The organism is Actinomadura graeca (assembly GCF_019175365.1).
Lineage (GTDB): Bacteria > Actinomycetota > Actinomycetes > Streptosporangiales > Streptosporangiaceae > Spirillospora > Spirillospora graeca.
This window is the reverse complement of sequence record NZ_CP059572.1, coordinates 8657501-8713570: the sequence shown is the minus strand read 5'-3', so window position 1 is coordinate 8713570 and position 56070 is coordinate 8657501. Positions and strand designations below refer to the sequence as shown.

General features: G+C 73.3%; 52 protein-coding genes, 5 tRNA genes and 2 rRNA genes (2 of these 59 only partly in view). 30 read left to right on the top strand and 29 right to left on the bottom strand.

Going from position 1 to position 56070, the window contains the following annotated elements; genetic code table 11:
• Positions 1-314, top strand: the 3' portion of a protein-coding gene (locus AGRA3207_RS38775) for an amidohydrolase (protein WP_231332337.1). Its footprint begins 1063 nt before the window's first position; 314 of the gene's 1377 nt are visible here — the last part of the coding sequence; its start codon lies beyond the left edge, outside the window; its stop codon occupies positions 312-314.
• A 3-nt stretch (positions 315-317) separates the two neighbouring features.
• Here the strand turns inward: AGRA3207_RS38775 and AGRA3207_RS38770 are convergent, their stop codons facing one another.
• Positions 318-1310 carry an aldo/keto reductase gene (locus AGRA3207_RS38770; RefSeq protein WP_231332336.1) on the bottom strand — a complete coding sequence of 331 codons (993 nt, stop codon included), beginning with the start codon at positions 1308-1310 and terminating at the stop codon, positions 318-320.
• 106 nt (positions 1311-1416) lie between these two features.
• Here AGRA3207_RS38770 and AGRA3207_RS38765 point away from each other — a divergent pair, with 106 nt between their 5' ends.
• Both AGRA3207_RS38765 and AGRA3207_RS38760 read left to right on the top strand, forming a co-directional pair.
• A complete protein-coding gene (locus tag AGRA3207_RS38765; protein ID WP_231332335.1) occupies positions 1417-2409 on the top strand; it encodes a class I SAM-dependent methyltransferase in 993 nt (330 codons plus the stop codon).
• Positions 2406-3140 carry an SDR family NAD(P)-dependent oxidoreductase gene (locus tag AGRA3207_RS38760; RefSeq protein WP_231332334.1) on the top strand — a complete coding sequence of 245 codons (735 nt, stop codon included), beginning with the start codon at positions 2406-2408 and terminating at the stop codon, positions 3138-3140. Before AGRA3207_RS38765 ends, AGRA3207_RS38760 begins: the two co-directional genes overlap by 4 nt.
• A gap of 125 nt (positions 3141-3265) precedes the next feature.
• On the opposite strand, the gene AGRA3207_RS38755 is transcribed toward AGRA3207_RS38760, so the two are convergent.
• Both AGRA3207_RS38755 and AGRA3207_RS38750 read right to left on the bottom strand, forming a co-directional pair.
• A complete protein-coding gene (locus tag AGRA3207_RS38755; RefSeq protein ID WP_231332333.1) occupies positions 3266-3949 on the bottom strand; it encodes a GntR family transcriptional regulator in 684 nt (227 codons plus the stop codon).
• A 51-nt stretch (positions 3950-4000) separates the two neighbouring features.
• A complete protein-coding gene (locus AGRA3207_RS38750; RefSeq protein WP_231332332.1) occupies positions 4001-4741 on the bottom strand; it encodes an alpha/beta fold hydrolase in 741 nt (246 codons plus the stop codon).
• 204 nt (positions 4742-4945) lie between these two features.
• Here AGRA3207_RS38750 and AGRA3207_RS38745 point away from each other — a divergent pair, with 204 nt between their 5' ends.
• Genes AGRA3207_RS38745 through hpaD form a run of 4 tightly spaced genes read left to right on the top strand, consistent with a single transcriptional unit; the run spans position 4946 to position 9885 of the window.
• A complete protein-coding gene (locus AGRA3207_RS38745) occupies positions 4946-6376 on the top strand; it encodes a fumarylacetoacetate hydrolase family protein (RefSeq protein WP_231332331.1) in 1431 nt (476 codons plus the stop codon).
• Positions 6377-6402: 26 nt separating this feature from the next.
• Complete coding sequence (dapA, locus tag AGRA3207_RS38740) at positions 6403-7323, top strand: 4-hydroxy-tetrahydrodipicolinate synthase (RefSeq protein WP_231332330.1); 921 nt, start codon at positions 6403-6405, stop codon at positions 7321-7323.
• Positions 7324-7366: 43 nt separating this feature from the next.
• Positions 7367-8863, top strand: a complete 1497-nt coding sequence (gene hpaE / locus AGRA3207_RS38735) for a 5-carboxymethyl-2-hydroxymuconate semialdehyde dehydrogenase (protein WP_231332329.1) — start codon at positions 7367-7369, stop codon at positions 8861-8863.
• Between the two features lie 8 nt (positions 8864-8871).
• The gene (gene hpaD / locus AGRA3207_RS38730; protein WP_231332328.1) at positions 8872-9885 is read left to right on the top strand and encodes a 3,4-dihydroxyphenylacetate 2,3-dioxygenase; all 1014 of its coding nucleotides are present in this window, start codon (positions 8872-8874) and stop codon (positions 9883-9885) included.
• Positions 9886-9957: 72 nt separating this feature from the next.
• Here the strand turns inward: hpaD and dinB are convergent, their stop codons facing one another.
• From dinB to AGRA3207_RS38705, 5 genes are read right to left on the bottom strand one after another with little or no spacing between them, the layout of a single operon-like run.
• Positions 9958-11127 (bottom strand): DNA polymerase IV, encoded by a 1170-nt coding sequence (gene dinB / locus AGRA3207_RS38725; protein WP_231332327.1) that lies wholly within the window; start codon positions 11125-11127, stop codon positions 9958-9960.
• A gap of 34 nt (positions 11128-11161) precedes the next feature.
• Positions 11162-12436 (bottom strand): ABC transporter permease, encoded by a 1275-nt coding sequence (locus AGRA3207_RS38720; protein ID WP_231332326.1) that lies wholly within the window; start codon positions 12434-12436, stop codon positions 11162-11164.
• The gene (locus AGRA3207_RS38715; protein WP_231332325.1) at positions 12433-13149 is read right to left on the bottom strand and encodes an ABC transporter ATP-binding protein; all 717 of its coding nucleotides are present in this window, start codon (positions 13147-13149) and stop codon (positions 12433-12435) included. Before AGRA3207_RS38715 ends, AGRA3207_RS38720 begins: the two co-directional genes overlap by 4 nt.
• A complete protein-coding gene (locus tag AGRA3207_RS38710) occupies positions 13146-14189 on the bottom strand; it encodes a peptidoglycan-binding protein (protein ID WP_231332324.1) in 1044 nt (347 codons plus the stop codon). The genes AGRA3207_RS38715 and AGRA3207_RS38710 overlap by 4 nt, the downstream gene beginning before the upstream one ends.
• Positions 14186-14740 carry a hypothetical protein gene (locus AGRA3207_RS38705; protein ID WP_231332323.1) on the bottom strand — a complete coding sequence of 185 codons (555 nt, stop codon included), beginning with the start codon at positions 14738-14740 and terminating at the stop codon, positions 14186-14188. The genes AGRA3207_RS38710 and AGRA3207_RS38705 overlap by 4 nt, the downstream gene beginning before the upstream one ends.
• A gap of 157 nt (positions 14741-14897) precedes the next feature.
• Here AGRA3207_RS38705 and AGRA3207_RS38700 point away from each other — a divergent pair, with 157 nt between their 5' ends.
• Together AGRA3207_RS38700 and AGRA3207_RS38695 are read left to right on the top strand one after the other, a co-directional pair.
• A complete protein-coding gene (locus AGRA3207_RS38700; RefSeq protein WP_231332322.1) occupies positions 14898-15554 on the top strand; it encodes a response regulator transcription factor in 657 nt (218 codons plus the stop codon).
• Complete coding sequence (locus AGRA3207_RS38695; protein WP_231332321.1) at positions 15551-16759, top strand: sensor histidine kinase; 1209 nt, start codon at positions 15551-15553, stop codon at positions 16757-16759. Before AGRA3207_RS38700 ends, AGRA3207_RS38695 begins: the two co-directional genes overlap by 4 nt.
• Positions 16760-16775: 16 nt before the next feature.
• Here the strand turns inward: AGRA3207_RS38695 and AGRA3207_RS38690 are convergent, their stop codons facing one another.
• Genes AGRA3207_RS38690 through AGRA3207_RS38680 form a run of 3 tightly spaced genes read right to left on the bottom strand, consistent with a single transcriptional unit; the run spans position 16776 to position 19687 of the window.
• Positions 16776-17831, bottom strand: coding sequence for a DUF3533 domain-containing protein (locus tag AGRA3207_RS38690; RefSeq protein ID WP_231332320.1), 1056 nt, complete (start codon positions 17829-17831; stop codon positions 16776-16778).
• A gap of 54 nt (positions 17832-17885) precedes the next feature.
• Positions 17886-18842 (bottom strand): MEDS domain-containing protein, encoded by a 957-nt coding sequence (locus tag AGRA3207_RS38685; RefSeq protein WP_231332319.1) that lies wholly within the window; start codon positions 18840-18842, stop codon positions 17886-17888.
• The gene (locus AGRA3207_RS38680; protein ID WP_231332318.1) at positions 18839-19687 is read right to left on the bottom strand and encodes an STAS domain-containing protein; all 849 of its coding nucleotides are present in this window, start codon (positions 19685-19687) and stop codon (positions 18839-18841) included. Before AGRA3207_RS38680 ends, AGRA3207_RS38685 begins: the two co-directional genes overlap by 4 nt.
• Positions 19688-19858: 171 nt before the next feature.
• On the opposite strand from AGRA3207_RS38680, the gene AGRA3207_RS38675 reads away from it, so the two are divergent.
• Positions 19859-20368: a mycothiol transferase gene (locus AGRA3207_RS38675; protein ID WP_231332317.1), complete on the top strand. Its 510-nt coding sequence runs from the start codon at positions 19859-19861 to the stop codon at positions 20366-20368.
• Between the two features lie 4 nt (positions 20369-20372).
• On the opposite strand, the gene AGRA3207_RS38670 is transcribed toward AGRA3207_RS38675, so the two are convergent.
• The 9 genes from AGRA3207_RS38670 to AGRA3207_RS38630 all read right to left on the bottom strand — a co-directional run bounded on the left by AGRA3207_RS38670 (position 20373) and on the right by AGRA3207_RS38630 (position 28581).
• Positions 20373-20762 (bottom strand): STAS domain-containing protein, encoded by a 390-nt coding sequence (locus AGRA3207_RS38670; protein WP_231332316.1) that lies wholly within the window; start codon positions 20760-20762, stop codon positions 20373-20375.
• Between the two features lie 295 nt (positions 20763-21057).
• Positions 21058-22107, bottom strand: coding sequence for a S1C family serine protease (locus AGRA3207_RS38665; protein WP_231332315.1), 1050 nt, complete (start codon positions 22105-22107; stop codon positions 21058-21060).
• A gap of 244 nt (positions 22108-22351) precedes the next feature.
• Positions 22352-22423, bottom strand: a tRNA-Glu gene (locus AGRA3207_RS38660).
• Between the two features lie 4 nt (positions 22424-22427).
• A tRNA-Glu gene (locus AGRA3207_RS38655) sits at positions 22428-22499 on the bottom strand.
• A 58-nt stretch (positions 22500-22557) separates the two neighbouring features.
• Positions 22558-23913, bottom strand: coding sequence for a glycosyltransferase family 4 protein (locus tag AGRA3207_RS38650; RefSeq protein WP_231332314.1), 1356 nt, complete (start codon positions 23911-23913; stop codon positions 22558-22560).
• Positions 23914-23949: 36 nt separating this feature from the next.
• The gene (locus tag AGRA3207_RS38645) at positions 23950-25185 is read right to left on the bottom strand and encodes a L,D-transpeptidase (RefSeq protein WP_231332313.1); all 1236 of its coding nucleotides are present in this window, start codon (positions 25183-25185) and stop codon (positions 23950-23952) included.
• 142 nt (positions 25186-25327) lie between these two features.
• Positions 25328-26512 (bottom strand): L,D-transpeptidase, encoded by a 1185-nt coding sequence (locus AGRA3207_RS38640; protein WP_231332312.1) that lies wholly within the window; start codon positions 26510-26512, stop codon positions 25328-25330.
• Between the two features lie 136 nt (positions 26513-26648).
• Positions 26649-27377, bottom strand: coding sequence for a DUF3159 domain-containing protein (locus AGRA3207_RS38635; RefSeq protein WP_231332311.1), 729 nt, complete (start codon positions 27375-27377; stop codon positions 26649-26651).
• Between the two features lie 277 nt (positions 27378-27654).
• A complete protein-coding gene (locus AGRA3207_RS38630) occupies positions 27655-28581 on the bottom strand; it encodes a LysR family transcriptional regulator (protein WP_231332310.1) in 927 nt (308 codons plus the stop codon).
• Positions 28582-28848: 267 nt separating this feature from the next.
• On the opposite strand from AGRA3207_RS38630, the gene AGRA3207_RS38625 reads away from it, so the two are divergent.
• Complete coding sequence (locus AGRA3207_RS38625; protein ID WP_231332309.1) at positions 28849-30186, top strand: pyridoxal phosphate-dependent aminotransferase; 1338 nt, start codon at positions 28849-28851, stop codon at positions 30184-30186.
• Between the two features lie 100 nt (positions 30187-30286).
• Here the strand turns inward: AGRA3207_RS38625 and AGRA3207_RS38620 are convergent.
• The 3 genes from AGRA3207_RS38620 to AGRA3207_RS38610 form a co-directional block, all read right to left on the bottom strand.
• A tRNA-Ser gene (locus tag AGRA3207_RS38620) sits at positions 30287-30371 on the bottom strand.
• A gap of 44 nt (positions 30372-30415) precedes the next feature.
• Positions 30416-30486: transfer RNA gene (locus AGRA3207_RS38615), tRNA-Ala, on the bottom strand.
• Between the two features lie 15 nt (positions 30487-30501).
• A tRNA-Trp gene (locus AGRA3207_RS38610) sits at positions 30502-30573 on the bottom strand.
• Between the two features lie 345 nt (positions 30574-30918).
• Between AGRA3207_RS38610 and AGRA3207_RS38605 the strand changes: the two genes are divergently transcribed.
• Positions 30919-31491 carry a hypothetical protein gene (locus AGRA3207_RS38605; RefSeq protein ID WP_231332308.1) on the top strand — a complete coding sequence of 191 codons (573 nt, stop codon included), beginning with the start codon at positions 30919-30921 and terminating at the stop codon, positions 31489-31491.
• 60 nt (positions 31492-31551) lie between these two features.
• On the opposite strand, the gene AGRA3207_RS38600 is transcribed toward AGRA3207_RS38605, so the two are convergent.
• Entirely contained in the window at positions 31552-33129 is a 1578-nt protein-coding gene (locus AGRA3207_RS38600; RefSeq protein WP_231332307.1) for a Na+/H+ antiporter, read from the bottom strand.
• Between the two features lie 288 nt (positions 33130-33417).
• On the opposite strand from AGRA3207_RS38600, the gene AGRA3207_RS38595 reads away from it, so the two are divergent.
• Positions 33418-33981, top strand: coding sequence for a CGNR zinc finger domain-containing protein (locus AGRA3207_RS38595; RefSeq protein WP_231332306.1), 564 nt, complete (start codon positions 33418-33420; stop codon positions 33979-33981).
• 197 nt (positions 33982-34178) lie between these two features.
• Here AGRA3207_RS38595 and folP read toward each other — a convergent pair whose 3' ends face one another.
• On the bottom strand, positions 34179-35024 hold the full coding sequence (gene folP / locus AGRA3207_RS38590; RefSeq protein ID WP_231332305.1) for a dihydropteroate synthase: 846 nt from the start codon (positions 35022-35024) through the stop codon (positions 34179-34181).
• A gap of 220 nt (positions 35025-35244) precedes the next feature.
• On the opposite strand from folP, the gene AGRA3207_RS38585 reads away from it, so the two are divergent.
• The 6 genes from AGRA3207_RS38585 (at position 35245) to AGRA3207_RS38560 (ending at position 40743) form a co-directional block, all read left to right on the top strand.
• Positions 35245-36279, top strand: coding sequence for a GDP-mannose 4,6-dehydratase (locus tag AGRA3207_RS38585; RefSeq protein ID WP_237698292.1), 1035 nt, complete (start codon positions 35245-35247; stop codon positions 36277-36279).
• 52 nt (positions 36280-36331) lie between these two features.
• Positions 36332-36595 (top strand): ubiquitin carboxyl-terminal hydrolase 14, encoded by a 264-nt coding sequence (locus AGRA3207_RS38580; RefSeq protein WP_231332303.1) that lies wholly within the window; start codon positions 36332-36334, stop codon positions 36593-36595.
• The gene (locus AGRA3207_RS38575; protein ID WP_231332302.1) at positions 36595-37110 is read left to right on the top strand and encodes an MFS transporter; all 516 of its coding nucleotides are present in this window, start codon (positions 36595-36597) and stop codon (positions 37108-37110) included. Before AGRA3207_RS38580 ends, AGRA3207_RS38575 begins: the two co-directional genes overlap by 1 nt.
• Complete coding sequence (locus AGRA3207_RS38570; protein WP_231332301.1) at positions 37074-38144, top strand: MFS transporter; 1071 nt, start codon at positions 37074-37076, stop codon at positions 38142-38144. Before AGRA3207_RS38575 ends, AGRA3207_RS38570 begins: the two co-directional genes overlap by 37 nt.
• 76 nt (positions 38145-38220) lie before the next feature.
• Complete coding sequence (locus AGRA3207_RS38565) at positions 38221-39096, top strand: LysR family transcriptional regulator (protein ID WP_231332300.1); 876 nt, start codon at positions 38221-38223, stop codon at positions 39094-39096.
• Between the two features lie 48 nt (positions 39097-39144).
• Positions 39145-40743: a Na+/H+ antiporter gene (locus tag AGRA3207_RS38560; protein ID WP_231332299.1), complete on the top strand. Its 1599-nt coding sequence runs from the start codon at positions 39145-39147 to the stop codon at positions 40741-40743.
• A gap of 122 nt (positions 40744-40865) precedes the next feature.
• Here AGRA3207_RS38560 and AGRA3207_RS38555 read toward each other — a convergent pair whose 3' ends face one another.
• Positions 40866-41777, bottom strand: coding sequence for an Lrp/AsnC family transcriptional regulator (locus tag AGRA3207_RS38555; RefSeq protein WP_231332298.1), 912 nt, complete (start codon positions 41775-41777; stop codon positions 40866-40868).
• Positions 41778-42541: 764 nt separating this feature from the next.
• Between AGRA3207_RS38555 and AGRA3207_RS38550 the strand changes: the two genes are divergently transcribed.
• From AGRA3207_RS38550 to AGRA3207_RS38525, 6 genes are all read left to right on the top strand, one after another.
• Entirely contained in the window at positions 42542-43921 is a 1380-nt protein-coding gene (locus AGRA3207_RS38550; RefSeq protein ID WP_420830931.1) for a GuaB1 family IMP dehydrogenase-related protein, read from the top strand.
• Positions 43810-44739, top strand: coding sequence for an LCP family protein (locus tag AGRA3207_RS38545; protein WP_338028248.1), 930 nt, complete (start codon positions 43810-43812; stop codon positions 44737-44739). The genes AGRA3207_RS38550 and AGRA3207_RS38545 overlap by 112 nt, the downstream gene beginning before the upstream one ends.
• Positions 44740-44851: 112 nt before the next feature.
• The gene (locus AGRA3207_RS38540; protein WP_231332295.1) at positions 44852-46330 is read left to right on the top strand and encodes an LCP family protein; all 1479 of its coding nucleotides are present in this window, start codon (positions 44852-44854) and stop codon (positions 46328-46330) included.
• Positions 46331-46418: 88 nt separating this feature from the next.
• On the top strand, positions 46419-46694 hold the full coding sequence (locus AGRA3207_RS38535; RefSeq protein ID WP_231332294.1) for a hypothetical protein: 276 nt from the start codon (positions 46419-46421) through the stop codon (positions 46692-46694).
• 74 nt (positions 46695-46768) lie between these two features.
• On the top strand, positions 46769-47830 hold the full coding sequence (locus AGRA3207_RS38530; RefSeq protein ID WP_338028247.1) for an enolase C-terminal domain-like protein: 1062 nt from the start codon (positions 46769-46771) through the stop codon (positions 47828-47830).
• Positions 47827-48387 (top strand): P-loop nucleotide/nucleoside kinase family protein, encoded by a 561-nt coding sequence (locus AGRA3207_RS38525; RefSeq protein ID WP_231332293.1) that lies wholly within the window; start codon positions 47827-47829, stop codon positions 48385-48387. The genes AGRA3207_RS38530 and AGRA3207_RS38525 overlap by 4 nt, the downstream gene beginning before the upstream one ends.
• A gap of 3 nt (positions 48388-48390) precedes the next feature.
• On the opposite strand, the gene AGRA3207_RS38520 is transcribed toward AGRA3207_RS38525, so the two are convergent.
• The gene (locus AGRA3207_RS38520; protein WP_231332292.1) at positions 48391-49404 is read right to left on the bottom strand and encodes an RDD family protein; all 1014 of its coding nucleotides are present in this window, start codon (positions 49402-49404) and stop codon (positions 48391-48393) included.
• Between the two features lie 303 nt (positions 49405-49707).
• Between AGRA3207_RS38520 and AGRA3207_RS38515 the strand changes: the two genes are divergently transcribed.
• From AGRA3207_RS38515 to AGRA3207_RS38495, 5 genes are all read left to right on the top strand, one after another.
• Positions 49708-50502, top strand: a complete 795-nt coding sequence (locus AGRA3207_RS38515; RefSeq protein WP_231332291.1) for an ArsR/SmtB family transcription factor — start codon at positions 49708-49710, stop codon at positions 50500-50502.
• A gap of 55 nt (positions 50503-50557) precedes the next feature.
• Positions 50558-51241: a DUF998 domain-containing protein gene (locus tag AGRA3207_RS38510; protein ID WP_231332290.1), complete on the top strand. Its 684-nt coding sequence runs from the start codon at positions 50558-50560 to the stop codon at positions 51239-51241.
• 140 nt (positions 51242-51381) lie between these two features.
• Positions 51382-52926 (top strand): phytoene desaturase family protein, encoded by a 1545-nt coding sequence (locus tag AGRA3207_RS38505; RefSeq protein ID WP_231332289.1) that lies wholly within the window; start codon positions 51382-51384, stop codon positions 52924-52926.
• Positions 52923-53702 carry a fatty acid desaturase family protein gene (locus AGRA3207_RS38500; protein ID WP_231332288.1) on the top strand — a complete coding sequence of 260 codons (780 nt, stop codon included), beginning with the start codon at positions 52923-52925 and terminating at the stop codon, positions 53700-53702. Before AGRA3207_RS38505 ends, AGRA3207_RS38500 begins: the two co-directional genes overlap by 4 nt.
• Positions 53703-53708: 6 nt before the next feature.
• Entirely contained in the window at positions 53709-54323 is a 615-nt protein-coding gene (locus tag AGRA3207_RS38495) for a TetR family transcriptional regulator (protein WP_231332287.1), read from the top strand.
• A gap of 42 nt (positions 54324-54365) precedes the next feature.
• On the opposite strand, the gene rrf is transcribed toward AGRA3207_RS38495, so the two are convergent.
• Positions 54366-54482, bottom strand: a 5S ribosomal RNA gene (gene rrf, locus AGRA3207_RS38490).
• A 204-nt stretch (positions 54483-54686) separates the two neighbouring features.
• A 23S ribosomal RNA gene (locus AGRA3207_RS38485) occupies positions 54687-56070 on the bottom strand; it runs 1741 nt beyond the window's last position.

Below are 56070 nucleotides of genomic sequence, written 5' to 3'. Positions count from 1 at the left end.
GCCTGAGCTCGGACGCGCCGGTCCTCACCCCCGACTGGCGCGCGGGCCTGGCCGCCGCGGTGACGCGCCGCGGGCTCGACGGCGCGGTCCGCGGGGAGGCGCAGCGGCTCGCGGTCACCGAGGCGCTGCGCGCTTACACGATCACCCCCGCCTGGCAGGACGGCGCCGACGGCTGGAAGGGCTCGGTCGAGCCCGGCAAGGCCGCCGACCTGTGCGTCCTGGACGGGGACCTGCTCGACGTCGAGCCGGAGGCCCTCCCGTCCCTGCCGGTGGCCATGACCGTCCTGGGCGGCGAGACGGTGTACGAGTCCTGACGGTCAGCGGGGCACCGGCGCGTCGGTGCCCCAGGAGGCGGCGGGGTCCACCACTCCCTTGTCGAGCCAGAGCCCGGCCACGGCGTCGCGCAGTTCCTCGCCGTGCCGGGCGGCGAGGCCGAGGGCGGCCAGGTTGTCCTCCAGCTGGGACGCCCGGCTCACCCCCACCAGGACGTTCGCCACCGCGGGGTGGGCCAGGCAGTAGGCGATGGCGACCTGCGCCGGGGTGGCGCCGAACAGGTCGGCGACGCGGCGGAGCTCGGGGTAGGCGGCGCGGATCCGCTCCCGGATGCCGCCGGGGTCGGCGCCGATCTTGCGTTCGGGGTCCAGGCGCCCGGCGAGGATCCCGCCCTCCAGCACGTCCGACGCCTGCAGGCCGAGGCCCTCGTGGGCGAAGAGGTTGGAGTACGGCGCGCCCTCTGGCACCGACCGCCGCGCCACGCTGTACTTGAGCTGCGCGAACGAGGGCGGCACCAGGCCCTCGGCGGTGGCGAACCTGCAGGCGAACAGAACGTCCCCGGCCGACCAGTTGTTGACGCCCCAGGACGTGAATTTCCCGGCCCTGACCAGCTCCGACACGTCGGTGACCACGGCGCGGAAGTCGGGCCGCTCCATGAAGTCGCCGAGCACGACCATGTCGGCGTGGTCGGTGCCGACCCGGCCGAGGGACACCTTGATCTGCTCGGCGAAGGAGGAGGCGGGGTAGTCCCAGAGCCACAGCTTGCCGCACAGCAGATAGTCCTCGCGGGCCAGGCCCGCGTCGCGGACGGCCTGCCCGAACAGCACGTCGGTGACGGCGTTCTCGGCGTGCGGGCCGAAGTTGTAGTGCGCGACGTCGAACATGTCGACGCCGCGGTCGACGGCGAGGCGGACGAGTTCGGCCGCGTCCTCGCGCTCCATGCGGTCCCAGGTGTTCCACGAGCCGAGGGCCAGGAGCGGCACCTCGGGGCCGTCCACGCCGAGCCGGCGCCTGGGCGCCCGTTCTGCGAATTCCATCGCTGACCTCCGATGAGGGGTGATCGGCCCCCGGGCGGATCCCTGGCCGTTGGACCTATGATCGTATAGCATCTGGCATATTCTTTACCGCGAAGGAGACATCTTCATGTCGCATCCCGCCCCGGGTACCGACCCTTCTGGCATCCTCGGCGTCGCCACCGGATACATGGCCGCCAAGCAGCTCTTCGCGGCGAGCGAGGCCGGCCTGTTCGCCGCCCTCGCCGACGGCCCCGCGACCGTGTCCGAGATCGCCGGACGCACCGGGCTGCCGGAGCGCACCGCCCGGATCCTCGCCGACACGATGGCGGGCCTCGGGCTGCTGGGCCGCGAGGACGGCCGGTACTCCAACACCCCCGCCACCGCGGCCTACCTCGCGGGCGGCACGGACGAGACCGACCTGCGGCCGTTCCTGGCCTTCCTCGACGCGATCAGCTACGGGCACTGGCTCGGGTTCGCCGACACCACCCGCACCGCCGAGCCCCAGAAGCTCGACCTCGCGGGCGACCGGATGCAGACCTTCCTGGGCGGGGTCATGACCTACAACGCCCTGCACGCCCGGATGCTCGCCGACAACTTCGACTTCACCCGCTTCTCCCGCATCCTGGACTTCGGCGGCCTGTCCGGCTCGTTCCTGGCCGAGGCCCTGCGCTCCGCCGGGAACGCCCGCGGCACCTTCCTGTCCGGCGGCGAGCTCGTCGAGTTCGCCCGCAAGGTCATGGACGACGCCGGCGTCGGCGACCGTGTCGACGTGATCCAGGCCGACCCCCTGACCGGCGACGTCCCCGAGGGCTTCGACCTCGTCCTGCTGGAGCACGTCGCCCACCGCTACGACGCCGAGCAGAACAAGGCCATCGCCGAGCGCGCCCGCCGCGCCGCCGCCCCGGGCGCCACCCTCGTCCTGCTCGACTTCTTCCTGGACACCGACCGCGAGCAGCGCGTCCTCGACGCGGTGCACGCCGGAGAGTACCTGGTCATCGACGGCACCGTCGTCTACCCCGAGGACGAGGTGCGCGGCTGGCTCACCGCCGCGGGCTGGGAGCCGGTGGAGACGCGCGCGCTGCCCGGCAGCCCCCGCATCATCATCGCGGAGGCCCGGTGAGCGCGCGGGTCGTCCTCGTCACCGGCGGCGCCAGCGGCATCGGCCGCGGCATCGCCACCGCCTTCGCCGCCGAGGGCGACCGCGTGGTGATCGCCGACCGGGACGCCGACGCCGCGTCGCGCGTCGCCAAGGAGATCGACGCCCACGCCGTCACCGTGGACATCACCGACGCCGCGTCGGTCGCCGCCGCGGTCGCGCACGTGGCCGAGACCATCGGCCCCGTCGAGGTGCTGGTCAACAACGCGGGCCTCGTCGCCGGCGGCGGCCCGCTGACCTCCCTCCCCCTGGAGGTCTTCGACACGGTCGTGGCGGTGAACCTGCGCGGCACCTTCACCGTCACCCAGGCCGTCGCGAACCAGATGATCGAACACGGCACGCGCGGCCGGATCGTCAACGTCAGCTCCATCGGCGCCCGCCAGCCGACCGCCGGCCTCGGCCACTACGAGGCCACCAAGGCGGCCGTGGACGCCCTGACCCGCACCGGCGCCCTGGAACTCGCCGGCCACGGCATCCGCGTCAACGGCGTCGCCCCGGGCCCCGTCCACACCCCCATGACCGCGGGCCTCATGGACGACCCCCAGGCCCGCGCCGCCTGGGAGTCCCGCATCCCCCTCGGCAGGATCGCCACCACCGACGACATCGCCCCGCTGGTGCTCTTCCTGGCCTCCGACCAGGCCGGCCACATCACCGGAGCCGTCATCCAGGTCGACGGCGGCCAGCTCCTCACCTGAGGACACCCAGAACCCGGACACGCCGCTCCCCCCTCGCCCGGTGGGGAACGGCGTGTCCGCTGGTTCTTATTGGGGGGCTGGTTCTTATTGGGGGGGCGACCCCACGGGCGGTACGGCCCTGAGGGTCAGGCTTTGTGGGGGACGGGGTGGGCGCTGTGGAGGGCGTCGGCCGTCGCGTTCTTGTGGGCGCAGGCGATGCGCTCGATGTCGGTGGGGGCGGCGCCCTTGCTGATCAGGTCCAGGATGTGGCCGTGCTCGACCACCGAGCGGCGGGCGCGGCCGGGGACGTAGGTGAAGGTCGAGCGGCGCATGTGGTCCAGGCGCGTCCACTCGGCTTCCAGGAGGGAGCGCAGGTGCCCGTCCGGGCAGTGCTCGTAGATCGAGAAGTGGAACTCTCGGTTGAGCGCGGTGAAGGCGGTGGGGTCGAACTCCTCCAGCGCCTCCACCATCCGGTCGTTGATCTCGCGGGAGCGGGCGATCTGCGCCGCGGCCATGTGCGGGGCCGAGATCGCGGTCGCGTAGCCCTCCAGCCGGGCGAGGATCTGGAGGGTGTGCTCGACCTGCTCGGCGTCGAAGACCGCGACCCGGGCGCCGACGTTGCGCACGACCTCGACCAGGCCGTCGGACTGCAGGCGGCGCAGTGCCTCGCGCAGCGGGATCGTGCTGACCCCGGTCTCCTGGGCGAGCTGGTTGATGACCAGCCGGTAGCCCGGCACGTAGGTGCCTTCGAGGATGCGCGAGCGCAACAGCTCGTAGCAGAACTCGGCCTTCGACTCCTTGCCCTGCTCCTGCTTCTTGGCGGAACTCACCCGGTTCTCCTCATCCTCTGCCCGCACCCCCGACTCGGCCCGACCTTCCGGTCACCGTGCCAGTACGTCCAGCACCGTGTCGCGGAAACCCGTCCCGGCGAGCACCTCGTGGTGCGCGCCGGGCACGGTGACCAGTCGGGCCCCGCCGACCGACTCGGCGAGGCCGTCGATTCCTCGTGTCAGGTCATCATTCTCGCCGACGACGAAGACGGGAAGTGCCTTCGCGTTCCAAGGACCTCCCTGGAAGGGCACGGAGCGCAGCCCCTCCACGCAGAGGGCAAGGCCGGCGGCGCGGTCGCCGTGGGCGCCGACCATGCCGGCGATGGCGGCGGTGAAGGGGTCCTCGCACTCGGTGCCGTCGCTGACGGCGCGGTGCAGCGCCTCGATGTCGACGGCGGTGAACGGCTCTCCGGGCGCCAGTCCGCCGAGGACGGCGCGCTCCACGCGGCCAGGAGCGGCCGAGGGGATCTCCCAGGCGACGCGGGCGCCGAGGGAGTAGCCGACGATGTCGAACGTCGCGGCGCCGGCCTGGTCCATGACGGCGACGAGGTCCGCGGCGAGCGCGGGCGCCGTCACCTCGGCGGCCGACTCCGGCACCGGGCTGGCGCCGTGACCACACAGGTCGGGCACTATGACGGTACGGCCCGTGGCGGCCAGCGCGGCGGCGAGGCCGGTGTCGACCCAGTCGGCCGTCCCGTCGGAGCCGAAGCCGTGCACGAGCAGTACGGGCGGCGCGTCGGCGGGCGCGTCCGGGGTCAGCGTGCGCACGGCGAGACCTGGGGTGTCGGGCATCGTCCAGCCCCTCCTAGAGGATTTCGCATACGATTTGCGATCATACTGTACGGGCCGATCGCCACCCCTCTCACACCGAGGTCCGATTGGAACGATCGAAGTCACGCGTAGTGCACCCTCGTCATCGTGCATGACTTCATATACGATTTACGTGACCCCGTTCCGCGGGGTCACTGCTTCCCGTCCCGCTACAGGAGAGCCCCCGTGCCGCACCCCTTGGGCGACCGGCCCTCGAAGATCATCGCCGTCCATCTCAACTTCCCCTCCCGGGCGAAGGAGCGCGGCAGGATCCCCGCCGAGCCCTCGTACTTCCTCAAGCCGCCGTCCTCGCTCGCCGGGACCGGCGACCCGCTGGTGCGGCCGGCCGGCTGCGAGCTGATGACCTTCGAAGGCGAGATCGCCCTGGTCATCGGGCGGAGCGCCTCGCGGGTCTCCCCCGACGAGGCGTGGGGGCATGTGGCGTGGGTGACGGCGGCCAACGACGCGGGCGTCCACGACCTGCGCTACGCCGACCGCGGCTCGAACCTGCGGTCCAAGGGCTCGGACGGGTTCACCCCGATCGGGCCGCGGCTGCTGGACGCGGGGAAGCTCGACCCGGCCGCGCTGCGGATCCGGACGTGGGTGAACGGGGAGCCCGTCCAGGATGACACGACCGACACATTGCTGTTCCCTTTCGCCACATTGGTCGCCGACCTGTCCCGCCTGGTCACCCTGGAGGAGGGCGACGTCATCCTCACCGGCACCCCCGCCGGCGCCTCGGTGACCGCCCCGGGCGACGTCGTCGAGGTGGAGGTCACGGCCGGGGAGGCGTCCACCGGGCGGCTCCGCAACACGATCGTCGAGGCGGACCTCCCGCTGGCCGGCTGGGGCGCCATGCCGCGGGTGGACGAGTCGGTGCGGTCCGACGCGTGGGGTTCCTCCTACCGGCCTGAGCCCGCCCTGGACGAGGCGACCGCCGCGGCCCTGCGGAGCCTGTCGACCGCCACCCTCAGCTCCCAGATGCGCAAGCGCGGCCTCCAGCACATGAGCATCGACGGCGTCCACCCCGCGGACGGCGCCTCGAAGATGGTCGGCACCGCGCACACGCTCCGGTACCTGCCGCTGCGCGAGGACCTGTTCAAGGCCCGCGGCGGCGGCATGAACGCCCAGAAGCGGGCCGTGGAGGAGCTGCGCCCCGGCCAGGTGCTGGTCATGGACGCGCGGCGCGACCACTCGTCCGGCACGATCGGAGACATCCTCGCGCTGCGGGCCAAGGTGCGCGGCGCCGCGGGGGTCGTGACCGACGGCGGGCTCCGCGACAGCGCCACGGTCGCCGGGCTGGGGCTGCCCGTCTTCCACGCCGGGGCGCATCCCGCCGTCCTCGGCCGCCGCCACGTCCCCTGGGACACCGGCGTGCCCATCGCGTGCGGCGGGGCGCTGGTCCAGCCCGGCGACATCCTCGTCGGCGACGCCGACGGCGTGGTCGTCGTCCCCCCGGACCTGGTCGCCGAGCTCGTCGAGGACGCGATCGAGCAGGAGGCTCAGGAGCGCTTCATCACCGAGCGCGTCGCGGCGGGCGAGCCCATCGAGGGCCTCTACCCGATCGGCCCCCGCTGGCGCCCGGCGTACGACGCCTGGCGCCGCGACGGCCGCTGAACGTTTCGACCGAACGAGGAGCACACGTGAAGTTCCGCACCGACCCGTCGACGATCCGCGGGTCCATCGCGCCCGTCGTCACCCCGTTCGCCGCCGACGGCGCCGTCGACCACGACGCGCTGCGCGGTCTGATCCGCTGGCAGCTGGAGTCCGGCTCGCACGGGATCTCGCTCGGCGGCTCCACAGGCGAGCCGAGCAGCCAGACGGTCGCCGAGCGCGTCGCGGCCATCCGCACGGCCGCGGACGAGGTCGGCGACCGGGTGCCGTTCCTGCCGGGCACCGGCTCGGCCAAGCTGGAGGAGACCCTGGAGGTCACCGCCGCCGCCCGCGAGGCCGGTGCCGACGCCGCCCTGGTGATCACCCCGTACTACGCGCGGCCCACCCAGGAGGCCCTGTACCAGTGGTACGCGACGGTCGCGCGCGAGTTCCCCGACCTGCCGCTCGTCGTCTACAACGTCCCGTCCAGGACGTCGGTCGACATCGCGCCCGAAACGGTCCGGAGGCTGTTCACCGACTTCGACAACATCGTCGGGATCAAGGAGACGACCAAGGACTTCGAGCACTTCTCCCGCGTCCTGCACGCCTGCGGGCCCGAGCTGCTCGTGTGGTCCGGCATCGAACTGCTGTGCCTGCCGCTGCTGGCCCTCGGCGGCGCGGGCTTCGTCAGCGCCGTCGCCAACCTCGCGCCCGCCGCGGTCGCGCGGATGTACGAGCTGTGGACGGCCGGCGACCACGCCGCCGCCCGCGACCTGCACTACCGGCTGCACCCCCTCGTCGACCTGCTGTTCGTCGAGACCAACCCGGCCCCCGCGAAGTGGGTGCTGGAGTCGCGCGGCCGGATCCCCTCCGGGCACGTCCGGCCGCCGCTCGCCGCGCCGTCCGACGAGGCCCTCGTGCGCATCCGCGCACTGCTCGACCAGGGCGGCGACCTCGCCGCGGACATCTGACCCGCGGCCGCGCCGTCCCGCCACCGAACCGGAAGAGAGACCGATGCCCGTCCCCTCCACACCCGCCCGCCCCGACGGCCTGCCGGAGCACATCCGGCACTGGATCGGCGGCGCGTTCGCCGACAGCGCCGGCGGAGCGGTCTTCGACGTCCTTGACCCCGTCTCCAACACCCGCTACGCCACCGCCGCCGCGGGCGGCGCCGCCGACGTGGACAAGGCCGTCGAGGCCGCCCGCGCGGCGTTCCCCGCCTGGGCGGCCCTCGGCAACCGCGAGCGCGCCACGATCCTCAACCGCATCGCCGACGCGGTCGAGGCCCGCGAGGACCGGCTCGCCGCGTTCGAGTCGTTCGACTCCGGGCTGCCGATCACCCAGGCGCGAGGCCAGGCCCGCCGCGCCGCCGAGAACTTCCGCTACTTCGCCGACGTGATCGTCGCGCTCGGCGAGGAGGCGTTCCGGGTCGGCGACCAGCAGATCAACTATGTGGTGCGGACGCCCGCCGGCGTGGCGGGGCTGATCACGCCCTGGAACACCCCGTTCATGCTGGAGAGCTGGAAGCTCGCCCCGGCGATCGCGTCCGGCTGCACGCTCGTGCTGAAGCCCGCCGAATGGACGCCGCTGTCGGCGAACCTGTGGCCGGAGATCTTCACCGAGGCCGGGGTCCCGGCGGGCGTGGTCAACATCGTCCACGGCATCGGCGAGGAGGCGGGCCAGGCGCTCGTCGACCACCCCGACGTGCCGCTGCTGTCCTTCACCGGCTCCACCGACACCGGCCGGCACATCATGCGGTGCTCCGCCGACGGCCTGAAGGAGCTGTCGATGGAGCTGGGCGGCAAGTCGCCCGTCGTCGTGTTCGCCGACGCCGACCTGGACGCCGCGCTGGACTCGGTGATCTTCGGTGTGTTCTCGCTCAACGGCGAGCGCTGCACGGCGGGCTCCCGCGTCCTGGTCGAGCGGCCGGTCTACGAGGAGTTCACCCGGCGGCTCGCCGAGCGGGCCGAGAAGGTCAAGGTCGGGCCGCCGTCCGACCCGGCCACCGAGGTCGGCGCGCTCGTCCACCCCGAGCACTACGCCCGGGTCATGGGGTACGTGGAAATCGGCCAGCGGGAGGCCAAGCTGATCGCGGGCGGCGGCCGCCCCGACCACCTGCCGGAGGGCAACTACCTCCAGCCCGCGGTGTTCGGCGACGTCCCCCGCGACGCCCGGATCTTCCAGGAGGAGATCTTCGGCCCGGTCGTGGCCGTCGCCGCGTTCGACGACGAGGCCGAGGCGATCGAGCTGGCCAACGCCACCCGGTACGGCCTGGCCGCGTACGTGTGGACGGGCAACCTCAAGCGCGGCCACCGGATCGCGCACGCGGTGCGGTCGGGTATGGTCTGGATCAATTCCCACAACGTCCGTGACCTGCGCACCCCCTTCGGCGGTGTGAAGGACTCCGGTCTCGGCCGGGAGGGCGGGGCGCACAGCATCGACTTCTTCTCCGAGACCAAGATCGTGCATGTCATGCTCGGCGAGGTGCACACGCCTCGCTTCGGCGCGTAGGAGTACCCATGAGCACACCCCCCGACGTCATCCGCTCCGCCTACACCCAGCTGGCGGTCACGGACCTGGCGCAGTCCCGCTGGTTCTGGGTCGACATGCTCGGCCTCCACGTCCAGCACGAGGAGCCCGGCGCCCTCTACCTGCGTGGAACGGACGAGCTCACCCACCACTCGCTGGTGCTGCGCGCCGGGCCGGTGGCGGCGCTGGACCACCTCGCCTACCGGGTCCGCACCCCCGAGGACGTCGATCACGCCGAGTCGTTCTTCACCGCGCTCGGACGGCCCGTCCGCCGCCTCCCCGCGGGGACGGGCACCTACGGCGTCGGCGACGCGGTCCGGGTCGTCGACCCGCTCGGGTTCACCGTGGAGTTCTTCCACGAGATCGCCCGCGGCGAGCGTCTCATCCAGCGCTACGACCTGCACCGCGGCGCGCAGGTGGCGCGGCTGGACCACTTCAACATCTGCACGCCCGACATCCCCGCGGCCTACGAGCACTACCGCTCGCTCGGCTTCGGCTGCTCGGAGACCATCGAGGGCGACGAGCACGAGCTGTACGCGGCGTGGATGTACCGGAAGCAGACCGTGCACGACGTGGCGTTCACCGGCGGCGCGGGCCCCCGCCTGCACCACATCGGGATGGCGACCCACGAGTCCCACCAGGTGCTGCGCACCGCCGACATCTTCGGGTCGCTCGGCAAGGAGCACCACATCGAGCGCGGGCCCGGGCGGCACGGCGTCTCCAACGCCTTCTACGTGTACCTGCGCGACCCCGACGGGCACCGGGTGGAGATCTACACCTCCGACTACTACACCGGCGACCCCGACCACGAGACGTTCCGGTGGAACGTCCACGACGACCGGCGCCGCGATTTCTGGGGCAACGCCGTGATCGAGTCCTGGTACAAGGAGGCCTCCCCCGTCCTGGACCTGGACGGCCGCCTCCAGCCGATCGCGGAGGCCGACCTGGACGAGTCCGCCGTCCAGGTGGGCGCCGACGGGCTCGGGATCGTCGAACCCTCCTGAGGCCCGGACCTTCTCCGGCACCGCCCGGCGGCCCGCACGACGACGGCCGCCGGGCGCCCGGCCCTTCCGGCCTCAGTCCGGGAGCATCGGCATGGAGACGCCCGGGTCCCGCCCGAGCAGCACCGCCCGGGTGATCGCGGAGGAGCCGAACCGGTCGCGGACGCCGTCGACCGCGCGGTCCACGGCCCGGCCCTGGTCGAACGGCAGCGCGAGCTGGACGGCGCGGTCGTCGTGCAGGTCGCCGAGCGACACCCCGACGAGCGTCAGGCCGCGTTCGGCGATCATCGGCGCCGCGGCGGCGAGGAGCCCGCGCAGCGCGGTCAGGATCACGGCGGTGTCGGCCGTGGCCTGCGAGAGGGTGCGCGAGCGGGTGGCGCGGGCGAAGTCGCCGAACCGCAGCCGCAGCGTGACGGTCCGGCAGACGCGGCGCGCCTTGCGGAGACGGCCGCCGAGGCGGTCGGCGAGCCCCACCACGATCACGTCCAGCTCCCCCGGCGTCCGCTCGCGCCGCCCCAGGGCGCGCTGGGCGCCCATCGAGCGGCGCCGCACGCCGGTGCGGACGGGCCGCGGGTCGCGGTTGCGGGCCAGGGCGTGCAGATGCCGGCCCGCGCCGGGGCCGAGCAGCGCGGTCAGCGTCGCCTCGGGCATGTCCGCGACGCCGCCGACGGTCGTGACGCCGTACCGCGCCAGCTTGGCGGCCGTGGCGGGTCCGACGCCCCACAGCCGCCGCACCGGCAGCGGCCGCAGGAAGTCCAGCTCGCCGTCCGGCGGGACGACCAGGAGCCCGTCGGGTTTGGCGACGCCGCTGGCGACCTTGGCGAGGAACTTCGTCCGCGCCACCCCTACCGTGATCGGCAGCCCGACCTCCTCGGCGACCTCCCGCCGCAGCGCCGCCGCGACGCGGGCGGGCGCGCGGCGCAGCCCGTCCACGTCGAGGAACGCCTCGTCGATCGACAGGCCCTCCACCAGCGGCGTCGTCGCGCGGAACACCGCGAACACCGCGCGGCTGGCCGCCGTGTAGGCCGCCATCCGGGGCGGGACGACGACGGCGCCGGGGCACAGCCGGCGCGCCTGGCCGCCGCTCATCGCGGTGCGCACCCCGAACGCCTTGGCCTCGTAGCTCGCCGCCAGCACCACCCCGCCGCCCACGATCACCGGCCGGCCGCGCAGCGCGGGGTCGTCGCGCTGCTCGACCGACGCGTAGAACGCGTCCAGGTCGGCGTGCAGGATCGTCGCGGACACGAACATATGTTCGCATAGTCGGGACGGGCCGGCCTCACGGGGCCGCGAGGGCCTCGGTCGGCGCCAGCCGGGCGGCGCGGACGGCCGGGTAGAGCCCGGCGACGCCGCCGATGACCAGCGTCGCGAGGATCCCGCCGGCCATCGCCCACGGCGGCACCACGGTCGGCCAGCCCCGCGAGACCGCGAACGCCGCCGTGACCGCGGTGCCGAGCGCGACGCCGCCGGCCCCGCCGAGCGCGGCCAGCAGCTGCGACTCGGTGAGGAACTGCAGCCGGATCTGCCCGCGGGTCGCGCCGAGGGAGCGCCGCAGCCCGATCTCGGCGCGCCGCTCCAGCACGGAGATCACCATCGTGTTGGCGACGCCGACGCCGCCGACCAGCAGCGCGACGCCGCCGAGGCCGAGCAGGAGCCCGGTGAACGCCTTGTCGGTGGCGTTCTGCGCGGCGAGGGCGTCGGAAGGGCGGCTGACCTCGACCTCGTTCGGCGCCTCGGGGCTGGCGGTGGCGGCGAGCAGGCCCCGCACGGCCTCCACCGACTCCTTGCCGGCGCGGGTGTAGAGGGTCGTCGGGTGCCCGTCGAAACCGAGCTGGGACCTCGCGGCGTCCCAGCCCACGAGCGCGGCCGAGTCCAGTTCCGGCGCGAGGCCGTTGGCAGCGAGGATCCCGACGACCGTGAACCACCGCGAGCCGAGCCACACCTGGACGTTCGGCGCCGAGACGCCGAGGCGCGCCGCCGAGTCGGCGCCGAGGACCACCGCCGGGTAGCGGGCCGTCCCGGCGTTGAGCCAGGTCCCCGCCGCCATGCCGAGCCCGATCGTGCGGGGCAGGTCCACCCGCGCCGCGAGGACGGTGATCCCGCCGCTCTCGGCCTCCGGGATGCGGTCGTTGCGGTAGACGCGGACGTCCTTCAGCGTGCCCGTGGCGGAGACCGACCGGACGCCCGCGATGCGGCCCACCATCCCGACCGACGCCTCGGGAAGCTGGGCGTCGTCGCCGAACAGGTCCCGGCCCGGGCCCACCGTCAGCAGGTTCGTCCCGAGCCGGTCGAGCGTCGCCTGGAGCTGGGCACGGCTGGAGGTGGAGATCCCGACGACGCCGATCATCGCGGCGATGCCGATCGCGATTCCGAGCGCGGACAGGAACACCCGCATCGGCCGGGCGCGCAGCCCGGCGGCGCCGACGCGCAGCACGTCCCGGGGGCCGAGGCGCGCCGGGCCGTCCTCGCGGCGGTGCCTCCGGCGCCCGTCCGCCCCGCCGCGCCCGTCCGCCCCGCCGCGCTGGTCCGGCCGCCGCCCGCCGATGCGCCTCATCGCGCCGCCTCCGCCCGTGCCTCGTCGTGGACGACCCGCCCGTCGCGCATCCGCACCTGGCGGGGCAGCAGCGCGGCGATGTCACGGTCGTGGGTGATCAGGACGACGGTGGTGCCGCCGCCGGACAGCTCGCGCAGCAGGTCCAGGACGCCCGCGCCGGACGCCGAGTCCAGGGCGCCGGTCGGCTCGTCGGCCAGCAGCACCGCGGGCTCGCCGACCACCGAGCGGGCGATGGCCACCCGCTGCTTCTCGCCGCCGGACAGCTGGTGGGGCCGGTGGCCGAGGCGGTGCCCGAGCCCGACGCGCTCCAGGGCGCGCCGGGCCCGGGCACGGCGCCGCGCCGCCGGCACGCCCCCGTACAGCAGCCCGTCGGCGACGTTGTCCAGGGCCGTGACCCCGGGCGCGAGGTGGAACTGCTGGAACACGAAGCCGATCCGGCGGGCCCGCAGCGCGGACAGGCGCCGGTCGGACAGCGTCGAGACGTCCCGGCCCTCCACGAGGACGGTCCCGGTGCTCGGGCTGTCCAGCGTCCCGAGCAGGTGCAGCATCGTCGATTTGCCCGAGCCCGACGGCCCGACGATCGCGACGAGCTCGCGGGCCCCGATGCTCAGCGACACCCCGTCCAGCGCGGAGACCCCTCCCGGGTAGGTCTTGGTGACGTTCCGCAGCTCGACGACCGGGCCCGTGCCCTCCCCCGGGTCTACTCCGCTCATGACGGGACTCCCACCTTCATGCCCTCGGCCAGCCCCGCCCCGGAGACCTCGACCTTGCCTTCGGTGAACACACCGGTCTCCACCGCGACGGTGCGGACGACCCCGTCCCGGACGACCTGCACCGCGTAGCCGCCGTCGCCCTGCGCGAGAAGCGCGGCGATCGGCACGGCGAGGACGCCGCGGTGCCGTTCCGAGATCAGGTTCACCCGCACCGGCGCCTTGTCGTAGGAGCCGAGCGATCTCTGGCCGCGGACCTCGACCGTGACCGCGACGGTCGTGGGGTCGTCGCCCTGCCCCTCCTTGGCGACCTTGCCGACCGAGGTGATCCGGCCCGTGGTGGTCCCGCCGTCCGGCAGCTCGACCTCGACCTTCGCGCCCTTCTTCGCCAGCCGCTGGTACCGCACGTCCAGGTCGACGCCGACCACCCGCGCGGTGCCGGTGTAGGTGAGGACGGCCCCGCCCGGCCTGCCGCCGACCGGCGTCTTGCGCGCGGCCACCCGGATCTCCCCCGGCGTGATCACCACCGAGCCGGGCGCCACCGTGCCGGTCTCGGCGACGCCGAGGGCTTCCTGCCAGCGCCGGACGGCGGCGGCGGTGCCCGTGCCGTATTCGCGGTCGACGGTGAACCCGGTGTAGCCGAGGGCCCGCAGGTTCCGCTCGAACTGCAGCACGTCGGCGCCCTTCATGCCGGCCCGCAGGGTCCGGTACAGCGGCAGCCTCCCGTACAGCAGCGGGACCGGCGCGTCGTCGATCCGGTACACCGGCCGCCCGCGCGCGATCACCGACCCGGGCGCGGCGAGCCAGGTCAGCGTCCCGCGCCCGGCACCGGACACGGTGTGCTCGCCGCCGTAGCCGAGGGTGCCGTCGACCTGCTGGGTCTCCACCAGCGTCGTCCTCTCCACCGGCGCGGTCGCGGGCGGCGGCGTGCCGTGCCGCGCGGACGGATCGCCTCCGCCGCCGAGGCCCGCGGTGGCCAGCCCGGCGGCGCCGACCGCGACCGCCCCCGCCGCGCCCAGGACGGCGGTGCGCGTCCTGGTCAACTCCCGTCCCCCTGGGAGCCCGTGCCCGGGTCGTCGCCGCCGGCGCCACGCGTGAACTTCCTGCACGCCTTCTCGGCGTCCTTGAACCCCTGGCTGTTGGGATCGATCCCCGTGCCCTTCCCGGCCTTGAGGCGCATGCTGCCATCGGGCTGGGGGTCGGGGAAGCTCGGGACGCCGTTGGCGCGCATGCACTTGGAGTAGGCCCGCTGCTGGGCGATCTGCTCCGGCTTGGGCTTGGTCGGGCGTCCGCCGTTGGGCATCAGGTGCCGGCACTTCTTCTGGGCCTCCTCCATGACCCTCGGCGCGCCGCCTCCGTCCCCCTTCTTGGATCCGGCCGACGTCTTCGCCATGGGCTCGCCGTCGCCCTTCGGGTCCTCCATGTCCACGCCGTTGGCGCGCATGCACTGCGCGAACTTGCGCATCTTCTCCAGGTCGCCGGCCGCCTTGGCGGTCCCGGACGAGCCCGCCTTCCCGCCGTCGCCCCCGCAGCCCTGCAAGCCGAGGACGAGCACCGGCGCCAGCACCAGCGCCGCGAGCGTCTGCCGTCGCATCGAAGCTCTCCTTCCGCCTCCGGACGCGCTCCGGCGGCGCCCGCCAGTCCAGCGGCAGGCCGGTAACCCCGCTGTAACCAGTTCTCGTTACGCCCGCGTTACGCCCGCTGCCGGATGCTGTTGCGGCAGACGACGACGGGGTGGGAGGACGGCCGACGTGCGCGTACTGATCGCCGAGGACGAGCGGATGCTCGCCGATTCGATCGCCGAGGGGCTGCGGGCCGAGGCGCTCGCCGTGGACGTGGTGTACGACGGGGACGCCGCCCTGGAGCGGCTCGGGGTGAACGACTACGACGTGCTCGTGCTGGACCGCGACCTGCCGGTGGTGCACGGGGACGACGTCTGCCGCGCCGTGGTGGAGTCGGGCGCGCTGGTCCGCGTGCTGATGCTGACAGCGGCGGCCACGGTCCCGGCGCGGGTCGACGGGCTGCGGCTCGGCGCGGACGACTACCTGACCAAGCCGTTCGCCTTCGAGGAGCTGGTGGCCCGTGTCCTCGCGCTCGGCCGGCGGGCCCGCCCGGCGGACCCCCCGGCGCTGGAGCGCGGCGGCATCCGCCTCGACCCGGCCCGCCAGGAGGTGCTGCGGGACGGCCGGTACGTCCACCTGGCGCGCAAGGAGTTCGGGCTGCTCGCCGAGCTGCTGCGCGCGGACGGGACGGTCGTGTCCGCAGAGCGGCTCCTGGAGAAGGTCTGGGACGAGCACACCGACCCGTTCACCAACACCGTCCGGGTGACGTTGATGAAGCTGCGCCGCAAGCTCGGCGACCCCCCGGTGATCGAGACCGTCCTGGGAGCGGGGTACCGGATCCCATGACGGGGCTCGCCGACCGCCTCCGCCCGACGATCCGGATGCGGCTGACGCTCCTGTGCGCCGGGCTGTTCCTGGCCGCGGGGACCGTCCTGCTGGGGCTGACGTACGTGCTGGTCGACAACAGCCTCCAGGAGCCGCCGGGGCTGGCGGAGAGCGACCGCACCTACGCCACCCCGCCGTGGAACCCGGCGGATCCGGCGACCTCCAACGCGACGATCACGACCCAGAAGGTCCAGGGGGAGGTGACGAGGGCGGCGCTGAAGTCGCAGGAGGACACGCTCAACGCGCTGCTGACCCAGGGCGCGGTCGCGCTGGCGCTGGTCGGGGCGGCGGGCCTCGGGTTCGGCTGGCTGCTGGCCGACCGGGCGCTGCGGCCCGTCCACACGATCACCGAGACGGCGCGGCGGGTGGCGCGCAGCCACGACCTGACCGAGCGGATCGCCTACGAGGGGCCGCGCGACGACGTCAAAGAGCTGGCCGACACCTTCGACACCATGCTCGGCCGGCTGGCCCGCGCGTTCGACGGCCAGCGGCGGTTCGTCGCCAACGCCTCCCACGAGCTGCGCACCCCGCTCGCCATCAACCGGACGCTCGTGGACGTCGCGGTGCGCCGTCCCGAGGCGACCGACGACGTCAAGCGGCTCGGGGAGTCGCTGCTGGTCGTCAACGGGCGCCACGAGCGGCTCATCGACGGGCTGCTCACCCTCGCGGGCACCGAGAACGCGATCGTGGACGCCAGCCCGCTGGACCTCGCGGACGTGGCCGGCCACGTCCTGGAGCAGGCGGCGCCGGAGGCGCGGGAACGGGACGTGGGCACCGTGCGCCGCCTCGGCCCGGCACCGACCTCGGGAGACCCGATGCTGGTGGAGCGGCTCGTCCAGAACCTCGTCGAGAACGCGATCCGGCACAACCACGGCGGCGGCGAGCTGACGGTCCGCACCCGGGGCGAGGACGGCTGGTCGGAGATCGTCGTGTCCAACACCGGCCCGGTGGTGCCCGCCTACGAGGTCGAGACGATCTTCGAGCCGTTCCGCCGGCTGGGCAACGACCGGGTCCGCTCCGACCGCGGCTCCGGGCTGGGGCTGTCGATCGTCCGCGCCACGGCGACCGCGCACGGCGGCACGGTGACGGCCGCCCCCCGCCCCGACGGCGGCCTCGACGTCACGGTCCGGCTGCCGGGGCGCCCGCCGCCGGGCCCGCCGGTGTGAGCGCGGACCCGCGGTGTCATCCGGCCGCCGGGGTCCCGGCGCGGCGCCGGCGGATCACGGACGACCCGATCGCGGCGGCCGTCCCGGCGACGGCGTAGGCGGCGAGCACCCAGAGGGCGTGCGCGATGGCGTGGCCGGAGAAGTAGACGACGTTGCGGACGGCCGTCGTCGCCGCCCCCGTCGGGAGCCACTCGCCGATGGCGCGCCAGAACGGGGGCAGCAGCGACCTCGGGTACACGCCGCCCGCGCTGGGGTTGCCGAGGACGACGAACAGCAGGATCGCCACGCCGATCCCGACGATCCCCAGCAGGGTCTGGAACGCGGCGGTGGCCGCCGCCGTGGCGAACACCACCAGCGTGCCGACGGCCCACAGCGCGAGGAAGTGCCCGGGCAGCGCGCCGAGGACCGGCCCGGCGATGACGACGCCGCCGAGCCCCGACACGACCGCGCACGCGGCGAGCGCGCCGAGGCGGATCACCGAGCGCCGCGGCCCGGCGGGGCGTGCGCCGCCCGCGAGCCCGAGGATGGCGGCGGCGAGGTAACCGCCGATGACCCAGCCGAGGATGAGGTAGAACGAGGACAGCCCGCGGCCGTCCTTCGCGCCGGGCGGGCGGATGTCGACGACCCGCGCCTGCCGGTGCCGTGTCCCTTCGAGCTCGGTGGCGATCTGCTCCGCCGTGGTGGACACCGCCGGGCCGCCCGCGGACGCCACCAGCAGCGTGTCGGTGGCGCCCCGCGGGTCCACGACGATCGCCGCGTCCACCGTCCGGTCCATGATCATTTGTCGGGCGTCCCGCTCGGAGGCGGCGGTGCGGGCCCGGACCGGGTCCCCCTTCAGGCCGTCGAGCGTCGCGACCACCTGGCCGGCGGCCGACCCGGGCGCGACCACCGCGACCGGGATGCGATGCGGCGTCGGCGAGTGCAGCGCGCCGATGTAGGACAGGATGAACCCCAGCTGCAGCGCCAGCACGCCCGCGACCAGGCCCAGCGAGCGCGGGGTGACCGCGTCGCGGAGCTCGGCCGCGAAGCCGCGTGCGGGCGGGTCGCCATCCGACGGCGCGCGTGTGCTCATGCCGGTCCACTACCCGCCCGGCCGATCTTTGCGCGCCGCGCGCCGGCCGTCTTTTCAGGCGGGCGGGCCGGGGCCCGTCCCGGCGGCGCGCAGGTTCGGGGTGTGCAGCCGGACGGTCGCGCCGTCCGGGCCGCACCGGACGTCGAGGTGGTCGCAGATCTGGCGGGCGAGCCAGAACCCGTCCCCCGGCCGCGGGTCGAGCGTCGGCGGGTGCAGCCCGATGAACGGGTCGAGGGACGTGGTCTCCGGCAGGTGCACGTCGCAGACGACCTCGCCGGGACGGGCCCACAGCGCGACGGTGGGCCCGCCGGGCCCGTCCGCGGCGCCGCCGAGGATCTCGCCGACCGCCGCGGAGAAGATCATCAGCTGTTCACCGAGGAGCCCCAGCATGGCGGTCTCCATGACGACGGCGTGCCGCATCCGGCCCAGGTCGCCGCCGTAGCCCAGCACCACGGCGTCCTCGGGCCGCCCGGGCAGTTCGGTGGAGCGGTGCCGGACGAACGAGACGGGCTCGGTGTAGGCGCCGCTGGCGGCCACGGTGGTGCCGTCGACCATGTGGGGGTGCGTGCGGCGCGCGTTGGCCACGATCTCCGGCGGGACGTCGCGGACGTCGTACGGGCAGATCATGTGGATGCCGGTCCCGGTGAGGACGGTGTTGAGCGCGGACTCCATGCACTCCCACGCCTCGACCTGGCGCGCCGAACGCCCCGACCACACCGGCTCGGCCAGGATGCGGACCCGGACGGCGTGGGGGTGCCGGTACCGGTAGCCGGTGAACGCGGCGACGCGTTGCGGGGGCCGCCGCCCGAAGTACGCCGTCTCGGCGAAGTCGACCTTGTGGGCGTGCCGTCCGAGGGCGTCCTGCACCAGATCCAGATTCGCCGGCTTCGTGGTGACCAGGACGGGTTCGTCGCGCCGCAGTCCCTCGGCGATGAACGGCACCGCCATCCCGAGGAACTCCTCGTCGCCGGCGTACACGCAGCCCTGATGAACGAACTCGGAACCGCTCACCTCCACCCGCCCTCCTCCATCACGAGCCGGTGATCCCACGGGAAGCTCCGCAGGATCGCCCGCACGACCGGGCCGGGCGCGTGCAGGACGAGCCGGTCCCCCACCGGCATCCCCGCGGCGGTGCGGGCCAGCACCCGCACCGCCGCGACGTCCGCGTACCGCAGTCCCCGCATGTCCAGGTGCAGGTCACGGCCGCCGCGGACGGCGTCCCGCAGCTCCGCCTCCAGCCGGTCGAGGCTCGACCGGTCGGCCTCGCCGCTCAGCCGCAGGCCCGCCGGGCCGGTCAGGCGCTCCACGCACAGCAGCGGGCCGCGCCGCAGCGCCTCGCACGCCTCCAGCGCCGGCGCGTGCCCGGCCCGCAGCGCGCCGAAGGGTCCGGCGGGCAGCCCGATCCGGTCGCCGTGGCAGATCAGCGCCGGCGGACGGGGCTGGGCGGAGCAGACCGCCGCCAGCGGGCAGCCGGATCGGGCCGGGACCCCGGCGCGCAGGAGCCCGGTGAGGTCCACGCAGACGCGCAGGCCGCGCAACCCGAGCCGCGCCGCCTGCGCCGACTGCCCGCGCAGCACGTCCACCAGCCTGCCCTCGTCGAGCCGCCCCGCGGCGAACCCCGCGTCGCCCGGCGCCTGCACCGTCACCTGGCCGTGACCGAGGAGCGCCCGGTCACCGTGGCCGCCGAGGCGGGCCGCCCAGGCGCCGCCGTCGATGAGCACCGCCCGCTCCCCGCGTTCCGCCGCGGCGGTGACGTGCGCCGCCCACAGCGCGCGGCGCTCGTCCTCGCCCGTGTAGCCGATCCAGACGTGATCGCCCTGCTCGACCCCGAACACCGTGGTCAGCGGGCCGGGCACGGCCCGCCTTCCACCGGCCGAACGCGCGTTCGCAGCACCGACCCCCCTCTCCGCGACTACGCCAAGGATCGCGTTGATCACGTTGCGTATCAAGCGGAACGGCGTGATCGGCCCGCGTCCGGCGGCAGGGCGCGCTGAAACGGCGGCGTGTTCCGGGGTAGCGTCTGGTCAATGACCAGTGCAGAACTGCTCACCGACGCGTTCGGCCGGATCCAGGAGGTCGTCCGCGAGGCGGCCGGCGGGCTCACGCCGGAGCAACTCGCCTTCCGCGCCGACGCGGACGCCAACACGATCGCGTGGCTGGTGTGGCACCTCACCCGCGTCCAGGACGACCACATCGCCGACGCCGCCGGGACGCCGCAGGTCTGGACGTCCGACGGCTGGGAGCGGCGGTTCGGGCTGCCCTTCGCCCCGTCCGAGACGGGCTACGGGCAGTCCCGCGACGAGGTCGCCGCCGTGCGGGTCGCATCGGCGGACCTGCTGACCGGCTACCACGACGCCGTGCACGACCGGACCGTCGCCTACGTCGGCGCGCTGACCGACGGGGACCTCGGCCGCGTCGTGGACGAGGCGTGGGACCCGCCCGTCACGCTGTCGGTGCGGCTGGTCAGCGTGGTCTCCGACGCCCTCCAGCACGCCGGGCAGGCGGCGTTCGTCCGCGGGCTGGTCCAGCGCGCCTGAACGGTCAGGGCTCGGTGGCGCGGGCGCCGGGCCGCCGGTCCGGCTCCGCGGGCGCGGTGTCGAGCGCCGCGGCGAGGCTCGGGTGGATCGTCAGGCGCTGGTCCAGGTTGGTGACCTGCAGGACGCGGGCGACCCGCTCGGACACCGGCCCGGCCAGCGCCGCGCTCCCGCCGCGTCCCTCCGCGGCCAGGTAGAACCGCAGCAGGAGGCTCAGCCCGCTGGAGTCCAGGAACGCGAGGCGCTCCAGGTCGAAGACCAGGTGCTCGCCGTGCTCGCGGCGGCCCTCGCGGATGGCGCGCTCGGCCTGCTGGACGGTCGCCAGGGACAGGTCCCCGGCCAGGGCGATCACGGTGCGCGGGCCTTCGGCCCTGCAGGTGACGGTGCACACGGTCATCGGTCCTCCCCACCCCTCACCCCGGACGCACGGCGTCCGCCACCGCGACGTTCCGGCAACGCCCGATTGTCCCCCGTCCCGGCGGTGAAGGGGATCGGCACCCGCGAATCTGCCGGGTGATTCCTGACCGGAACCGGCCCGTCCCGGGGGGTGTGGGGGGTCGTCCCCCCACGAGGGACAGGTCTGTTCCGGGGGGTGTGGGGGGTCGTCCCCCCACAAGAGACAGGCCCGTCTCGGGGGGTGTGGGGGGCGTCCCCCCACAAGAGACCGGGCTCGTCCCGGGGGCATGCGGCCGTCAGTCCGCGGGGAGCTCGCCGAGGGTGACGCCGAGCGTCTCCTTCGAGCCGTCCGGACGCTGGATCTGCAGGGTGACGGTGCCGCCGGGCTTCAGCCCGGCGAGGACCCCGGACAGCGCCGTCTGGTCCGGTGTGGCGGTGCCGTTCGCCGAGAGGATCAGGTCGCCCGGCCGGACGCCGGCCTTCGCCGCGCCGCCGCCGGGCGCGACCTCGACGATCGCGACGCCGCCGCCCTGCCCGGACGGGCCGACGACCGTCCGCACCGTGGCGCCGATCGCGGCGCGGCCGGAGTCGGTGACCCTGCCGTCGCGGATCAGCTGCGGGACGATGCGCTTGACGGTGTTGCTCGGGGTGGCGAACCCGATGCCGATGGCCGCGCCGCCCATCTGCGGGTCCGAGGCGGCGGCCGTGGGGATGCCGATGACCTGGCCGTCCAGCCCGACAAGGGCGCCGCCGCTGTTGCCGGGGTTGATGGCGGCGCTGGTCTGGACGGCGTCGGCGATCGTCGCGCCGGGGAAGTCGCCCTCCTGCTTGGTCGACACCGTGCGGTTGAGCGCCGAGACGATGCCGTTGGTGACGCTGCCCGCCAGCCCCAGCGGGTTGCCCATCGCGAGCACGATCCGCCCGACCTCGATCTTGGCCGAGTCGCCGAACGAGGCCGGCCGCAGCGCGCCGCCCTCCACCTTGACGACCGCGAGGTCGTCGGCCGCGAAGGCGCCCACCGGTGCCGCCTTCAGCGCGGCGCCGCCGCTGGACGCCGTGACCTGGATCCTCCGCGCCCCGGCGACCACGTGCGCGTTGGTGACGACGTGGCCCTCGCCGTCGAAGACGACGCCCGAGCCCTCGCCCTGATCGGTCTCGATCTTCACGACCGACGGGAGCACGGCGGCGACGACCTGCTCGTACTGCCCCTGGAGTTGCGTCGCTCCCCCGTTCGGCGTGGGCGCCCGCCCTCGCGCCGCCCCCGCGTCCCCGTCACTGCATCCGCCGAGCGCGAGCACCCCCGCCAGCGCCGCCGCACCCATCCGGACGTTGCGTGTCCTGCCCATGAGCCCACCTCCGGGACGGGTCCTTCCCCGTCCTGCCCGGGCGGGGCGTGACTCGGCGAAGGGCGCGCACGGCACGCTGAACGCGGGGGCAAAGCGGGCGCCCCCGCGGCGAAGCGGAGGTCAGCGGCGAAGGGACGGCCCGCCCATTCCCTACCGTCGCGGCAAAGACCCGGCCAAGAATGCGGCGGCCGCCGCCGTCGGCACGCCGGCGGCCCCGCGTGCCTGCCGGCAGTGCGGTCTTGCGTAGCCGGGACGGGATTCGAACCCGCGCCTTCCTCAGTGAAAATGAGGGGACCTGCCTTTAGTCGACCCGGCCTGGGCAGCGCGTACGAGGATCGAACTCGTGTTCCCACGGTGAGAACGTGGTGTCCTGGCCACTGGACGAACGCGCCTGGACGAGCAGAAGGCCGCCGTTCCGAGGGGAAGGCGGCCGCCGCGGGCAGACCGCGGCTACGAGCCTTCGGGAGAGCGTTCGCGCTGGTGGTCCATGGCGTCGGTCTCCCTTCCTGTCGGCTGCTCCAAGCATGGGCGATGGGCGGGTCCGGGCGCAATCGGATTGTGCGGGCGCAGCTCGGCCAGCAGCCGCGTCCACCGGCGGCCGATGTGGCGCAGGTCGTAGGCGCGCGCGGTGTGGCGGGCCTCCTCGCCGAGGCGGTCGCGCAGGGCGGGGTCGGCGATGAGCGCGCCGAGGGCGGCGGTGAGCGCGGTGACGTCCCCGGGCGGGACGAGGAGCCCGTCGTGTCCCGAGGTGATGAGGTCGGCCGGGCCGGTGCGGCAGTCGAAGGCGGCGACCGGGAGGCCCTTGCCCATGGCCTCGATGACGACCATCGGCAGCCCCTCGCGGCGGGACGGCAGGGCGAACACGGACGCGTCCTCCATCTCCGCCGCCAGGCGGGCCGTGGCCGGGCGCAGGTCGACGCGGCCGGTGAGCCCGCGTTCGGCGACCATGGCGCGCAGCCGGGCGTCGCCGGAGCCGGAGCCGAAGATGCGCAGGGTCCAGCCTGGGTGGGCGGCGGCCAGCGGCTCGAAGGCCCGGATGAGCAGGTCGAAGCCCTTGGTGTGGACGAGCCGCCCGGCGGCGAGGACGACCGCGGCGTCGCGGCGGGAGGGCCCGCCGGGCAGGTCGGGCGAAGCGTTCGGGATGCGGACGACCCGGACGGGCGCGTCCCGCAGCGCCGCCGCGTATTCGGCGCGGGCGGTCTCGGTGAGGGTCGCCAGCGCGGTGAGGCGGCGGTACCGCCGGACGATCTGGCGGCGGAGGCGGGGCCGGTAGGCCGGCAGGCTCATGTGGTCCTGGCCGACCGTCACGACGCCGCCCGGGGCGAGTTCGGCGGCGAGGAGGTTGAGGGACGGCCTGGTCGCGATGAGGACGTCGGGGGGCGTGTCGCACAGGGTCCGCAGGAGCCGCAGGTCCGTCCACAGGGTCATGCCCCGGAACGACGCCTCGTCCACCGGGGTGAGGAGGCTGGGGAGGCGCGCCAGGACGCGGGCCGGGCCGGAGCGCGGCGAGACGCGGTCGTCGGCGAAGACGACGCCGACGTCCGGCGGGAGGGGGAAGAACGGCCGCTCGCGCTTGCGGACGACGCTGACGATCTCGACGTCGTGGTCGCGGGCGAGGTGGCCGCACAGGTTCAGCACGGTGCGGACCGTGCCGCCGGTGCCGTGGGCGTGCTGGAGGAGCACGCGGACGCGCAGCCGTCCGCGCGGCGGCGGCACGCGGCGCCATCGGAGCGGGCGCAGGGCCCACAGCGCGGCCCGGCGGAGGATGCGGTGCATGCCCCGCCGGGCGCGCTTGAACGGGCTCATCCGGGTCTCGTGCCCGGGATCAGGTGACCGGCAACATCACCCGGTGGTCACGGTGCGGTCAAGGGCGCTGCCCTTGACCCACCTGTTCCAGCGCATCTGGTAGAAGCTCCAGCCGTTGCTCCAGTCCAGGCCGCGCTTGCTGCCGGTGATGATCACCGGGTCGCCCCGGTAGGACCAGTTGTAGAACCACCGGGCGGCGGCGGGCGGGGAGTTGAGGCAGCCGTGGCTGACGTTCTGGCGGCCCTGCGCCCACACGGTCGCGGCCATCGAGTGGATGTACTCGCCGCTGTTGGAGATCCGCACCGCGTGGGGGATGACCTCCTTGTAGCCGCCGTTCTTCTTGTCGTCCGGCTTGACGCCCATCCACTCCGACGTCATGATCGCCGGATTCTCCTTGCCCATGGTCAGGTGGATGCCGCTGGTGGTGAGGTAGGTGTCGACGCCGTTGACGACGCGGCCGCCGCGCCCGGCGCTGATGCCCCAGCCCTTGACCTTCTTGCCGTTCTTCTTGACGACCAGCTTGTGGGTCTTGGTGCTGGCCGTGATGATGTGCGAGTCACCGATGCGGAACCGGCGGGTGTAGTCGGAGACCCCGTAGGTCTTCTTGCCCGACTTGACGCCCGACAGCTTCGCGGTGAAGGTCACCGGCTGGTTCGGCTGCCAGTACTCGCCGTTCTTCGTCCGGAAGATGACCTGGGTGTCGCTCACCCAGAACCACGCGCCGGTGGCGGGCTTGGCCGACTTCACCTCCAGCGCCCGCTCGACGGCCTTGCGGTCGCCGACGGCCCGGTTGAAGGTCACGATGATCGGCATGCCGACGCCGACCGTCTCCCCCTTGGTCGGGCTGACGTCGGCGACGTCCAGCTCGTTCGCCGCCTTCAGCGTGACGAACCGGGAGCTCACCGTGGTCGACTTGCCCTTCGCGCTCTTCGCGACGGCCGACACCTGGTACTGCGTGCCCGGACGCAGCGTCCGGGACTTCCAGCTCGTCTTGTCGGCCGACATCGCGCCGTCGACCGGCTTGCCCTTGCGGGTGACGCTGACCTGCTCCAGCGTCCCGCCCGCGGCCGTCACGACGACGCCCGCCTCGGGACGGGCCTTGCCGTCGCCGTTGCCGGGGTTCACCGTCACCTGGGGGGCGGCGGAATCGCCCTTGCCCCCGACGGTGACCCCGTCGTCCTTCTCGCCCCCGGAGCAGGCGGTCGTGAGCAGCAGCACGGCCCCCGCCACTCCCGCGCCGGCCCGGACCCCTGCGGAAACCCTCCGCTGCACCTCAACCTCCCGAACAGGCCATCTACCAGGGAGACATTAGCGACAAAAGCCTACGATCATGCCCCGACCCGGGGTTTTGGCAGGAGTCCGAAATCAAAGCGTTGCACGACCGCACCCCCGCGCCGCCCCCGGACGGCCCTTCTCAGGTCAGGGCGCTGCCCTGCCTCCACTTGTCGAAGGACAGCTGCCACTGGCCCCAGCCGTTGTCAGGCTCGACCTCGCGGTTGCTGCCGGTCAGCTCGATGACGTCGCCGCGCTGCGCGGTGTCGTAGTACCACAGGGCGTCGGACGGGCTGACGTTCAGGCAGCCGTGGCTGACGTTCGCCGAGCCCTGCGAGCCGACCGACCAGGGCGCCGCGTGGACGTACTCGCCGCTGTTGGAGAAGCGGACCGCGTGGTTGACGACGGTCTTGTAGTACCCGGCGTCGCCCTCCTGGCGGCCCGGGGAGACCATCGTGACGGGATTGCCCTTCTCCATCAGGAGGTGGACGCCGCTGGTGGTGGTGAACTCGCGCGTCTCACCGTTGCCCGCGCTGAACGGGATGGTGCGGACCTTCTTGCCGTCCCGGCGCACCGTCATGCTGTGGCGGCCGATGTCACCGGTCGTGATCTGCGAGGCGCCGATCGTGATGGTCTGCTGGGCGTCCTTGGCCCCGTAGACGCCGCCGCCCGCGTTCACCCCGGCCAGCCGGGCCTGGAACCGCACGGTCTGGTGCGGCTGCCAGTACGTCTTCGTCCGGTAGGTGACCTGGTCGGGGGCGACCCAGTTCCAGGCGCCCTCGACCGGCTTGTCCGGGGTGACCTGCAGCACCCGCTCCACGGCGGCCTTGTCGGCCACCGGCCGGTCGAACCGCAGCATGATCGGCATGCCGACGCCGACCTTCTCGCCCTCGAGGCTCGGCGTGATGTCGACGATCGAGAGCGTCCGCTCCGGCTTGAGCGTGGTGAACGCGCTGGTGACGGTGCTGGTCTTGCCGTCGTCCCGCGACCGCGCTGTGACGGTGTAGGAGGTGCCGGGCGTCAGCGTCCGGTCGGAGCGCCAGGACTTGCGGTTCCCCGCCATCCGGCCCGTGATCGGGGCCCCCTGGACGCCCTGGACGGTGACGCTCTCCAGCTTGGTGCCCGACGCCTTGACCTCGATCGTCCCGTCCGGCCTGACCTGGGCGGTCCCGTTGGCGGGCGAGATGGTCACGACGGCCGCCGACTTCCCCGAGGCCAGCATGCCCTCGCCGCCGATCCCGCAGCCGGCCGCGAGCAGCGTCACCGCGCCCGCCCCGCCGGTCACGATCAGCCTGAAACGCCCCTTGCCACCCACTGATCCCCCCAAGTCCCCTGCTTTCACCACGTGCGGTGAAAAACTATCTGACTAGGGGAGACGCCCCGGACAGAGCGAAAGTTCGGAATGGATCGGGCCGGTTCCGCCGGATCGTCCGGACGGCCCGCCTACGCCCGCCTACGCCCGCCTACGCCTTGGAGGGCTCGGCGTTGACGTGCCGCAGGCAGCGCTTGAAGCCCCACACCGAGACGCCGACGCCGACCGCGCCCAGCCCGGCGACGATGCCGGTGCGGAACCACAGGTACATGCCGATCGACTCGTTGAACAGCATCCAGAGGCTGATGACCACGTTGGTGAACAGGACCATCGACCACAGCAGCGAGATGCGCAGGAAGAACTGGTGGACCCGCTCGTGCCGCAGGAACGCCTCGGGGATGGGCGCCATGTCCTTGGCCAGCTTCTTGGCCAGCGGGCGCCCGAGCGGCACCGAGGCGAGGAAGGAGATGCCCACGATGAGCGTGCCGAGCGTCGGCTGCAGGAAGTAGACGACGGCGCTGTGCGTGGCGGCGGCCAGGGCCGCGCGGACGGTGACGCCGACGGCCGCCAGCAGCAGCATCCCCGGCACGGGGCGCCTGCGCGCGTAGCGGTAGATGATCCCGCCGTACACCCAGGCGACGGCGGCGACGAGCGCGCCGTTCAGGCCGAGCAGGACGAGGGCGGCGTAGAAGACCGCGACGGGCGCGATGACGCCCTCGACGAAGCGGGGCAGGGCGTGCATGAGCAGGGCCCTCACACGCGGGAGCTCGAAGTGGTGCCCACCCTCGTGTCCCGCCCCGGCCGGCGTGGCCGGGGGCGGCTCGGACACGGGCGCCGCCCCCTCGGGCGGTTCCGCGGACGTGGTCGCCGGTCGTTCCATCGAGCGCTGCGCTCCCCGATCGGTGTGCATGGACGCGGTGGTGACGATTCGCACCACCGTACGTGATGCGCGGCGCGTGTCCACCCGCTTTGGCGAGGAACACACCTTTCGCCCGGTAGTTCGGACGGGGGCCCGTGCGGGTCCGGGGTCCGGCCGGATGCGGTCGGGGCCGAACCGCAGCCTCGCCCGTTGCGTACCAGTTTGCCCCTTTTACACCGCCCACACCGCCCGGTTCATCCAATTCATCCTGTTCGTCCGGAAGATCGGCGATGCCCGTTCAGCCCCCGGGGAGGGGCGGCCGGACGTCACGGGCGGCGGCGTAGATGGCCCGCAGCGTGACCGCGACCGACGGCCTGCGCACGCTCGCCTTCCGCGTGACCGCGTACACCTCGCGGGCCAGCGTGCACTCCGGGATGCGCCGCACCGCGACGCCCTGGTCACCGGCCGCGAGCGCCAGCGCGGGCACGGCCGTGATCCCGATGCCGCGCGCGACCAGGCTGAGGATCGTGTGCAGCCCCTCGAACTCCCAGGGGACGGGACGGGCGCCGCCGACGGTGTCCAGCAGCCGCTCCACCGCCTGCCGCGAGGGCTCCCCCGGCGGCGCCGCCATCCACGGCTCCTCCCGCAGCTCGTGCAGCCGGACGGGCCGCTCAGGGTCCGACATCCGGTGCGCGGACGGGACGACCAGCACGAGCGGGTCGCGGCGCAGGTGGAAGAACTCCAGCACGGCGGGCGACTGATCGGGGACCTTGCCCGTCCAGTCGTCGATGAGGGCGATGTCCACCTCGCCGTTCTGCACCTGCCGCACGCCGTCGTCAGGGCGGGTCTGGCGCAGCACGAACGTCAGCCCGGGATGGTCGGCGAGGCTGTGCGCCAGCGCGGGGGCGAAGGCGACGGCGGCGGTCGGGAACGCGGTGACCACCACACGGCCCATGGGGGTGTCGGCCTGCGCGGACAGCTCCGCCTCGGCGGTCTCGACGAGGGTGAGGATCTCCTCGGCGCGGTCGGCGAGGCGGCGCCCGGCGTCGGTCAGCTCGGCGCTGCGCGCGGTGCGGTCCAGCAGGGGGACGCGGGCCTCCCGCTCCAGCGCGGCCAGCTGCTGGGAGACGGCCGAGGGCGTGTACCCGAGGGCCGCGGCGGCCGCGGCGATGCTGCCGCGGCGGGCGAACTCGGCGAGAAGCCGCAGGCGGCGTAGCTCCAGCATCAGCTCAGCTTACGGTCACCATCGATGAGACTCGCTTGTGATGATGCTAAAAGCGGGCAAGCATGAAGCGACGCCCGGCCGGGGTCGAAGACGGGGATCCATCAGCAGCCGACCCGATCCTTCTCGCCGCACCCTCTATCCGCCGTGCCCACTAACCGCCGTGCCCTCTATCCGCCATACCCGCTGACCACGATGCCCGCTGACCGCCGTGCCCACTAGCCGCCGTGCCCACTAACCGCCAGCCCTGTTATTCCCGCTGGAGCCGTGATGCCTGCCCAGAGCCAGTCCACGCCCGTCCGGGCGCTGTCCTTCGCACCGCGCCCGGTGCCCCTCTCCGCCACGCTCGCCGTGAACGAAGCACTCGCCCGTAAGAAAAGGCAGGGGGTGCCCGTCCTCCCCCTCGGGTTCGGCGAGGCGGGCATCCCCATCCACCCCGCACTGACCCGCGAGCTGGAGGCGGCGGCCGGCCGCGGCGGCTACGGGCCCGTCGCCGGGTCCGCCGCGCTGCGCGCCGCGGCGGCGGGGTACTGGACCCGCCGGGCCCTGCCCACCGACCCGTCCGTGGTGGTCGCCGGTCCCGGCAGTAAGCCGTTGCTGTTCGCCCTGCTGATGTCACTCGGGGGTGACGTGGTGGTGGCCGCGCCGAGCTGGGTCTCCTACGCCGCGCAGACCTCCCTCGCGGGGGCCGAGGCGGTGCGCGTGGCCACGCCGCCCGGTGAGGGCGGGGTGCCCAGCCCGGCCCTGCTCGCCGACGCGGTGGTCCGGGCCCGTGCGCGGGGACGGACCGTCCGCACCGTGATCGTCACGCTGCCCGACAACCCCACCGGGACCATCGCCTCGGAGGACACCGTCCGCCGGCTGTGCGCGGTCGCCCGGGACCTGGACCTGGTGATCATCTCGGACGAGATCTACCGCGACCTGGTGCACGACCCCGGGCACGCGGTGCCGAGCCCCGCGGGTTTCGCGCCCGAGCGGACCGTGGTGACGACCGCGCTGAGCAAGAGCCTGGCGGCCGGGGGCTGGCGGCTCGGCGTCGCCCGCCTGCCGGACGGCCCGTTCGGCCGCGAGCTGCGCGACAGCGTGCTGGGCGTGGCCAGCGAGATCTGGTCCAGCGCGCCCGCCCCGATGCAGCACGCCGCCGCCTACGCGTTCGCGGAGCCGCCCGAGCTGGCCGAGCACATCGACCGCAGCCGCCGCCTGCACGCCGCCGTCACGGGCGCCGTCGCCGACCGGTTCGCCGCCGCCGGCGCGTCGGTCACGCGGCCGGAAGCGGCCTTCTACCTCTACCCCGACTTCGGGCCCCTGCGGGACGTCCTGCGGGAAGGCCACGGCATCCGTACGTCCTCCGACCTGACGGGCCTGCTTTTGGAACGTTACGGAATGGGCGTCCTGCCCGGTAGCGCGTTCGGGGACGCCCCGGCGGCGCTGCGGATGCGGGTGGCGCCGAGCCTGCTCTACGGGGAGGACGACGAGCAGCGCCTGGCCGCCCTGGCCTCGCCCTCCCCGGCCGGGCTCCCCTGGATCGCGGGCGCCCTGGACCGGCTGACCGAGGTCCTCGGGGACCTGATCGAGACGGCGGACGTCGGCGAGCCCGTCCCGGCCTGACGGCCGGGCGGCGGGAGGCGCCGCCGCGGCGCGGGCGCACCGCGGCGGCCCTTTCCGTCCGGATGTCACCGCCGGCCGTTCGGCCGCGCTCCGGCGTGTGCGGAGGGTAAGGGAGTTGAACCCCTTCGAGTTTCACCTCGACGTCAGTTTTCGAAACTGCTGCCTTACCGTTCGGCCAACCCTCCCGGAAAAGGCCGGGAGCGCCCGGCCGGCGGCCGGGGCCGCCGCGTGGACCAGCAGGGAGTCGAACCCTGATCGCTTCCTTGCAAGGGAAGTGTGCTTCCGTTACACCACAAGCCCGTCGATCACTCACAGCAGGGGCGGAGGGAGTCGAACCCACTTTCCGCTGGTTTTGGAGACCAGCCGCCCAACCGGTGGCTCACCCCTTCGAACCGTCGTTCCCGACATGGTCAAGGATGGGGCGGCCCCGCGATCCCGCGCAAAGGATTTTCCACGTCACGCAGAAACGGCCGGTCACGCTATGGAAGGCTCAGGTCGCGGATAGTGCGGGCCGCGTCCTTCATTGCCGCCCCCTTATCATCCGCGTCTGGGCGCGTTCCATAGCCGCCCGACCGGCGCGTATAAGGGTGGTGTAAGGTCCAACGACGCACCGGGCGAACGTCACGGGCCAACCGACCGCAGGACAAGGGACACCCTGCCGGGCCATGCCGTGGTAAACCCGAGACAAGCGTGATGTCACGTGAGTGAAGAAAGAAGGCGAGGGGGCCCGCCATGAGGCATGCACGGGATGGGGCCGCCGCGGCCATGAACGCGGCGTCGAGGATTCTCGTCGCACGGGGCAAGAACGAGCCTCAGGAACTGGAGAACCCGGATGTCGCGTGGGGCCAGCGCGCGCGCGACGGGGTCTGGGTGCCGACCAAGGACGGGCAGCGCCTGCACGTCGGCATCGACGTCGCGGCGTCCGACAAGGTCGCCCAGGTGCTGCGGCCCAGCCTGCGGGTGTTCGTGGGCGTGGACCTCGACACCGACATCGTCGCGCAGACGACCGACAACGGGGTCCGGCTGCTCACGGTCATCCACGGGCCTGACGCTCCCTCGGAGTTCCGCTTCGCGCTGTCCCTCCCGGACGGCCTGGCGCTGGAGGCGATGCCCTCCGGCGGCTACGACGTCGTCCACCTGCGCTACGGCGCCACCGTCGGCCGGCTCTACAACCCGTGGGCGAGCGACGCGATGTTCCGCCAGGTGAAGGCCGACTACGCGCTGGAGGGGACGATCGTGACGATGCGCGTCCAGCACGCGGACGCGTTCTACCCCGTCGTCGCCGACCCCCACTACGCCCGCTGACCCGCCCGGCGGCCGCACGGGGCCACGCGACGCCGGACCGGCCGGCAGGCTCCCCGGGCGCTACGCCCGGGGTTTCCTGAGCGCGACCGGGTCCTCGAAGTCGAGTTCCCGGCCGATCTCGCGCTGGGTCTCGGCGCCGATCCGCCCCTTCCGGTAGAGGGAGTCCAGTTTCGCGCGCTGCGCCCGGACCAGCTCGGAGCGGACGTGCCGGGTGTTGGGCGGGCGCGCCCCCTCACCGGTGCCCTCCCGGTCCAGGAAGTACCGGAGGCGGTCCAGCCGGACCTCCGTCATCTGGCGGAACGCCTCCGCGGTCTGCTCGTCCACCTCGTCCTCCTCGGCCATCTCGTCCAGCCGCGCGAGCGCCGCCTGCAGCACCGCCTTGCGCGCGATCATCGCCTCCCGCCGGCGCCGCTCGGACTCGATCAGCCCGAGCCGGCGCAGCAGCACCGGCAGCAGCGGCGCCTGCCCGATCAGGGTGATCAGCACCACCAGCGCGGTGAGCAGGACGAGCAGGCCGCGCTCCGGGCCGACCGCGGCGGGCAGCGACAGCGCGATGGCCAGCGAGATCGCGCCGCGCATCCCGCCGAGGCCGATCACCGTGCGCTGCCGCCAGCCGAGCCCCTCCTGGCTGCGCCGCCCGCCGGGCACCGCCGACGCCAGGCGCCCGCTGCCGAGCTGCCACAGCAGCCGGACGCCGATGACGACCGCCGACACCGCGAGCGTCGTCAGCGCGACCTCGCCCCAGGTGTGCCCGCCGGGCTCGTGCAGCACCTCCCGGATCTCCAGGCCGAGCAGGACGAACAGCGCCGACTCCAGCAGGAACGTCAGGATCTGCCAGAACGCGTTGCCGACCAGCCGGGACGCGGGCTGCAGCACGCCCTCCCCGTGGGTGCCGATGGAGAACCCGGCGACGACGGTCGCCAGCACCCCGGACGCGCCCAGGTTCTCCGCCGGGATGAACGCCAGGTACGGCGTCACGAGCGAGACGATGATCTGGCTGACCGGATCCCTGATGGAGCGCCGGACACGGCGGATCACGATGCCGAGCACCAGCCCGTACGCCACTCCCCCGGCCACCACCTGCACGACCCGCCCGGCGCCCTCGGCGGGGGTGAAGCCGCTGCCGAGGGCCTCGGCGGCGAGGCCGAATATGGTCAGCGCCGCGCCGTCGTTGATGAGGCTCTCGCCCTCCAGGATCGTCACCATCCGGGGCGGGGCGCCGAGCCGCTGCATCACCGACGTCGCGGCCACCGGGTCTGTCGGCGAGACCGCCGCGCCGAACGCCAGCGCGGCGGCCCAGCCGAGCCCGGGCAGCAGGGCGTGCACCGTCCCCGCGACGGCGACCGTGGTGACGGTGGTGAGCCCGAACGCCAGGGTGACGATGGGGACGATGTCGGCGCGGGCCTCCCGCGGCGCGGTGAAGAACGCGGCGTGGTAGACCAGCGGCGGCAGGAAGCCGAACAGCACCAGGTCAGGCGGGACGACGACCTCGGGCAGCGCGGGCACGAACCCCGCCGCCATGCCGAGCAGGACGAGCAGGATCGCGTCGGGCACGCGCAGCCGCCCGGCCAGGGCGCGGGTCAGCAGCACCACCACGGCGACGACCAGGAAGACGATGAAGAGCCGATCCTCCCCCACGGCGTGATCATGTCCCGATCGGGCGCGGGTACTCGCGTACCGCGGCGCGGGTTGTGGAACGGTCCCGGTGCGCCGGGCGGGCCCGTGCCGGATCCGCCCGGCGCGCAGCGCAGCGGGCCTGCGGCACGGACCCTGCGCGGACGAGGTGCCCGGCCGTCATATGGTTGAGTCCGGGCCGCGTTCCGGCCCCGGCGGCGTCGCCGGGCGCACGACCTCCGTACCGCGCCGGGGGTCTGGGGGTCCCACCCCCGGAGCCAGGGGCCCCGGTCCCCCGAGACTGGAGTCATCGTGATCTTCACTCATGACACCGAGCACGCGCTCGCCGTCGTCGTCGACCTGATCAACACCGGTGCCGCGGCGGCCGGCGCGGAGGAGCTGGACGGGCTGACCGGCCTGCGCGCGTTCGTGGAGCGCAACGCCTTCAGCGACGTGCACGAGCTCTCCGACGCCGACCTGACCCGGGTCAGGTCCCTGCGCGACCGGTTCCACGCGGTGTTCCGCGCCACCGACGTGCCGACCGCGGTCCGGCTGGTCAACGAGGTGATCGGCGGCGTCCGCGCCACCCCGCACCTGACCGACCACGACGGCTACGACTGGCACGTGCACTTCTTCGCGCCCGGCGCGCCCATGGGCGAGCACCTCGCCGCCGACTGCGGCATGGCGCTGGCGTACGTGGTGGCCGCCGGAGAACTCGACCGGCTGCGCACCTGTGAGGCACCGGACTGCTCGCGCGTGCTGGTGGACCTGTCGCGCAACCGCTGCCGCCGCTACTGCGACAGCCGCACCTGCGGCAACCGCATGCACGTGGCCGCCTACCGCGCCCGCCAGCGCGAAGCGGCGCACTCGTCTTGATTTCAATCCCGGCCCAAGCGGGCTCGCCTGGCGGCTCGCCCGCTTGACCGTGCTTGTGCGAGCGCGTCATCGCTTCGCGATCAGCCCGCCGGGGCCCGCCTCCGGCTTCGCCCCGCCGGGCTGGTAGCGCGCTCGCGTGACGGCTGAGGTCGCCGCATCGGGGGCATCTCGGGCGAGCTCCTGTGGTCCTTGGGCGGTCAGGGGCCTGGGGCCAGGGTCTGGACCGCTTCCAGGGCCCGGCGGGCGGCCGGGACGTCGTGGACGCGGAAGACGCGGGCGCCCAGCCATGCGGAGACGCCCAGGACGGCCAGGGTGCCGGCGCCGCGCTTGTCCACGGGACGGCCGAGGGTCTCGCCGATGAAGTCCTTGTTGGACACCGCGACCAGCACCGGCCATCCCGTCGCGGTCATCTCGCCGAGCCGGCGGCTGATCTCCAGCGAGTGGCGGGTGTTCTTGCCGAAGTCGTGGGCGGGGTCGATGAGGATCGCGTCCCGGCGGACGCCGAGGGCCACGGCCCGCTCGGCCTCGGCGGTGACGTGCCCGATCACCTCGGCCATGACGTCGGCGTACCCGATCCGGTGCGGGCGGGTGCGCGGGTCCAGCGCGCCGGCGTGCGAGCAGACCAGCCCGATCCCGTGGCCGGCGGCGACCTCGGCGAGCCGCGGGTCCGGGCCGCCCCAGGTGTCGTTCAGCAGGTCCGCTCCCGCCCGCGCGACGGCCTCGCCGACCTCGGCCCGCCAGGTGTCGACGCTGATCACCACCCCGGGGTGCAGGTCGCGGACGGCGGCGACCAGGTCCACCACGCGGCGCAGCTCCTCGGTGACGCCGACGTCCTCGCCGGGCCCGGCCTTGACGCCGCCGATGTCGATGATGTCCGCGCCGTCCTCGACGGCGCGCCCGGCGGCGGCGAGGGCCGCGTCGAAGGCGTAGGTGGCCCCCTTGTCGAAGAAGGAGTCGGGCGTGCGGTTGACCACCGCCATGATCGCCCGCGGACCGATCTCGCGCCCGTTCAGCCGCAGCGGGGCCAGGTGTGGATGGCTCATGGTGACCACACCGTGGCACATCGGCGGCCCGCCGCGCCACGCGACGGGCCCCCGCACCTGCGCGGACGGGCCGCCGCCGTGAACCAGAAGCAAATTCGGTTCAAACGTCGCCCTCCCTCGTCACCATCGCAAGGGGGTCGCTAACCTCATAAGCCACGCTCGCCGCGGGAATTCCCCCGCGGCGGCCGGGCGTCTGTTCCCTTCGGCCATGGAGGATCCGCTGTCCAGGCGAGCACTCATCACCGGCATCACAGGGCAGGACGGCTCCTACCTGGCCGAGCATCTGCTGGAGCAGGGGTACGAGGTGTGGGGGCTGGTGCGGGGGCAGGCGAATCCCCACGTCTCCCGGCTGCGCAAGCACATCGGCGACGTCCAGATCACCACCGGGGACCTGCTGGACCAGGGCAGCCTGATCTCCGCCGTGGAGCGGGTGCAGCCGGACGAGGTCTACAACCTGGGCGCGATCTCCTACGTTCCCATGTCATGGCAGCAGGCGGAGCTGACCGCCGAGGTGACCGGCATGGGCGTCCTGCGGACCCTGGAGGCGATCCGGGTGGTGTCGGGCATCAGCCCGTCCCGCACTCCCGGCGGCGGGCAGATCCGCTTCTACCAGGCGTCCTCCTCGGAGATGTTCGGGATGGTCCGGGAGACGCCGCAGAACGAGAAGACGCCGTTCCACCCGCGCAGCCCGTACGGCGTCGCCAAGAGCTACGGGCACTACATCACGCAGAACTACCGCGAGTCCTACGGGATGTTCGCGGTCAGCGGGATCCTGTTCAACCACGAGTCGCCGCGGCGCGGCGCGGAGTTCGTCACCCGGAAGGTGTCGCTGGGCGCGGCGCGCATCCGGCTGGGCCTGGCGGGCGAGCTGCGGCTCGGGAACATGGACGCCCGCCGCGACTGGGGGTACGCCGGGGACTACGCCCGCGCGATGCGGCTCATGCTGGCCCAGGACGCGCCCGAGGACTACGTCATCGGGACGGGCAAGACGCAGTCGGTGCGGGAGCTGGTGGACTTCGCGTTCCGCACGGCGGGCCTGGACTGGGAGGAGCACGTCGTCCTGGACGCCCGGTACACCCGCCCCGCCGAGGTGGATCTGCTGTGCGCCGACCCGAAGAAGGCCCGCGAGCAGCTCGGCTGGGAGCCCGAGGTGACCTTCGAGGGCCTGGTGACGATGATGGTCGAGTCGGATCTGCGGCTGCTGTCGGAGTCCGCCCGTCCCGAGGACGAGCCGTTCACGCCCGACCACTGGTGACCCGCGCAGGGCGTCCGTGATCGCGGGGTCCCCGGCGTGCGACGATGCTGTCATGGCTACCTGTGAGCATGTGCGGTCCGTCCCGGCGCAGGACCCGTCGCCGAACACCCCGCAGGGATGCGAGGAGTGCCTGGCGGAGGGGACCCGGTGGGTGCACCTGCGGCTGTGCCTGGGCTGCGGGCACGTGGGCTGCTGCGACTCCTCGCCCCAGCGGCACGCCAGCCGGCACTTCGGGAAGGAGGGGCACCCGATCGTCCGGTCGTTCGAACCGGGCGAGGACTGGCGGTGGTGCTTCGTGGACGAACTGATCGTCTGATGCCGGACGTCCGGCTCGGCACGGGACCGGGGCGCTGGATCCTGCTGGCGACGGTGCTCGGGTCGAGCGTGGCCATGCTCGACGCCACCGTGGTGAACGTCGCGCTGCCGAAGCTGGCGCGCGACCTGGGCGCCGACATGGCCGGGCTGCAGTGGACGGTGAACGCCTACACGCTGACCCTCGCCGGGTTCATCCTGCTGGGCGGGTCGCTGGGCGACCGGTACGGGCGGCGCCGGATCTTCCTCATCGGCGTGGTGTGGTTCGCGGTGGCCTCGGTGCTGTGCGGCGCGGCGCAGGACGTCGGGATGCTGGTGGTGTCGCGGGCGCTGCAGGGCGTCGGCGGGGCGCTGCTCACGCCGGGCTCACTGGCGATCATCCAGGCGTCGTTCGTCTCCGACGACCGACCCCGCGCCGTCGGCGCCTGGTCGGGCCTCGGCGGCGTCGCGGGGGCGGTCGGGCCGTTCGCGGGGGCTGGCTGGTGGAGGCGGCGGGCTGGCGGTGGGTGTTCCTGCTGAACGTCCCGCTCGCGGCCGTCGTGGTGCTGGTGGCGGTGCGGCACGTCCCCGAGAGCGTCGACCCCGGCGCCCGGGGCCGCTTCGACGTGCTGGGCGCGGCGCTGGCCGCGCTGGCCCTGGCCGGGACGACGTACGCGCTCACCGAGGCCCCCGGCGGTGGCGCCGCGCCGGCGGTCATCGTGGCGGCGGGCGCCGCGGGCGTCGCGGCCGCCGTGGTGTTCGTGCTGGTCGAGCGGGCCAGGGGGCGGGGCCGTCACCTGCCGGGCCGGCGGCCGCGCGGCGAGGCGCCACGTCCGATGCTGCCGCTGGAGGTGTTCGCCTCCCGGCAGTTCTCCGCCGTCAACGTCGTCACGTTCGTCGTGTACGGCGGGATGGGCGTGCTGTTCTTCCTGTTCGTGCTCAACCTCCAGGTGGTCGGGGGGTTCTCGCCGGTCGCGGCGGGGACGGCGCTGCTGCCCGTGACGGTGCTGATGCTGCTGCTGTCGGCACGGGCGGGCGCCCTCGCGCAGAAGATCGGGCCGCGGCTGCCGATGACCCTCGGGCTGGTCGTCGCCGCCACGGGGATGCTGCTCGTCGGGCGGATCGGCGAGGGCACCTCCTACGTCACCGGCGTGCTGCCCGCCGTGATCGTGTTCGGGCTGGGGCTGTCGGCGGTGGTCGCGCCGCTGACCGCGACCGTCCTCGCCACCGCCGACGAGCGGCACGCCGGTGTCGCCAGCGGGGTCAACAACGCGGTGGCGCGGGCCGCGGGGCTCCTGGCGGTGGCCGCGATCCCGCCGCTCGTCGGGCTCACCGGCGACGCCTACAACGATCCCGCCGCGTTCTCCGACGGGTTCCGGCTGGCGATGACGGTCTGCGCGGCACTGCTGGCCGCCGGGGCCGTCCTGAGCTTCCTCACCGTCGGTGACGACGCGCTGCGGGGCCCCTCCGGGGAGCACCGCGAGCCGCAGTGCAGGAGCCAGTGCGGTGTCGGGGCACCCCAGCTGCAACCCGAAGCGGAGACCGTCCCCGCCGCGGGGAAGGACGCCCAGTAACGGGCCGAGCGCGAATCTTGGGTCCGAATCCGGCTATGTCCAGGACCGGATCGGCGCCTTGGCATACGGTCGGGACATGAATCTGCGGCAGCTGCGCTACGTCGTGGCGACCGCCGACCACGGCACGATGACGTCGGCGGCCCAGGCTCTCTATGTCGCCCAGCCCGCGTTGTCGCGGGCCGTCCGCGAGCTGGAGCGCGAACTCGGCGTCGAACTGTTCGCGCGTTCGGGGCGCGGTGTCGTGCTGACCCCCGTCGGTGAGCAGGTCGTCCAGCAGGCGCGCGTCGCGCTGGAGGCCGTCGACGCGATCGAGGGCCTGTCGGTCGCGCGCGCCAACGGCCGTCCGGGCGCGGAGCTGCGCATCGCCACCACCTCGTCCCTGGAGCCCGAGCTGACCGGCCGGCTCATCCCCCGCTTCGCCCGCGACCAGCCCGCCGTCCGGATCCGGGTGGTGCGCTGCGAGGACCGCGACCAGGTCGCGGCGGCGGTCCGCGCCGGCCGCGCCGACCTGGCGCTCGCCGACCTGCCGGTGCCCGGCGACATGGCGGCGCACCCGTTCGAGCAACGCGAGGTCGTGCTGATCTCGCCGCCCGCGCTGAGGGTGCGCGAGCCGGTGCCGCCGGCGGCGCTGGACGGCATGCGGCTCGTGCTGCCCGCGCGGGGCAGCGCCCGCCGCGCCGAGATCGACGGGATGCTCCGGCGGATCGGCGCGACGCCCGTGGCCGCGGTCGAGTCCGACGAGCGCGGGTCCTGGCTGGGCTGGGTGCGCGCCGGGATGGGCTCGCTGCTGTGGTATCGCAACCAGCTGGACGACACCGAGGGCGTGGTCGTCCGCTCGTTCATGCCGCCGATCACGCGGATGATCGGCATCGTCCACGCGCACCGGCAGCTGCCGCCCGCCGCCCGCGACTTCCTGGCCTTCGCCAAGGAGACCGCCCGCGAGCACCACTGACCCGCCCGCCGTGACCGGCGGGGCACGGATGCTGGAATCATCGGGCGGGTGGAGACAACGCACGCCCTCTGGCTGCTCGCCGTGCCGGTCAGCGCCCTGGCGGTCGCCGCCGCGGCCCGGCGGCTCGGGCTGTCGGCGCCCCTGGTCCTGGTGATCGCCGGCCTGCTGTTCTCGTTCGTCCCGGGCGTCCCCGAGTTCGAGCTGGACCCCGAGTTCGTGCTGTACGTGTTCCTGCCGCCGCTGCTGTTCTCCGCGGCGTGGCAGAGCTCGTTCTACAACCTGCGCGAGAACGTCCGGTCGATCTCGCTGCTGTCGGTGGGACTGGTGCTGTTCACCACGTTCGCCGTCGGGTACACGGCGTCGGCGCTGGTGCCGGGGCTGCCGCTGCCGGCGGCGTTCGCGCTCGGCGCGATCGTGGCGCCGCCGGACGCGGTCGCGGCGGTGAGCGTCGCGCAGCGGCTCGGGCTGCCGCGCCGGACGGTGACCGTGCTGGTCGGGGAGAGCCTGTTCAACGACGCGACGGCGCTCACGGCGTTCCGGGTGGCGGTCATCGCGGCGACGGGCGCCGGGTTCACCCTCACCGACGGGGTCCTGCGGTTCCTGTTCGCGGCCGTCGCCGGGGCGGCGGTGGGACTGCTGATCGGCCCGCCGCTGCACTGGCTGCGCACCCGGCTGGACGACCCGCTCGTGGAGAACGGGGTGGCGCTCGCGGCGCCGTTCGCCGCCTACCTCATCGCGGAGACCGTGCACGCGTCCGGGGTGATAGCGGTGGTGGTCGCCGGCCTGTACCTCGGCCACCGGTTCACCGAGTCGCCGGCGGTGACGCGGCTGATCGGGCACTCGTTCTGGAAGGTCATGGTCTTCGTCCTGGAGACGGTGGTGTTCCTGCTGATCGGGTTGCAGCTGCCACCGGTGATCGACGGCCTGTCCGGGTACGCCCCTGCGGAGCTCGCGGGCTGGGCGGTCGCGGTGTTCGCGGTGACCGTCGCCGCGCGGTTCGTGTGGGTGTTCCCCGCGTCCGCCATCCCGCGCCGGCTGTCGCGGCGGGTGCGGGAGCGGGAGGAGGACGTCGGGTGGCGCGGGCGCGTCGTGGTGTCGTGGGCGGGGATGCGCGGGGTGGTGTCGCTGGCGGCGGCGTTCGCGATCCCGTTCGTGACCTCCGACGGGGAGCCGTTCCCCGGCCGTGACCTCATCCTGTTCCTGACGTTCACGACCGTCCTCGCGACGCTGCTGGTGCAGGGCCTGACGTTCCCGGCGCTGATCCGCGCGCTGGGCGTCGGCAGCGCGCGGGAACGCTACGCCGACACCGTCGCCGAGGCGGGCGCGCAGCACGCCGCCGCCAGGGCCGCGCTGGAGCGGCTGGAGGAGCTGACCGCCGAGGAGGAGCTGGACGCGGCGGTCGTCGACCGGCTGCGGCAGCTCGCCGAGCACCGGCAGCTGCGGGCATGGGAGCGGCTCGGCGGCGGCACGGGCCCGGCCGGCGAGGAGGTGCCGACGGCGACGTACCGGCGGCTGCGGCGGGAGATGCTGGCGGCGGAGCGGCGGGTGTTCATCCGCATGCGGGACGAGCGGCGCATCGACGACGAGGTCCTGGACCGCGTCCTGCACGAGCTGGACCTGGAGGAGGTCGCCCTCCGGCGCTCGTGACCCCGGGCACGCCGAGGCGGGCCCTCGTGCCATCGGCGCTCCGGAGGGCAGGACGACATGGCGGGCCGCCGGGGTCGGACCGCTGCCCCGGCCACGGCGTGCACCGTGGCCGGGATGCCCTCTCATGCTCCGTGCAGGGGCCTTTCGGGGAGTTCCACGGCGTAGGACTCCTTCACCACGTCGAGGTGGTGCCAGGACTCCCGCACCGTCACACCGGGCACGGCGCGGATGGCGTCCAGCACCGCGACCAGCTCCGCGCGGGACGCCGCCTCGGCCTGCCCGACGATGTCGTACCGGCCGAAGCCGGTCGCCAGGTAGCGGACGCCTTCCTGCGCGGCCACCTCCTCGGCGACCTTGCGCAGCCCGCCCGTCACCACCAGGCCGAAGCCGCCGAGCTCGGCGGCGCCGAGCGCCAGCGGATCGGCGAGACCGGTGACCTGGATGACGCCGGTGCGCATCAGCCGGACCACCCGGGCCCGGGTGGCCGCCTGCGACAGCCCGATGATGTGCGCGAGCCGGGTGTAGGGCGCGCGGCCGTCCCGCTGCAACTCCTGGAGGAGCCGCCAGTCGATGTCGTCGAGGGTGACCTCGCCGAGCTCCCGAACCACCGCGTGCGTGTCGCGCACGGTGGAGACCGAACGGAACACCTCCGCCGACCGCACGCCCTCGATGGACCTGATGTGGTCCACCTCGGCGGCGAGGGCCGGGTCGTCGCGGGTGCGCACCTGCGCGACCAGGTCGTACGGGCCCGCGGTCAGCGCGGTGAAGCTGACGGCCGGATGCGCGGCGACGGCCGCCGCGACCTCCCGGGCCGAACCGTCCACGGTGACCGAGACGTGCCCGATCGCCTCCGCGCCGACGACGGCGGCGTGCACGATGCCGACGACGCGGACGACCTCGGTCTCGAGAAGGTTCTGCACCCGTGCCCGCACGGCCGTGCGGGAAAGCCCGACGCGGTCGGCGAGCGCCTGGAACGTCGCCCTGCCATCCCGCTGGAGCTCGCGGACGAGCACGGCGTCGACCGCATCCAGCACGGCTGTCCTCCTCGACATGTGATGAATCGTTTTGCCAGCAACTGCAAGATCATTCCATTTCAGGACGGTCTGACGTCAAATATTGATCTTGCTCGTGTTCGTCATGCCCGGGGACCGTCGAAGCGTCGGCCTCCGGTTCGGCCGGCGACGTTTTCGGCGCCGGGTAAACCACCACGAGAGCGCAACGCGGCCGGACCCACGCACCGCGCCCGGCGCGGCGGCGCGCCGGGCGGAGGGCGGGCGTGGTGGCAGTGATCATTTCGGGGATCACCTCGCGGGGCGGGCGGCCCGCGGCGCGCACGAGCGCGGCTGACCGGGTCCAAGTGCGTGGCCTGCATGCGCTTCTCCCGGTGTTCTGATGTCACGCCCCTACGGCGGGTCGGCCGTTCGCGTGAGGCACATGTAAGAAAAGTGCATCGGGGGCGCAGTTACGTCAAGAGGTAACTTTACAGAGAGCTAAGCCTCACGTTGCACTGTTTTCCTGCCTTGCACGTCCAGTCACGGCCGTTGCGCCCGGGAGGGCACGGACGAAGCCCGGAGGATCTTCCAAGGCTTCCGCGAGGACACAGGGTCATCACCCCAGCGCACAGGCCCCGCCCGTCCCCCGGCGGGGGTCCGGACCCGGCTTGGCCGGAGCATCGGCGGGTATGGATCACAATGTACGGTGGCCCAGCCACTTTGATCCGCGATTGGTGTGTTCCAGAGCCGTGCGCCTGCTGAACGGTGAGCATTCCGCTCACGACCTCACCTACAACGACGTCTTCATGGTCCCCCGCCGCTCGTCCGTCGGGTCGCGCCTGGAGGTCGACCTGTCGACCCGCGACGGCAGCGGGACCACCGTGCCGCTGGTCGTGGCGAACATGACGGCCGTGTCCGGCCGCCGGATGGCCGAGACGGTCGCCCGGCGCGGCGGGATCGCCGTGCTGCCGCAGGACATCCCGGCCGAGGTCGTCGCGGAGGTCGTCGGCTGGGTGAAGGGCCGCGACCTGGTCGTGGACACCGCCATCCGGCTCGGCCCGGCGAGCACCGCCGGGGAGGCGCTGGCGCTGCTGCCGAAGCGCGCGCACAACGCCGTGATCGTCGTCGAGGACGACCGGCCGGTCGGCGTGGTCACCGAGGCCGACTGCCAGGGCGTCGACCGGTTCGCCCAGCTCCGCGACGTCATGTCCCGGGACCTCGTCACCCTCCCGGACGCGGTGGACCCGCGCGAGGCGTTCAACCGGCTTCACGAGCGCGGCCACCGGCTCGCCCCGGTCGTCGACGCGGCGGGGCGGCTCACCGGCGTCCTCACCCGCACGGGCGCGCTGCGGGCCACCCTCTACCAGCCCGCCGTGGACGGCGCGGGCCGGCTGCGCATCGCCGCGGCGGTCGGGGTGAACGGCGACGTGGCGGGCAAGGCCAAGGGGCTGCTGGAGGCGGGCGCCGACCTGATCGTCGTCGACACCGCGCACGGCCACCAGGACAAGATGCTCGGCGCGCTGGCCGCCGTCCGGGGACTGGACCCGTCCGTCCCGGTGGTCGCGGGGAACGTCGTCACCGCCGAGGGCACCCGGGAGCTGATCGAGGCGGGCGCCGACATCGTCAAGGTCGGCGTGGGGCCCGGCGCGATGTGCACGACCCGGATGATGACCGGGGTCGGCCGCCCGCAGTTCTCCGCCGTGCTGGAGTGCGCCGCCGAGGCCCGCCGCCTCGGCCGGCACGTCTGGGCGGACGGCGGCGTCCGGCACCCCCGCGACGTGGCCCTGGCGCTGGCCGCCGGCGCCGCGAACGTGATGGTCGGGTCCTGGTTCGCCGGCACCTACGAGTCGCCCGGGGACCTCCAGCGGGCCGCCGACGGCCGGCTCTACAAGGAGAGCTTCGGGATGGCGTCGGCGCGGGCCGTCCGGCTGCGCACGGCCGAGGACTCCCCCTTCGACCGCGCCCGAAAGGCGCTGTTCGAGGAGGGCATCTCCACCTCCCGGATGTTCCTGGACCCCCGGCGTCCCGGCGTGGAGGACCTGATCGACTCGATCGTCGCCGGGCTGCGCAGCTCGTGCACCTACGCGGGCGCCCGGACGCTGGAGGAGTTCCACGAGCGGGCGACGGTGGGGATCCAGAGCGCGTCCGGCTACGCCGAGGGGATGCCGCTGGCCACCAGCTGGTGACCTTGCCAGGGCACCGGCCTTGCACGCGGCACCGACAGCCTGACCCTGGCCAGCATAGAGACCTGGACGGGCAGAACGCTCCTGCTGCTGGGCCTGCCGCGCAACCTCCAGCACGTGCCGGTGTGGTCGGGGCGGGGACCGGTGCCGATCCCCTCCGACGCGCTGCTGAAACCGTCTACCAGTACGGGCTCGCCCATCACGACCTGCTGGCGGATGGCGCGCGCCCCCCTGACCGGGGTGCCGAACTGCTGAAACGGACGGTCGGCCATATCCTCGGGGGCCCTGGTCCGTACTACGTGATGGTCGACATGCGGAGCTTCCGGAAGCTCGTCGACGCGGTGGGCGGGGTGCGGATCTGTGTCGGGACGCCCGTCCCGGCGCCCAGACGGCAGGTCCCCGGCGGCGTGATCGGGCCGGGCCGCCGCCAGCTCGGCGGCCGGGAGGCGCTCTGGTACGGCCGGTCCCGCACGAGCGGCAGCGACTACGACCGGATGAGACGGCAGAAATGCCTGCTGTGGGCACTGGCCCGGCAGTCCGGGCCAGTGACGGTCCTCCGTGGCTTCGAGCGGCTCACCCGCGTGTTCAAGGACTCGGTCGGCTCCGACGTGCCCCGGGGGCTGCTTCCGCCGCTGGTGGGCCTGGCCGGGCGGGTGAGAGGCGCCCAGGTGACCAGCCTGCCGTTCGTCCCCCCGGTGATCGCGCCCCGACGGCCGGACTTTCCGCGCATCAGGCGGCTGGCAGGACACGCCGTCCGGGAGGCGGGGTCGCCGTCACCCCGGGTGCCGGGATTGCATATTCTGGGAAGAAGCTGCACATGAGAGAGTGAAAAGCTCGCATTCGGTCGACTTCCACGCAACCTTCGCCCGGTTTCGCGCGTCCATAATGTTGAGCCGGTGGATGAGTTCGCGCGGGCGGGGAATCGGAGCGTACATGTCGAGTCGATCAGCGGGCCGGCGCACCGCCACGGAGGACGCCGACCGGCCCGCCGGCGAGGCGGGGGGCCTCCCGCGCGCGCTGGCGCTGACGCTCGCGTCCGCTCTGGTGTGGGGCATCGCCCATCTGGTGACGGGCCGCCGCGTGGCCGGGGGCCTGCTGCTCGGGGCCTACCTGCTGATCGCCGCCGCGACCGGCACCGCGTTCACCGTGTACCGTTCCGACCTCGTGCACCTCGCCGTCCGGCCCGACGCGCTGCAGCGGATCTCCGCCGGTCTCGTGCTGCTCGGCGTGGTGTGGATCGTGGTCGTCATCCGCTCCTACCAGGTACTGCGTCCCGACGGGATGCCGGTGCGCGCCCGCGCGCTCGGCGGCGCGGCCGTCGCCGTCCTGTGCTTCACCGTCGCCGTGCCGATGGCGTGGTCGGCGCACAGCACCTACGTCTACCGGGACGCGCTGACCAGCATCTTCCGCAGCGGCAACGAGAACGGCCGGCGCATCGACGCCTCCGACCCCTGGAACGGCGAGCGGCGCGTCAACGTGCTGCTGCTCGGCGGCGACGCCGCCGCGAACCGGCAGGGCGTGCGCACCGACAGCATGACGGTCGCCAGCGTCGACACCAAGACCGGTGACACGGTGCTGCTGAGCCTGCCGCGCAACCTGGAGCGGTTCCCGCTCCCGCCCGGCCCGGCCCGCGACCGCTTCCCCTACGGCTTCACCGGCGACGGCCCCGCGACACCGGGGCTGCTCAACGAGGTCTACCAGTACGCCGAGGAGCACCCCGACATCGTCCCCGGCGTCGCCAAGGACCACCGCGGCCCCGAACTCCTGAAGGCCACGATCGCCGGGATCCTCGGCATCCGCGTCGACTACTACATCCTGGTCGACATGTTCGGGTTCGCCGACATCATCGACGCCATGGGCGGCGTCACCGTCTCGATCACCCAGCCGATCCCGTACGGCCTGGAGGGCGCGGTGCTGCAGCCCGGACGGCGCAGGCTGGGCGGCAAGGAGGCGCTCTGGTACGGGCGGTCCCGCACCGACAGCGACGACTACGTCCGGATGGGGCGGCAGAAGTGCCTGATGCGGGCCATCGCGCGGCAGGCCGACCCGCAGACCGTCCTGACCAAGTTCGACAAGCTCGCCTCGGCCGCGAAGCGGACCCTCTCGACCGACATCCCGCAGGAACTGCTGCCCGCGCTGATGAAGCTGTCGAACAAGGTCAAGGACGGCGCGCAGATCAACAGCCTGCCGTTCGTCCCGCCGCTGATCAGCACCGCCAACCCGGACTTCGACCTGATCCGCAGGCTGGCCGACAAGGCGACCGGCACCGGCGGCGAGACGGCGAGCCCGTCGCCGTCGTCCTCCCCCACCGGCGGGCGCAGCAACGCGCACAGCACGCCGAGCCCGGGCGCGTCCGCGTCCCGCTCCCCGCAGACCAAGCCGGTGTCGCTGGAAGCCAGCTGCCCGTCCTGACCGCTCCCGGCCACCGCCCCGCGAACCCGCGGCCGGTAACGGGCGTCACACCCTATGACGCCGCGAACCGCACAGGGGGCGACGACCAATGGCGCAGACGGACCTCTCCATGCTGGACGACCTCGGCCGGGCACTGACCGGCCGCGGGTTCCTCACGATGATCGTCACCGGGCCCCGGGCGCGGCTGGAGGTCCTCGACCGGGCCTCGCGCGGCCGCACCGGCACGGTGCTCTGCGAGCGCGACGCCCGCGGCGACCGCTGGTACTACTGGTCGTGGGCCGACCGCATCGCCCCGGCGGCCGAGGTCGAGCGCGCGGCCGCCGCCGTCGAGCACGACCTGCGCCGGGTCACCTGGGCCGCCTGAACGGCGGGGGTGTCCTCCCCGGTCCCCGGAGGGGGGATCATTGAAGGAGAACATCTCCGACCGAGAAAGGGCGGGTGCGGGTGCCCCGGATCCACGGCTGCGACGCCTTCCGCGTGACGATGCCCCGCGGGCGGCGGCCGGAGAGCGTCCTCGTCCGCCTCGCCGGTGCCGACGGCGCCGTCGGCTGGGGTGAGGCCGCCGTCCCCGGCGGGACCGCCGACCCGGTCTGGGCCGACATCGAGGAGCGCATGGGCCCGGCGCTCATCGGGCTCGACTGGGACCGCCCCGAGGACGTCTCCGCCGCCGCCGACCTCGGCGCCCGCGACGCCGCCGCCGCGATCGACGTGGCCTGCTGGGACCTGTGGTGCCGCGCCCGCGGCCTGCCCCTCGCGCACGCGCTCGGCGGCACCCGCACGTCCATCGTGACAGGCGCGCGGATCAGCCCGGAGCCCGTCCTGGAGACGGTCGCGGGCAGGGTCAACCAGGCGGTCGGCGCCGGGCACACCCGCGTCACCCTGGACGTCCGGCCCGGCTGGGACATCGAGCCCGTCCGCGTGATCCGGCAGTCCTATCCGGCGCTCGCGCTCGTCGCCGACGCCGGGCACGCCTACACCGAGTCGCCCGAGCACCTCGCCGCGCTGGAGGGCCTCGACGCCTACGGGCTGGTGGCGATCGAGCGTCCCTTCCCGCCCGGCGACCTGACGGCGCACGCGCGCCTCCAGCCGCGGCTGGGCACCTCCGTCGCGCCGCGCATCGGCGACCTCGACACCCTCGACGCCGCCCTCTCCCTGGACGCGGGACGCGCCCTTCACCTGCGCCTGGACCGCCTCGGCGGCCTCACCGCCGCGCGCAGCGCCCACGACCTGGCGTACGCGGCGGGCTGGGACGTGTGGTGCAGCGGCTCCGGGGCGTTCGGGATCGGGCAGGCCGCCGCCGTCGCCCTGGCCGCCCTGCCCGGCTGCACCCTGCCGAGCGACGTCTCCGACCCGGCGGGCGGGCCGGTGTTCGTGACGCCGCCCGTCCGCTCGTCCGGCGGCGTCGTCGGCGTGCCCCTGACCCAGCCGGGCCTCGGCCACGAGATCGACGAGGAGCGGATCGCCCGCCTGGCGACCCGCCGGATGCGGCTGTCGGCGTGACGCCCGCCTGGGTGGTGGCGGGCCCGCCCGGCAGCGGCAAGAGCACGGTCGCCGGCCTGCTCCTGCGGCGGCTGCGCCCCGTCCCGGCGCTGCTCGACAAGGACACGATCTACGGCGGGTTCGTCGCGGCGACGCTCGCCGCCGCGTCGCGCGACCCGGGCGAGCGGGAGGGCCCCTGGTACGACGAGCACATCAAGGCCCACGAGTACGAGGGCATGACCGCCACCGCCCGGGAGATCCGCTCCCACGGCTGCCCCGTCATGCTGAGCGGCCCCTTCACCGCCCAGATCCGCACACCGGACGCCTGGGCGGCCTGGGTCGACGCGCTGGGCGGCCCGCCGGTGACCCTCGTCTGGATCCGCACCGACGCCCCCACCCTCGGCGAACGCCTCCGCGGTCGCGCCTCCCCGCGCGACGCCGCGAAGCTCGCCGCCTTCGACGCCTTCCTCGACCGCATGCTCCCGGGCGTCCCGCCGCCGGTCCCCCACGTCGCCGTGGACAACCGCCTTGCCGCCACCCGGTCCCTCGAATCCCAGCTGGACGATCTGGTGCCGTGACCGTCACCCGGTCCCGTCGTCCGGAGGCCGAGGAGGGGTGTAGGGGGACGGCGGGGGCGGATAGGGCCGGTAGGTCTGCAGGGGCGGCAGGTACGGGTCGCCGTCCGGACGGGGCGGCGGGATGGCCGCGAACGGGCCGTACGGCGGCGGGAGCTCGGACCGCCGCGCCTCACGGGCGGCCCGCCGGTCACCGTAGGCGTCCCGCAGGCGGCCGCCCAGCCGCCTGCCCGCCTCCTGGACCTGACGGGCGCGCTCGGACTCCAGCGCCCGCCGCACCTGCTCGGCCTGGGCGAGGCGTGCGGCGTTGCCGCGGACCGCCTGCCCGGCGACCTGGCCCGCCGCCTGCGTGCCGTCCCAGGCGACGCCGATGCCCTGCCGGGCGGCCTCGGCGGCGCGCCGGTAGCCGTCGGCGCGGACGACCGATGTACCGGCCACCATGTCGGCGAGGGTGCGGCGGCGGGCGCCGAAGAGCGCGGGGAGGCTGTTGGCGGCGAAGGCCGCGAGCGCTGCGAGCCAGGTGAGCAGGGCCAGGAAGAACATGCCCTCCAAGAGGAGGATCCAGGCGGCGCAGTACAGACCGGTGCCGCCTGCCGTCGAGGCCAGTGCCCGGCGCAGGGCCCGCCGCTTCGGGGGCTTGCCCCCATGGGCGGCGCAGACCCGCAGGTCCAGCGCGGCCTTGCCGAGGGTGCGGCCGGCCAGCGCCTGCGCGGCGAACTGGTAGAGCAACTCCGCCAGGACGAGCAGGAGCAGGGCCTGCTCGATCGCCGAGGCGACCTTGACCCACAGGTCCACGCCGAAGTCCTCCGCGGCCTGCCGCACGTCGCCGCCCGACAGCAGGAGGCCGCCCGCCGAGCCCAGGGCGTCCGTCCACAGCCCGTCCGACAGCAGGCCGTTGAGACGGCCCCATGTCATGACGGCGAGGAGCGCGGCGACGCCGGCCATCAGCGTGGCGTCGATCCCCCACGCCGCGAGGCGCCGCCCGCGGGGAGCGCCCGCGAGGGGGCCCGGCTCCGGCACAGGAGGATAGGGGACGGGTGCCGGAAGTGGCGGAGGGCCGTACACGAAAGCCCCTAACTATCGTGGTCATCGGGCGATCCGGACACGGGATCGTCAGGAGTGTAAAGCGCGGCCGTCTTCGCCACATCCCGAATCGGCATGAGATCTCCAGAGCAGTCTCAGAGCCGCTGGGCGGCCGACGAAAAGGGCTCGTCGCCTTTACTTTGTAGATTTCTTCGAGGCCGACACACGGCCGGCGTCGGGAGCGCCGCCTTCCCCTGGTCATGCTTGACATGTGACCTTTTGGTCACCTATTTTGAGGGTGTGACGGACGATGATGCGGCGTTCAAGGCGCTGGCGGATCCGACCCGCCGTTTCCTGCTCGATCTGCTGTTCAGCCGGGACGGGCGCACCCAGGGCGAACTGGAGTCGGAGCTGGAGATGACGCGCTTCGGCGTCGCCAAGCACCTGCGGGTGCTGGAGGACGCGGGGCTGGTCGTCACGCGCCGCTCGGGGCGGGAGAAGCTGCACTTCCTCAATCCGGTGCCGATCCGGCTGATCCACGACCGGTGGATCGACAAGTACACCGAACGGCCCGCCGCGGCCCTGGCCGGGCTCAAAAGAGAACTGGAGCAGACCATGACGACGACCGAGGACACGACCGTCCAGGTCTACCGCGTGTACATCAAGGCGACGCCCGAGGCGATCTGGGACGCCATCACCAAGCCGGAGTGGACGCGGAGGTTCGGCTACCAGGCGCCCGTGGAGTACGAGCTGCGTCCCGGCGGCGCCTTCCGGGGCCTGGCCAGCGAGGTCATGAAGGAGGGCGGCGCCCCGGACGTGGTCGTCGACGGCGAGGTCATCGAGGCCGACCCGCCGCGCAGGCTCGTCCAGACCTGGCGCGCCCTGTACCTGGGCGAGTCCTTCACCCGCCTCACCTACGAGATCGAGGACGACGGCACCGGGGTGTCGACGCTGACCGTGACCCACGACGTCACCGGCGCGCCGCAGACGGCGGCCCAGGTCGCCGGCCGGATCCCCGACGCCGGAGGCGGCTGGAGCCAGACCCTCAGCGACCTGAAGACCCTGCTGGAGACGGGCGAAGCCCTGTACACCTGACCCCTCCCGTCCGGGGCCGCCGCACGCGGCCCCGGGGACCCGAAGGAGCATTGCCATGGCCACCGGAACCCTCACCGACAGCGGCTCCGCCACCCGCGGCCGCCCGCTGGACCCGCGCACCCGTGCCGCTCTCGCCTGCGGCGTGGCCGCCGGACCGCTGTTCGTCCTGCTGATCGCGGGCCAGTACGCCTCCCGCGCCGGGTTCGATCCCGCCCGGCACCCGCTCAGCATGCTCAGCCTCGGCGAGCAGGGCTGGCTTCAGACCGCTAACTTCCTGGTCAGCGGCATGCTCGTGCTGGCGTCCGCGGCCGGGCTGAAAGGCGTCCTCGACCGCCGCTCGCCTGGCGGGACGTGGGGCCCGCGCCTGGTCGCCGTCTACGGGGCCGGGCTGGTCTGGGCGGGCCTCTTCCGCACCGACCCGGCCGAGGGCTACCCGGCGGGCGCCCCCGACGGCGCCGCCCAGGTCAGCTGGCACGGCGCCCTGCACAATCTCGCGCCCGTCGGAATCGGCCTGGCGCTGAGCGCGGCGTGCCTGGTGTTCGCCCGCCGGTTCGCCCGCCAGGGGCGCACGGCCTGGACGGCCGCCAGCGTCGCGGCGCCGTCCTTCTACTTCCTCGTGGGCTTCTCCGCGTTCCCCGCGGAGGACTTCCGGCTGCTGTTCATCGGCGGCGCGGCCGTCTGGCTGTGGGCCTCGGCGCTGTCGCTCAAGCTGCTGACCGACCCCTCCGCCCGGGGCTGAGCTTCCGGCAGCACCGTCGGCCGGGCGCCGTCTGACCGTCCACCATTCCGGCCTCGCCCATCACGCAGTTGGGCGAGGCCGGAATCCGCCGTTCCCGCCCCGGCCTTGACGCGGTCCCGTGGCGCGCGGAATCTGAACACATGTTCAGAACAGATGTTCACATCACCCGGCGGACGGGCACGCGGTTCCCCGCGTCCTGCGAGGTGGCCGTGCTCGGCGGCGGCCTGGCAGGGATGGCGACGGCGGCCCGGCTGCAGGCCGCAGGCATGTCCACGCTGGTGGTCGAGGCGCACGGCCACGTGGGCGGATGCGCCGGCTACTACCGGCGGCGGGGCTTCTCCTTCGACGTGGGGGCGACGACGATGGTCGACTTCGAGCCGGGCGGGGTCGGCGCGGAGCTGCTCGACGGCATCGGCATGGCCCCGGTCCCCGGGGACGCGCTGCCGGGGTATGTCGGCTGGCTCCCCGACCGGAAGGTCACCCTCTACCGCGACACCGCGGCGTGGCATCGCGAGCGGCTCCGCGTGCTCGGAGGCACGCCCCGGCACCAAGCCTTCTGGGCGCGGCTCGACCGCCTGGCCTCGGTGTTCTGGGACGCGAGCCGTGCCGGTGTGCGCCTGCCGGTCCGGCGGCCCTCGGACGCCCTGCACAACCTGCGCGCACTCGGGCCGCGCGGCGTCCCGCTCGTCCGCCACCTCAACACCACCCTCGGCGACGCGCTCTCCAAGCACGGCCTGCGCGGGGACGCGCCGCTCGTCGGACTCCTGTCGATGCTGGTCGAGGACACGGTGCACAGCACCGTCGACCGGGCCCCGCTCATCAACGCGGCCCTCGGCGTCACGATCCGCGGCGCGGGGCTCACCCGCGCGCACGGCGGCATGCGCGGCTTCTGGCGGCGCTTCACCGACCACTACCGCGGCCTGGGAGGGCAGCTGCGCACCGGCTGCCAGGTCGAACGCGTCCTCGGGAGGCCGGGGGCTTTCGAGGTCCACACACGCCGCGGCGTGGTGCACGCCGACCAGGTGGTGAGCGCGCTCCCGGCGGTCACGACCGCGCGGGTCGTCCCCGACCTCGCGGAACGGCTCCGGCCCTACCTCGACCGCGACGAACCCGAGATGGGCGGCGCGGTCGTCGTGTTCCTCGGCGTGCCCGAGGACGAGGTCGGCGGGCAGGACTTCACCCACCACCAGCTCCTGCACGACTACCGGAGACCGCTGGGCGACGGCAACAACATGTTCGTGTCGGTGTCCGCGCCGGGCGACACCGAAAGCGCGCCCCCGGGCCACCGCGCCGTGATGATCTCCACCCATACCGGCCTCCCCGGCTGGCAGGGCCTCTCCGGCGCCGAGTACGAGACCCGCAAGCGGGAGATCGGGGAGAGGCTCGTCGGGCTGGCCCGCCGCGTCCACCCGTCCCTCGGGGAGCACGCGCGGGTCTGGGACGTGGGAACGCCCCGCTCGTACGAGCGGTTCGCGTTCCGGCCGCGTGGCGCCGTCGGCGGGGCGCACCAGACCCCCGGCAACGCCAACCAGAACGCCGTCCCGCATTCGCTGGGCGTCCCGGGCCTGTGGCTCGTCGGCGACTCGACCTGGCCGGGCCTCGGCACGGTCGCCTGCGCGCTCGGCAGCAGGATCGTCGCGGACGAAGTGCTCACCGCCGCCCGCCGGACGGCGGCACGCCGATGATCCCCAAACTGTCCGAGCTGGGCGCCGACCTGCTGGTCACCACCCGCAAGCGCCGCTTCCTCACCCTGTCACTCCCCTACGCGGGCGTCGCGCTGTTCACCGCGGCGGCCCTGGCCGGCTGGTGGTGGCTCACCCCGCCGATCGCCTTCGGGATCTTCATCACCGTGGTCACCGCGACGCACGACGTCGTCCACCGCGCGCTCGGTCTCGGCCGTCCCGCGACCGAATGGGCGCTGTTCCTGCTGGGCGCCGTGCTCCTCGAAAGCGGGCACGCCTACCGCGCCACCCACCTGCAACACCACCGGACATTCCCCAGCGACGACGACCCCGAGGGCTATCCAGCCGACCTCACCGCACTCGGCGCGATCTTCTACGGCCCCGTGTTCCTCATCCGACTCTGGATCTGGGCGTACCGCCGCGCCGACGTCCGACAGCGCCTGTGGCTGCTCGCCGAGGCGGCGTTCCCGCTGGCGGTGGTCGGGGCCGGCGTGCTGTTCTGGCGTGGCCTTCTCGTGTACGCGACGATGATGATCGTGGGAAGCTGGGTGTATCCGCTGCTGACCGTCCACCTGCCGCATCGCCACTACGGGGACACACCGCTCACCCAAACCCGCACGCTGCGCGGCCGCGTCGTCCCCGCGCTGTTCCTGGAGCTGACGTACCACTTGGAACACCACCTCTATCCCCAGGTGCCGAGCCACCACCTCGCCAGTCTCGCCCGCCGCCTGGACCCGGTGCTCGCCGAGGCGGGAGTCCGCCCCTGGAGAGTGATCTGATCTTCGATGGCGCCACGCGCGGAAGCCAGGAGACGTCTCCTCGAAGCGGCCATCCGGACGCTCGCCGTCGAGGGCTACGGCGGGACGACCGCGCGGTCGATCGCCCGGACGGGCGGCTTCGCACCAGGCGTCATCTACTACCATTTCGACGACCTGGAGGATCTCCTCCTCGCCGCACTCCGCCACACCAGCCAGGCACGAATGGCCTGCTACGAGGAAGCCCTCGGGTCCTGTACCGACGCGACGGAACTACTGTCCCGCCTCCGTGATCTCTACGCGGAGGACATGCAGGACCAGGGACATATCGACGCGGTACAGGAACTCTTCGCCGCCTCGTCCACCTCGCCACGCCTCCGCGCGGAACTCCTCGCACATGTGGAACCCTGGGCAGATTTCGCCGCCGCCGCGATCCGCCGACTCGTACAGGGCACCGCGCTGGAGAGCCTCGTCCCGTCCAGAGAACTGGGCATGATGGCCGTCGCCATGTTCCTCGGCCTCCAGACCATCACTCACCTCGACGGCGACCGCGACCGGATCGAGTCGCTCTTCAGGACGGCGGAGCCGGCGGCCCTTCTCTGGGACGCCTTCGCCCGCGGCGGCAGTCCCCTACCCGACAAATGAGAAAGGGCCCCGCCGTACGGCGGGGCCCTTCCTGCAAAAAATGTCCGGCGGTGTCCTACTCTCCCACACAGTCTCCCGTGCAGTACCATCGGCGCTGAGAGGCTTAACTTCCGGGTTCGGGATAGGACCGGGTGTTTCCCCCTCGCCATAACCACCGAACGCCCAACGCACCACCCCACACACACCGGGGCAGGCAAACTCCAGAGGCGTCCGAGACCAGGCTCGGACAAACCATTCACTTATCAAACACGTGCACAACAAGCACGCGGGGTTCCCGTTTGTTTTCCGGGAACCACACAGGGACGCGAACACGCAGACCCACCACACGAACGTGTGGTGTGTGATTTGGATTGAACGTCAAGTGTGTTCAAGCCACTCGGCCTATTAGTACCGGTCGACTCCACACGTTACCGCGCTTCCATCTCCGGCCTATCAACCCGGTCGTCTACCGGGAGCCTTACCCCACCCGAAAGCGGGAGGGAGAACTCATCTCGAGGAAGGCTTCCCGCTTAGATGCTTTCAGCGGTTATCCCTGCCGAACGTAGCCAACCAGCCGTGCCCCTGGCGGGACAACTGGCACACCAGAGGTTCGTCCGTCCCGGTCCTCTCGTACTAGGGACAGACCCTCTCAATTCTCCTGCGCGCGCAGCGGATAGGGACCGAACTGTCTCGCGACGTTCTAAACCCAGCTCGCGTGCCGCTTTAATGGGCGAACAGCCCAACCCTTGGGACCTACTCCAGCCCCAGGATGCGACGAGCCGACATCGAGGTGCCAAACCATCCCGTCGATATGGACTCTTGGGGAAGATCAGCCTGTTATCCCCGGGGTACCTTTTAGCCGTTGAGCGACACCACTTCCACACGTCGGTGCCGGATCACTAGGCCCTGCTTTCGCACCTGCTCGACACGTCCGTCTCACAGTCAAGCTCCCTTGTGCCCTTGCACTCGCCACCTGATTGCCAACCAGGCTGAGGGAACCTTTGGGCGCCTCCGTTACACTTTAGGAGGCAACCGCCCCAGTTAAACTACCCACCAGGCACTGTCCCCCACCCGGATCCACGGGTGCGGGTTAGACGCTCAAAACGACCAGAGTGGTATTTCACCAGCGACTCCACCCAAACTGGCGTCTGGGCTTCACAGTCTCCCACCTATCCTACACAAGACGCTTCAGGCGCCAATGCCAAGCTATAGTGAAGGTCCCGGGGTCTTTCCGTCCTGCTGCGCGAAACGAGCATCTTTACTCGTACTGCAATTTCGCCGGGCCTGTGGTTGAGACAGCGGGGAAGTCGTTACGCCATTCGTGCAGGTCGGAACTTACCCGACAAGGAATTTCGCTACCTTAGGATGGTTATAGTTACCACCGCCGTTTACCGGCGCTTAGATTCTCAGCCTCGACCCCCAAAAAGGGGTCTCACCGGTCCTCTTAACGTTCCGGCACCGGGCAGGCGTCAGTCCGTATACAGCGTCTTACGACTTCGCACGGACCTGTGTTTTTAGTAAACAGTCGCTTCCCCCTGGCCTCTGCGACCCCGCCCAGCTCAGGAAGTAAATCCCCTCACCAGGCCAGGTCCCCCTTCTCCCAAAGTTACGGGGGCAATTTGCCGAGTTCCTTAACCACAGTTCACCCGATCGCCTTGGTATTCTCTACCTGACCACCTGAGTCGGTTTAGGGTACGGGCCGCCGGTACACTCGCTAGAGGCTTTTCTCGGCAGCATGGGATCACTCACTTCACCTAAAACGGCTCGG

Bases quoted from the DNA above. Each gene is read 5' to 3' on its own strand.
- AGRA3207_RS38670 (WP_231332316.1), bottom strand. From the start codon at position 20,762: ATGACCGTGTGCACCGTCACCTGCAGGGCCGAAGGCCCGCGCACCGTG.
- AGRA3207_RS38550 (WP_420830931.1), top strand. From the start codon at position 42,542: ATGGTCCCCCGCCGCTCGTCCGTCGGGTCGCGCCTGGAGGTCGACCTG.
- folP (WP_231332305.1), bottom strand. From the start codon at position 35,024: ATGAGCCATCCACACCTGGCCCCGCTGCGGCTGAACGGGCGCGAGATC.
- AGRA3207_RS38690 (WP_231332320.1), bottom strand. From the start codon at position 17,831: ATGAGCACACGCGCGCCGTCGGATGGCGACCCGCCCGCACGCGGCTTC.
- AGRA3207_RS38625 (WP_231332309.1), top strand. From the start codon at position 28,849: ATGCCTGCCCAGAGCCAGTCCACGCCCGTCCGGGCGCTGTCCTTCGCA.
- AGRA3207_RS38705 (WP_231332323.1), bottom strand. From the start codon at position 14,740: ATGCGACGGCAGACGCTCGCGGCGCTGGTGCTGGCGCCGGTGCTCGTC.
- AGRA3207_RS38535 (WP_231332294.1), top strand. From the start codon at position 46,419: ATGGCGCAGACGGACCTCTCCATGCTGGACGACCTCGGCCGGGCACTG.
- AGRA3207_RS38580 (WP_231332303.1), top strand. From the start codon at position 36,332: ATGGCTACCTGTGAGCATGTGCGGTCCGTCCCGGCGCAGGACCCGTCG.
- AGRA3207_RS38770 (WP_231332336.1), bottom strand. From the start codon at position 1,310: ATGGAATTCGCAGAACGGGCGCCCAGGCGCCGGCTCGGCGTGGACGGC.
- AGRA3207_RS38500 (WP_231332288.1), top strand. From the start codon at position 52,923: ATGATCCCCAAACTGTCCGAGCTGGGCGCCGACCTGCTGGTCACCACC.
- AGRA3207_RS38695 (WP_231332321.1), top strand. From the start codon at position 15,551: ATGACGGGGCTCGCCGACCGCCTCCGCCCGACGATCCGGATGCGGCTG.
- hpaE (WP_231332329.1), top strand. From the start codon at position 7,367: ATGCCCGTCCCCTCCACACCCGCCCGCCCCGACGGCCTGCCGGAGCAC.
- AGRA3207_RS38765 (WP_231332335.1), top strand. From the start codon at position 1,417: ATGTCGCATCCCGCCCCGGGTACCGACCCTTCTGGCATCCTCGGCGTC.
- AGRA3207_RS38635 (WP_231332311.1), bottom strand. From the start codon at position 27,377: ATGGAACGACCGGCGACCACGTCCGCGGAACCGCCCGAGGGGGCGGCG.
- AGRA3207_RS38630 (WP_231332310.1), bottom strand. From the start codon at position 28,581: ATGCTGGAGCTACGCCGCCTGCGGCTTCTCGCCGAGTTCGCCCGCCGC.
- AGRA3207_RS38720 (WP_231332326.1), bottom strand. From the start codon at position 12,436: ATGAGGCGCATCGGCGGGCGGCGGCCGGACCAGCGCGGCGGGGCGGAC.
- AGRA3207_RS38715 (WP_231332325.1), bottom strand. From the start codon at position 13,149: ATGAGCGGAGTAGACCCGGGGGAGGGCACGGGCCCGGTCGTCGAGCTG.
- AGRA3207_RS38495 (WP_231332287.1), top strand. From the start codon at position 53,709: ATGGCGCCACGCGCGGAAGCCAGGAGACGTCTCCTCGAAGCGGCCATC.
- AGRA3207_RS38605 (WP_231332308.1), top strand. From the start codon at position 30,919: ATGAGGCATGCACGGGATGGGGCCGCCGCGGCCATGAACGCGGCGTCG.
- AGRA3207_RS38540 (WP_231332295.1), top strand. From the start codon at position 44,852: ATGTCGAGTCGATCAGCGGGCCGGCGCACCGCCACGGAGGACGCCGAC.
- AGRA3207_RS38665 (WP_231332315.1), bottom strand. From the start codon at position 22,107: ATGGGCAGGACACGCAACGTCCGGATGGGTGCGGCGGCGCTGGCGGGG.
- AGRA3207_RS38675 (WP_231332317.1), top strand. From the start codon at position 19,859: ATGACCAGTGCAGAACTGCTCACCGACGCGTTCGGCCGGATCCAGGAG.
- AGRA3207_RS38565 (WP_231332300.1), top strand. From the start codon at position 38,221: ATGAATCTGCGGCAGCTGCGCTACGTCGTGGCGACCGCCGACCACGGC.
- AGRA3207_RS38510 (WP_231332290.1), top strand. From the start codon at position 50,558: ATGGCCACCGGAACCCTCACCGACAGCGGCTCCGCCACCCGCGGCCGC.
- AGRA3207_RS38650 (WP_231332314.1), bottom strand. From the start codon at position 23,913: ATGAGCCCGTTCAAGCGCGCCCGGCGGGGCATGCACCGCATCCTCCGC.
- hpaD (WP_231332328.1), top strand. From the start codon at position 8,872: ATGAGCACACCCCCCGACGTCATCCGCTCCGCCTACACCCAGCTGGCG.
- AGRA3207_RS38505 (WP_231332289.1), top strand. From the start codon at position 51,382: ATGTTCAGAACAGATGTTCACATCACCCGGCGGACGGGCACGCGGTTC.
- AGRA3207_RS38575 (WP_231332302.1), top strand. From the start codon at position 36,595: ATGCCGGACGTCCGGCTCGGCACGGGACCGGGGCGCTGGATCCTGCTG.
- AGRA3207_RS38750 (WP_231332332.1), bottom strand. From the start codon at position 4,741: ATGCCCGACACCCCAGGTCTCGCCGTGCGCACGCTGACCCCGGACGCG.